Annotated in this window: 47 protein-coding genes and 1 other annotated feature (1 of these 48 only partly in view); of the genes, 8 read left to right on the forward strand and 39 right to left on the reverse strand. The window is 46.5% G+C overall.

Going from position 1 to position 57671, the window contains the following annotated elements:
* From FS818_RS10010 to leuC, 18 genes are all read right to left on the reverse strand, one after another.
* Positions 1–538 carry the 5' portion of a GDSL-type esterase/lipase family protein gene (locus FS818_RS10010; RefSeq protein ID WP_145331679.1) on the reverse strand. It extends 338 nt beyond the left edge of the window, so 538 of the gene's 876 nt are visible here — the first part of the coding sequence; it begins with the start codon at positions 536–538; the stop codon falls past the left edge of the window.
* Positions 539–778: 240 nt separating this feature from the next.
* Positions 779–1507 (reverse strand): CAP domain-containing protein, encoded by a 729-nt coding sequence (locus FS818_RS10015; RefSeq protein ID WP_260984578.1) that lies wholly within the window; start codon positions 1505–1507, stop codon positions 779–781.
* Between the two features lie 294 nt (positions 1508–1801).
* A complete protein-coding gene (locus FS818_RS10020) occupies positions 1802–2260 on the reverse strand; it encodes a GNAT family N-acetyltransferase (protein ID WP_145331681.1) in 459 nt (152 codons plus the stop codon).
* The gene (gene purT / locus FS818_RS10025; protein ID WP_145331682.1) at positions 2250–3437 is read right to left on the reverse strand and encodes a formate-dependent phosphoribosylglycinamide formyltransferase; all 1188 of its coding nucleotides are present in this window, start codon (positions 3435–3437) and stop codon (positions 2250–2252) included. The genes FS818_RS10020 and purT overlap by 11 nt, the downstream gene beginning before the upstream one ends.
* Before the next feature lie 237 nt (positions 3438–3674).
* Positions 3675–4712: an NAD(P)/FAD-dependent oxidoreductase gene (locus tag FS818_RS10030; protein ID WP_145331683.1), complete on the reverse strand. Its 1038-nt coding sequence runs from the start codon at positions 4710–4712 to the stop codon at positions 3675–3677.
* A 71-nt stretch (positions 4713–4783) separates the two neighbouring features.
* Positions 4784–5785 carry an ABC transporter substrate-binding protein gene (locus FS818_RS10035; protein ID WP_260989822.1) on the reverse strand — a complete coding sequence of 334 codons (1002 nt, stop codon included), beginning with the start codon at positions 5783–5785 and terminating at the stop codon, positions 4784–4786.
* Positions 5786–5916: 131 nt separating this feature from the next.
* Positions 5917–7578, reverse strand: coding sequence for an AraC family transcriptional regulator (locus FS818_RS10040; protein ID WP_145331684.1), 1662 nt, complete (start codon positions 7576–7578; stop codon positions 5917–5919).
* Between the two features lie 254 nt (positions 7579–7832).
* On the reverse strand, positions 7833–9683 hold the full coding sequence (locus FS818_RS10045; protein ID WP_145331685.1) for an ABC transporter ATP-binding protein: 1851 nt from the start codon (positions 9681–9683) through the stop codon (positions 7833–7835).
* Entirely contained in the window at positions 9680–11452 is a 1773-nt protein-coding gene (locus FS818_RS10050; protein WP_090917085.1) for an ABC transporter ATP-binding protein, read from the reverse strand. Before FS818_RS10050 ends, FS818_RS10045 begins: the two co-directional genes overlap by 4 nt.
* Positions 11453–11828: 376 nt before the next feature.
* A complete protein-coding gene (locus FS818_RS10055) occupies positions 11829–15620 on the reverse strand; it encodes a dynamin family protein (protein WP_260989823.1) in 3792 nt (1263 codons plus the stop codon).
* Between the two features lie 322 nt (positions 15621–15942).
* The gene (locus FS818_RS10060; RefSeq protein ID WP_090917088.1) at positions 15943–16215 is read right to left on the reverse strand and encodes an NAD/NADP transhydrogenase alpha subunit; all 273 of its coding nucleotides are present in this window, start codon (positions 16213–16215) and stop codon (positions 15943–15945) included.
* 20 nt (positions 16216–16235) lie between these two features.
* The gene (gene nth, locus FS818_RS10065) at positions 16236–16934 is read right to left on the reverse strand and encodes an endonuclease III (RefSeq protein ID WP_090917090.1); all 699 of its coding nucleotides are present in this window, start codon (positions 16932–16934) and stop codon (positions 16236–16238) included.
* Positions 16935–17097: 163 nt separating this feature from the next.
* Positions 17098–19836: an S-layer homology domain-containing protein gene (locus tag FS818_RS10070; RefSeq protein WP_145331686.1), complete on the reverse strand. Its 2739-nt coding sequence runs from the start codon at positions 19834–19836 to the stop codon at positions 17098–17100.
* Between the two features lie 71 nt (positions 19837–19907).
* Positions 19908–20591, reverse strand: a complete 684-nt coding sequence (locus tag FS818_RS10075) for a GerMN domain-containing protein (RefSeq protein ID WP_145331687.1) — start codon at positions 20589–20591, stop codon at positions 19908–19910.
* 37 nt (positions 20592–20628) lie between these two features.
* Positions 20629–22035 (reverse strand): N-acetylmuramoyl-L-alanine amidase family protein, encoded by a 1407-nt coding sequence (locus FS818_RS10080; RefSeq protein WP_145331688.1) that lies wholly within the window; start codon positions 22033–22035, stop codon positions 20629–20631.
* Positions 22036–22294: 259 nt separating this feature from the next.
* Complete coding sequence (locus FS818_RS10085) at positions 22295–23701, reverse strand: N-acetylmuramoyl-L-alanine amidase family protein (RefSeq protein WP_145331689.1); 1407 nt, start codon at positions 23699–23701, stop codon at positions 22295–22297.
* 233 nt (positions 23702–23934) lie between these two features.
* Positions 23935–24537, reverse strand: a complete 603-nt coding sequence (gene leuD, locus FS818_RS10090) for a 3-isopropylmalate dehydratase small subunit (RefSeq protein ID WP_145331690.1) — start codon at positions 24535–24537, stop codon at positions 23935–23937.
* A 31-nt stretch (positions 24538–24568) separates the two neighbouring features.
* A complete protein-coding gene (gene leuC, locus FS818_RS10095; protein ID WP_145331691.1) occupies positions 24569–25990 on the reverse strand; it encodes a 3-isopropylmalate dehydratase large subunit in 1422 nt (473 codons plus the stop codon).
* 368 nt (positions 25991–26358) lie between these two features.
* Here leuC and FS818_RS10100 point away from each other — a divergent pair, with 368 nt between their 5' ends.
* Positions 26359–27279 (forward strand): LysR family transcriptional regulator, encoded by a 921-nt coding sequence (locus tag FS818_RS10100; RefSeq protein WP_145331692.1) that lies wholly within the window; start codon positions 26359–26361, stop codon positions 27277–27279.
* 384 nt (positions 27280–27663) lie between these two features.
* On the opposite strand, the gene FS818_RS10105 is transcribed toward FS818_RS10100, so the two are convergent.
* From FS818_RS10105 to FS818_RS10120, 4 genes are all read right to left on the reverse strand, one after another.
* Positions 27664–27846, reverse strand: coding sequence for a hypothetical protein (locus FS818_RS10105; protein ID WP_090917106.1), 183 nt, complete (start codon positions 27844–27846; stop codon positions 27664–27666).
* Between the two features lie 122 nt (positions 27847–27968).
* Entirely contained in the window at positions 27969–28784 is an 816-nt protein-coding gene (locus FS818_RS10110; protein ID WP_145331693.1) for a carbon-nitrogen family hydrolase, read from the reverse strand.
* A gap of 68 nt (positions 28785–28852) precedes the next feature.
* The gene (locus tag FS818_RS10115) at positions 28853–30478 is read right to left on the reverse strand and encodes an ABC transporter substrate-binding protein (RefSeq protein ID WP_186375452.1); all 1626 of its coding nucleotides are present in this window, start codon (positions 30476–30478) and stop codon (positions 28853–28855) included.
* 242 nt (positions 30479–30720) lie between these two features.
* Positions 30721–31767 (reverse strand): ABC transporter substrate-binding protein, encoded by a 1047-nt coding sequence (locus tag FS818_RS10120; protein ID WP_145331695.1) that lies wholly within the window; start codon positions 31765–31767, stop codon positions 30721–30723.
* Positions 31768–32009: 242 nt separating this feature from the next.
* On the opposite strand from FS818_RS10120, the gene FS818_RS10125 reads away from it, so the two are divergent.
* The 7 genes from FS818_RS10125 (at position 32010) to FS818_RS10160 (ending at position 39418) form a co-directional block, all read left to right on the forward strand.
* Positions 32010–33218: a pyridoxal phosphate-dependent aminotransferase gene (locus FS818_RS10125; RefSeq protein ID WP_145331696.1), complete on the forward strand. Its 1209-nt coding sequence runs from the start codon at positions 32010–32012 to the stop codon at positions 33216–33218.
* A gap of 74 nt (positions 33219–33292) precedes the next feature.
* Positions 33293–33512 (forward strand) — a binding site (T-box leader).
* An 81-nt stretch (positions 33513–33593) separates the two neighbouring features.
* On the forward strand, positions 33594–34697 hold the full coding sequence (gene proB / locus FS818_RS10135) for a glutamate 5-kinase (protein ID WP_145331698.1): 1104 nt from the start codon (positions 33594–33596) through the stop codon (positions 34695–34697).
* A gap of 25 nt (positions 34698–34722) precedes the next feature.
* Positions 34723–35970, forward strand: coding sequence for a glutamate-5-semialdehyde dehydrogenase (locus tag FS818_RS10140; RefSeq protein ID WP_145331699.1), 1248 nt, complete (start codon positions 34723–34725; stop codon positions 35968–35970).
* Between the two features lie 35 nt (positions 35971–36005).
* Entirely contained in the window at positions 36006–36872 is an 867-nt protein-coding gene (gene proC, locus FS818_RS10145; RefSeq protein ID WP_186331630.1) for a pyrroline-5-carboxylate reductase, read from the forward strand.
* Positions 36865–38088, forward strand: coding sequence for a 2,3-diketo-5-methylthiopentyl-1-phosphate enolase (locus FS818_RS10150; RefSeq protein WP_186331629.1), 1224 nt, complete (start codon positions 36865–36867; stop codon positions 38086–38088). Before proC ends, FS818_RS10150 begins: the two co-directional genes overlap by 8 nt.
* Positions 38085–38762 carry a 2-hydroxy-3-keto-5-methylthiopentenyl-1-phosphate phosphatase gene (locus FS818_RS10155; protein WP_145331701.1) on the forward strand — a complete coding sequence of 226 codons (678 nt, stop codon included), beginning with the start codon at positions 38085–38087 and terminating at the stop codon, positions 38760–38762. The genes FS818_RS10150 and FS818_RS10155 overlap by 4 nt, the downstream gene beginning before the upstream one ends.
* Before the next feature lie 2 nt (positions 38763–38764).
* Positions 38765–39418, forward strand: coding sequence for a methylthioribulose 1-phosphate dehydratase (locus tag FS818_RS10160; RefSeq protein ID WP_145331702.1), 654 nt, complete (start codon positions 38765–38767; stop codon positions 39416–39418).
* 80 nt (positions 39419–39498) lie between these two features.
* Here the strand turns inward: FS818_RS10160 and FS818_RS10165 are convergent, their stop codons facing one another.
* The 17 genes from FS818_RS10165 to panB form a co-directional block, all read right to left on the reverse strand.
* Positions 39499–40833, reverse strand: coding sequence for a multi-tm2 domain protein (locus FS818_RS10165; protein WP_145331703.1), 1335 nt, complete (start codon positions 40831–40833; stop codon positions 39499–39501).
* 28 nt (positions 40834–40861) lie between these two features.
* A complete protein-coding gene (locus FS818_RS10170) occupies positions 40862–41314 on the reverse strand; it encodes a hypothetical protein (protein ID WP_145331704.1) in 453 nt (150 codons plus the stop codon).
* A complete protein-coding gene (locus tag FS818_RS10175; RefSeq protein ID WP_145331705.1) occupies positions 41307–41807 on the reverse strand; it encodes an RNA polymerase sigma factor in 501 nt (166 codons plus the stop codon). Before FS818_RS10175 ends, FS818_RS10170 begins: the two co-directional genes overlap by 8 nt.
* A gap of 264 nt (positions 41808–42071) precedes the next feature.
* On the reverse strand, positions 42072–42797 hold the full coding sequence (locus FS818_RS10180; protein ID WP_260984576.1) for a DnaD domain-containing protein: 726 nt from the start codon (positions 42795–42797) through the stop codon (positions 42072–42074).
* A complete protein-coding gene (gene asnS / locus FS818_RS10185; protein WP_145331706.1) occupies positions 42797–44092 on the reverse strand; it encodes an asparagine--tRNA ligase in 1296 nt (431 codons plus the stop codon). The genes FS818_RS10180 and asnS overlap by 1 nt, the downstream gene beginning before the upstream one ends.
* A gap of 102 nt (positions 44093–44194) precedes the next feature.
* Positions 44195–45400 (reverse strand): acetate/propionate family kinase, encoded by a 1206-nt coding sequence (locus FS818_RS10190; protein WP_145331707.1) that lies wholly within the window; start codon positions 45398–45400, stop codon positions 44195–44197.
* The gene (locus FS818_RS10195) at positions 45397–46269 is read right to left on the reverse strand and encodes a 3-hydroxyacyl-CoA dehydrogenase family protein (RefSeq protein WP_145331708.1); all 873 of its coding nucleotides are present in this window, start codon (positions 46267–46269) and stop codon (positions 45397–45399) included. Before FS818_RS10195 ends, FS818_RS10190 begins: the two co-directional genes overlap by 4 nt.
* A gap of 133 nt (positions 46270–46402) precedes the next feature.
* Positions 46403–47905 carry an AAA family ATPase gene (locus FS818_RS10200; protein WP_145331709.1) on the reverse strand — a complete coding sequence of 501 codons (1503 nt, stop codon included), beginning with the start codon at positions 47903–47905 and terminating at the stop codon, positions 46403–46405.
* A complete protein-coding gene (locus FS818_RS10205) occupies positions 47898–48425 on the reverse strand; it encodes a hypothetical protein (RefSeq protein WP_090917144.1) in 528 nt (175 codons plus the stop codon). The genes FS818_RS10200 and FS818_RS10205 overlap by 8 nt, the downstream gene beginning before the upstream one ends.
* Before the next feature lie 329 nt (positions 48426–48754).
* Positions 48755–49285 (reverse strand): DUF5590 domain-containing protein, encoded by a 531-nt coding sequence (locus FS818_RS10210; protein WP_145331710.1) that lies wholly within the window; start codon positions 49283–49285, stop codon positions 48755–48757.
* A gap of 20 nt (positions 49286–49305) precedes the next feature.
* A complete protein-coding gene (locus tag FS818_RS10215; RefSeq protein ID WP_145331711.1) occupies positions 49306–50613 on the reverse strand; it encodes an amidohydrolase in 1308 nt (435 codons plus the stop codon).
* Positions 50597–51253, reverse strand: coding sequence for a redox-sensing transcriptional repressor Rex (locus FS818_RS10220; protein ID WP_145331712.1), 657 nt, complete (start codon positions 51251–51253; stop codon positions 50597–50599). Before FS818_RS10220 ends, FS818_RS10215 begins: the two co-directional genes overlap by 17 nt.
* 199 nt (positions 51254–51452) lie before the next feature.
* Positions 51453–54332 (reverse strand): ATP-dependent DNA helicase DinG, encoded by a 2880-nt coding sequence (gene dinG, locus FS818_RS10225; RefSeq protein ID WP_145331713.1) that lies wholly within the window; start codon positions 54330–54332, stop codon positions 51453–51455.
* A 194-nt stretch (positions 54333–54526) separates the two neighbouring features.
* Entirely contained in the window at positions 54527–55147 is a 621-nt protein-coding gene (locus FS818_RS10230) for a tetratricopeptide repeat protein (protein WP_313960463.1), read from the reverse strand.
* Positions 55148–55263: 116 nt separating this feature from the next.
* On the reverse strand, positions 55264–55647 hold the full coding sequence (gene panD / locus FS818_RS10235) for an aspartate 1-decarboxylase (RefSeq protein WP_123066044.1): 384 nt from the start codon (positions 55645–55647) through the stop codon (positions 55264–55266).
* The gene (panC, locus tag FS818_RS10240) at positions 55640–56494 is read right to left on the reverse strand and encodes a pantoate--beta-alanine ligase (protein ID WP_397351766.1); all 855 of its coding nucleotides are present in this window, start codon (positions 56492–56494) and stop codon (positions 55640–55642) included. Before panC ends, panD begins: the two co-directional genes overlap by 8 nt.
* A 47-nt stretch (positions 56495–56541) precedes the next feature.
* Positions 56542–57414 carry a 3-methyl-2-oxobutanoate hydroxymethyltransferase gene (panB, locus tag FS818_RS10245; protein WP_145331716.1) on the reverse strand — a complete coding sequence of 291 codons (873 nt, stop codon included), beginning with the start codon at positions 57412–57414 and terminating at the stop codon, positions 56542–56544.
* Between the last annotated feature and the right edge of the window lie 257 nt (positions 57415–57671).

The following is a 57671-nucleotide window of genomic DNA, read 5'->3' on the forward strand; positions in this document are numbered from 1 at the left end:
TTTCTGGCAAGGCTGCAGCCAGTTTCTCAGCCGTTGGCGGGTCTTCACCTTGAAGAACCTGTCCACCTTGAAACAGGTCATTCGCACCGATGGAAAGTAAAATAAAGTTGGATTGTTGCAAGACATACTGAACCCCTTGTTCATCCAGCTTTTTTAACAGCGCATCTGTTCGGAGACCGTTTACACCCAGATTGTTAAGCACCTGTACATCGTTACCCTCATCTTTGAGCAGATTAGCCGCCCGTCTAACAAATCCGAGTCCTTCATCATCTCCTGTGCCTCTTGCAAGGGAATCGCCAATGACGGCCATTCGGATTTTCCCGTCTTCTACAATCCCTTTATTACCGCCGTTTTGAGCATCTTGAGCTGGCGTGGCAGTTTTCTGCCCCTCATTTAGCGTCGAATCCCCTTGCGGAAAAATAACATCTTTTATGGCGTAAGCAAATCCAAATATCAATAGCAGTGTTGCTACAATGGATATCGTGCTTACACTTCTCCAGATCCAAGGCGCTGAATCAAGATTTTTGTTCTTTTTCATCCATCACATCTCCAGTCGGATACAAATAATTTATAATGGCTTTCACATCAAGATATTGCTTATTCTAAATAACATAAGTCTTCTGTCGTTAATTTGCAAATTTTGCCGCTATATTCGGAAAGCGGAGCATTTCTCAACTCAAAAAATGGAAAAAAGCCATAGCACACACAGCTTTTCGGCCATGTGCGCATATGACTTTTTTAATTATAAAATAAGTTATATATTATTCATTTCCAACTCTTATTTACCGATAAACTCTTGAGCCCAATATCCGTTATAGTAGCCTACACCGATTTGCGTAAAGTTTTTGCTCAGGATGTTTGCACGGTGACCCGCACTGTTCATCCAGGCTGTTACAACTTCCTGAGGTGTTTTTTGACCTTTGGCGATATTTTCACCAGCGTAGCTGTACGTTACTCCGAATTGTTTCATCATATCAAACGGCGAACCGTACGTTGGAGACTGGTGATCAAAATAGTTGTTGTTGCTCATATCTTTAACTTTTGCCATAGCGACCTTGTCCAGAAGAGCGTCGGATGCCAGTGCACCCAGACCTGCTTTGGCACGTTCAGCGTTCACGAGTTTCACCACTTGTGTAGCAAAATCGGATTGTGTGCTTTGTGTACCACCGTTATTACCTGTGCTTGAAGGATCTTTGGCTGGTGTAGTCGTAGCTGGTTTCTCTTCTTGTACCGGCTTAGCAGGTGTGCTTGGTTGTTCAGGCTTGGTTACAGGCTCTGATGTTGGTTGCTCAGCTGTTTGACCTTCCGAGACTTTGTAACCGTTCTGCTTCAGCCATTGCTCAATATAAGCTTTCAAGCTATCCGCATTAACCACTTTATACGTTGTAACCGTCGTTGCTTTATATGTTGAATCTGCAGCAGACGCGGAGGCAGGAAGCATAATCCCTACGGCGAGTGCAGCTGTCAGACTGCCAGTCACAACTTTTTTCATCCAGTTCTTCTTCAAATTCATTCATCTCCTTAGAATTAATTATTACAACTTTGTAATGTCTACTCTAGGAGTATATCAATCCATTAAGAGATTGTGAACCCGTAAATACTGGAAAAATGACTTTTTTGTCATTATTGATTGTTTCAAAGCTATCTTGGACAGTTTATATAAGTAGGCTACACCCTCGGCCTTATTAGTTTAAAAAAACGGAGCTTCTTGAGGATCTTTTGAATCTATTGATTTGATGTACACACCTTATAAAAAAAGGCACTCAGTCAAGCTCACACTTGCTGAATGCCGGTTCATCTATTATAAAAGAACTTTACTGAAACGATAGCCTTTTTTCTGGAAGCCAATGTGCTCATAGAAGGAATATGTCGTTGAAGTGACTTCCCGATTCGCTCCAGTGACAAACAATTGCTTACCACCTTGCTGTTTGCCCCAGTCTTCGGCACGAGCCATGAGACGGCGGCCAATTCCGCTACCACGATGCTCCTGACCTACGATTAAGGAAGTAATCTGGGCAGCAGGTTCAGGATAGGCATGGCTTTGAACACATTGCAAGCCAATCACACCAATAATCTGTTCATCCACTTCGGCAACGAGCATGCACGCGTTCGGATTGCTTTCCAAACCTTCAATGCGTTCTTTCATTACATTGGTTGTTGTCGGATAGCTGACCTCTCGCATCAATCCTGTCACCGCTTCAGCATCTCGCAGTTCACACTCTCGGATCATCAGTACAGGGGCCTCCACATTATTGGACATGATTTACCTCCACTTTCAGCATATTTGCGGCTTGAACCGCTGTTTTACGAGCTTCTTCCACATCTGTTCCAGCACTAAGGGCTACAGCCATTCGGCGTCCTTGTTTCGTTTCAGGTTTGCCAAACACACGAACCTGAGTACGAGGTAATGCAAGTGCATCTTCAATTCCACCTATGGTGAAATCAGATGTTTCGACATCGGCCTTCAGCGTGGCTGAGGCTCCTGGTGTCAGCAAATGTACTTCTGTGACGGGAAATCCAAGGATAGCACGCACGTGAAGCGCGAACTCTGAATTATCCTGTGTAACCATCGTGACCATACCTGTATCATGTGGACGAGGTGATATTTCACTAAATACCACTCCATCAGCTGTGAGAAAGAGTTCAACGCCAAAGAGGCCGTACCCGCCGAGCTCATCCGTAACTGTCTTTGCGATGTGACATGCCTGCTTCCATTGCTCCGATGTCATCGCATGAGGTTGCCATGATTCGACATAATCCCCGTCTTTTTGAATATGACCGATCGGCGGACAAAATACAGTGCCTGATGCCGATCTGACGGTGAGTAGCGTAATTTCACTTTCAAACTTCACAAAGCTTTCCACGATAACACGAACAGACTTGCCTCTCGCTCCCGAAAGAGCAATGTCCCAGCAGTTTGCTGCGTCATCCGGTATGCGGCATACACTCTGGCCTTTACCAGATGAACTCATCAATGGTTTGATAACACAAGGTGTACCTAGCTCACGAACAGCCTCTTGCAACTGTTCTAAACTATCCGCAAAGAGATAAGCGGCTGTAGGGAGATTCAATTGTTCGGCCGCCAGACGACGAATGCCTTCGCGATCCATAGTCAAACGAGCGGCTCGGGCCGTTGGCACGACACAAAAGCCTTCTTCCTCAAGTTCCAGCAATGCCTCAGTAGCAATGGCTTCAATCTCAGGTACGATGTAATGCGGTTGTTCCTTACGGATCAATTGTTTCAATGCCTCGCCATCTAACATGTCGATGCAGTAAGATCGATGTGCGACCTGCATGGCCGGTGCGTTCTCATAACGATCAACAGCGATCGTTTCCACACCGAGACGTGCAGCCTCAATCACGACCTCTTTACCCAATTCTCCGCTGCCTAGCAGCAGCATTTTTTTGGCTTGAGCCGAAAAAGGAGCACCCCACATGTTCTTTCCAATCCTCCCAAAGAGAAATCTTCTATATCTGTCTCTCTATTTTCGGGGTTTTGGTTAAAGATTGCAAGAGTACTCCCTATTTTTCTTGTGAATTTTACAAGATTTTTTGCGTTTTTTCGATCAAATTTTACAAATTACATTCCCGGATTCGATACTCTTTCCATTCCTCCCATTTTTAAGGATATAAAATTAAAGAAACATACAACCTAATTTTTCCTGTTACATAATTCATCCTTGTAATGAGTCACTTTTCTCCAAATCACGATTTTTCTCACGAAACAGTTCATTATGGGATGAAACGTAGGCCATCCCAGCCGCGGTTGGTTCAACGTAAGTTTTGGCACTGTTGACCGCAACAATCGCATCATTAAAAGCTCCCGCAATCAAACGCACTTTGCCTTCCCGTATCGCGCAGTCTCCTGCTGTAAAAATACCTGGTAAATTGGTTTCACCCCGTTGGTTCATGGTAATCATGCCTTCATCCATAACCAGACCGCAACGGGCAAGATTGCTTGCTTGACTCGTATAACCATGGTTTATGATGATCTCATCGACTTCAAGATCTATGTTCTCACCTGTATCCACATTGGATATGGCAACTTGGTGTATACATTCTCCATTGCCGTACAAGCGATCAATTTTAAAGGGTGTGAGTACCTTCGTCCGGCTTTTCATCTGTTTCACATTATGCTCCAATGCACGAAAAGCATCCTGTCTATGAACTACGGTAACCGTGTCAGCCAAGTCTGCAAGTTCAAGTGCCCAATCCACGGCGCTATTGCCACCGCCCGAGATCAATACTTTTTTCCCAGCAAAATAGTTCAGATTCTGTACCGTATAATGCAAGTTACTCCGTTCATAATGATGTGCACTGTCCAGCTCCAGCTTCTGCACCTCAGCGATGCCCCGGCCAATAGCAACAATAACACTCCTCGTATAATGCACCTCACCCGTAAGCGTGTGTAGTGCAATTACTCCATCGTCCTGCCGGGTTAATGCATCAACACTCTGGCCGAACACCAGCTTCGGCTCGAAAGTACCCGCTTGCTGAACAAGCCAGTCGATCAGCTTGGCACATTTCATTGGTGGTAGTCCGCCCACATCCCATATCGTTTTATCGGAATACGTGTGTAAAAAGCCACCTAACTGATCCTTTCCTTCAATCAGCTTCACTTTCATTTCACGCATGCCTGCATAAAAAGCCGCATACATTCCTGCTGGACCACCGCCAATAATCGTTACATCAAAAATATCCTGATCATGCATGTCTAAACACTTCCTATCTAATGTTCAACGCTCAAATTAATCATGCGGTCTCCAAAGCCATACCTGAATGTTTATTTGTTTTTCTCTTCAAAAGCAGCAACAAGATCATCGATTGCATAATTATCTGACATCGGTGCCATTCCAAGATTGAACCACTCTTTGCCGCCTACGAGATATACATGATTGTTTTTAACAGCCTTCAGGTTTTTCCAAATGGATGTACTCATCATGTCTTTATATTTCTTCTGAATTTCCGGATTTTCCTCATCATCAAGCTGGATAATCAGGTGATCAGCATCGTATTCTGGCAATACTTCCATCGAAATGGACAGTCCGGTTTCATCTTTTGGAAAATTGCTTACAGGTTTTAAACCCAACCGTTTGTGGACAAAAGCACCCCGAGAAAGATTGGGACCATTCAAAACAATCTCTTTCTCCATCACTCGCGCATATAACACCGTTTCATCACCGATGAGGCTGTGCAGCTTGTCTGCTCCTTCTTTTTCATGTTGCTTGAGATCTTCCAAAACCTGCTTGGCCTCTGTTTCCTTGCCAAATACCGCAGCGATATCCTGTAGTTCTTCAGGCCATTCTTCACGCTCTGGCAGAAGCACTGTCGGCGCAATACTTGACAGCTGATCATAATCCTTCTTCGACCACCATGCAGGTGCTATGATCAAGTCCGGATTCGCCTCCAGGATCGCTTCAAAATTGGGTGTTTTCGCAATCCCCATCTTCATCGTATTTTTGAAAGGCTCCTGCAAATACTTAGGGAAGTCCTCATGATAATTTTGAACAGCTACCGGAACAATACCGAGTGAATATAACAGCTCTGGATATACAACAGATAACCCAACCACACGCTTAGGAGACTTGGGAATCGTGATTTCGCCCATCTCGGTCTGAACGACTTTCACTTCACCTTTGTCATTCGTTGTATTCGTTGCGGTGCTGGATGAGCTTTTTTCGCTCTCTCCAGAAGCAGACGTATCTGGGCCAGTAGTCTGCCCACATGCCCCCAGTAATAACACCATTAACATGACACCTGTAATAACCCACAATTTTGACTTCACTTCTTATGTACCTCCTAATATATGAAAAGATATGATAAGCACCAATCAATAATAATTATCATTATCAATTAGACATAGGAGTAGTATATTAAATAACGGCGTTCCAAGATATTGACGATTCCGACTTTATCTTATGGACGATATCGCCACAACTTTAACACTTCATCCAGCATCAATTCATGGGTAAAGGCCGTATAATCCAGCAAAACACTTGGGATCAACATATCGATGCAGTCATTTTGTGCCGCTTTTGTCGCCTTCCATACCTCTGACTGTTGAATTGATGCCCAAGTCTGTCTTGATTCTTCGTCTTCACTTACAATAAGCAATGCCCTGTCTATGGTTAATTCCGCTAGAGCACAGATATTAAAATGCGGATTATGCCAAATATACTCCATACCCTCTGGCGCCATTAACTGCATATCGTTATAGAACACCGAAGCGATGGTTTGCGGATTCATAACCTGTACTTCCGAACCATGCACACGAAGCACGATTAGCCGGTCTTGACGCACCTGCTTCGATAGCTGTGATCTAATCACAGCTGCCTTTTGTTCATATCTTTCGAGCCACACCTCAGCCGCCTCAAGCCGATTCATAAATGCAGCTACCGTTCTCAGATGATCCCGCCAATCTCCTTCCGACTGACTTAGCACACAAACAGGCGCGATTGAACTTAAATGCTGCATCATACTCTCGGACATTTCCTCACGAACAGCGACAATATAATCAGGACGAATCGCTTCTAATTGTTGCAAACAGCCATGCTCATTATCGATCAGAGGTATTACCTTATCCGTTTCATATTTTCGTCTGTAGTACGCCGTCCAAGGATGACTCGCTTGAGCAGCGGCAGGAATAATCTGGAGAGCCAGCAATGTTCCAATGCCAAGCGAGTGAACCGCAGCAATACGCTGCTTGCTATTTTGTATAAAAGCTGCTGGCGGGAGACCTGTGATTTGCTTGAATTTTCGCCGAAAGTACATCTCGTCTTGAAACCCTACACAAGCCGCAATTTCTTTCAATCTTGGACTGTGATCATTCCTCATCATGATCTGAGCCTGTTTGATCCGGTATATTGTCAAATAATCCATTGCGCTACAGCCATACATTTTCTTAAACAACCGCATGAAATGACGAGAACTCATTCGTGCAACTTCAGCCAAATCCCGTATCGTTATTTTCTTCATATACTGCTGTTCGATATAATGTCTAACTTGTTCAATAGGCAATGCCGGTTGTAGGGACCGTACTTGAACCATATCATTAAAAATCCTATACAGTAGCTCCTGAAAACGAATCTGACTTAAAAAATGCTGCAGCCTGTTTTCCCCACGAATCAGTTGCTCGATTTCCTGACATAACAAACTCATGGCAACCGGTGAGCTACACTGGATCACACGGTCTCTTGTCTGCGTACACACTTGCTTCATCATCCCTAAAGCGGATGCCACGTTTGAGTTTGACTGTTCGCCTAAAAAAACATTAAATCTGATCTGATAGAGTCCTCCTTCTTCTTTCCCCCGAAGCTCTGCTTCGATCAGTTGTCCAGGCAGACCTATGTATATTGATCCGCTTCTGAGTTCAATATACTGACCGTCCACAGTAAGCCATCCTTCACCATCCGTAATAAAAAGTAACAGATAACGATCCAGAAAGTGTTTTCCGAGACGCCAGTTTGATTCAGAATGACTTGTAACTGCTGACTCCAATTCAACCAACTTGAAATGCAACAGATCCAGCTGATCAAAAGATGTATATAAATTAGCCTCATCGGTGGCTTTAATCTGCATAATTCCCCTCCAGAACACTCTATTGTGCTTCAATTAATTATTTAAAATATAACATAATTTCGTTATTCATTTTTGAACAATAAAAACGATTCATTTGAGAACGGATCAACCTAGGCCTGGCTAGAATTTAACATAAAAAAACACCCCAACGCCTATGCTCCATGCTTTCCATCAAAACTGCCTGATGAAAAATACAAAGAACAAATGAGCTGGAGTGTCTATTAACATATATCACTCGTTATAAAGTTTTGTTTCTATAAAAACCGATACTGCGCTTCAATCAGACCATTGTATACTCCTTGTTTATGGATAAGCTGTTCATGGTTGCCCTCTTCCTTGATCTCTCCGTGATCCAATACAATGATGTGATCCGCATTACGAATGGTGGAAAGACGGTGAGCCACCATAAAGGACGTTCGCCCCTGAAGTAATACTTTGAGGGCTTCCTGAATTTTCAACTCCGTTTCCGTATCAATGCTGGCTGTAGCTTCATCCAGAATCAAGATGCGCGGATCAGCGAGTAGTGCCCGGGCAAAAGATAACAATTGCCGTTGTCCCATCGACAACACATTACCTCTCTCTTCCACTTCAGTATCATATCCACCCGGAAGCTTCATGATGAACTCGTGCGCGTTAACGGCTTTCGCTGCTTCTTCCACCTCTTCGTTCGTCGCATCCAGCCGTCCAAAACGGATATTGTCGCGGATGGTACCTGAGAAAATAAATGTATCCTGTAGCACAATGCTGATCTGACTGCGCAGGCTTTCCACCGTCACATCACGCACGTCATGTCCATCGATGGTCAGGCGCCCTCCCGTGATGTCATAGAAACGGCTGATCAGATTGATAATGGTACTTTTACCAGAACCTGTATGACCGACAAGTGCAATCGATTGCCCGGCCGCCGCCGAGAAGCTGATACCTTTCAGCGCCTGTCTTCCCTTTTCGTACTCAAATACAACATGATCGAATACGATATCTCCTTTAATAGAAGGGAGCGGCTTTGCACCCGGTTTATCGGCAATATTCGGCTTTTCATCCATGAACTCAAAGATTCGTTCAGAGGATGCCATGGCAACCAGCAACTGATTGTACATCTGTCCCAGACGGTTGATCGGGTCCCAGAAGTTTCCGACATAGTTGGCGAAAGCGACGAGCAAACCTACGGTCAACATTTCACTTTGAATGAGATATGCGCCGTACCAGAACAGAATTAACGTTCCGAAACCGCCTGTAATCTCAATTAAAGGACCAAACCCCTGGTTCATTGCAGATGCTTTGTCCCAGGACTTTTTGCTGGACATATTCATGTTGTCGAAATATTTCATATTTTCTTTTTCTTGAGTGTACGCCTGCGTTACCCGGATGCCTTGAATGGATTCATTCAAGTGAGAATTAATCCGAGAGTTCTTCATACGCACATCCTGCCACGCCCGGCGAATCAGCACCCGCAATTTTGTAGATATAATGAACATAATCGGCACCGTAATGATTACAGCAAGACCGAGTTTCCAGTTAATCAACAGGAGAATGACGATGATACCAAGCAGCTGCACGCAGTCGATCATGACGTTGACCGCACCATTCGTGAACAGATCCTGTAAAGAATTGATATCATTCGTTACACGCACAAGCACTGAACCTGCCGGTCTTTTGTCAAAAAAGTTAAAGGACAGCTTCTGAATATGTTTGAACAAGTCTGAGCGAAGATCGTAAATCACCCGTTGCCCAATAATATTGGTCAGTTTAATACGGTATGTGTTAGCTGCCCACTGGATGAGATACAATAGCAAGATCGAACCTGCAATAATATACAGCAACGTCATGCTAGGTACTCCGGTCTGTGGTGCAATAGCTCTATCGATTGCAAGACTGATTAGAAAAGGTACGGCTAATTTCGTAATCGTTCCGAGAATCATCATCAGAATCACAAACGGCAGGAGTTGCCTCGCATAAGGCTTCATGTAAGCAAACAATCGTGCAAACTCTTGCCAGTTAAACGGTTTTTCGATCACTTCATCGTCCTGATAGACAAATCGTTCATTCATTTTTTTATTCGAGGTTTCCTTAACCTCTCGCCTGTCTGTTATCGTTTCGGCGCTCATGAGTTCACCTGCTCCCCAGCCTCCCGCTTCCCGCGGGCAATGTAGTCTGCATATTGAATGTTATAGACATCCTGGTACGGTCCAGGTACTTGAATAAGTTCCGTATGTTTGCCGCGTTGCACCACGCGTCCTTCGTCCAGCACTAATATTTCATCTGCATGCCGCAGCGAAGAGATCCGGTGGGCAATGATAAATGTCGTTCTGCCGCGCATAACCTCCTGGAAGCCCGATTGAATCTCATGTTCCGTTTCCATATCCACGGCACTTGTGGCATCATCAAGGACAAGAATCTTCGGATTTTTCAGCAAAGCCCGTGCAATGGCAATCCGTTGCTTTTGTCCTCCGGAAAGTCCCATACCGCGTTCACCGACGACCGTATCATATCCTTCGGGAAACTCCATGATAAAGTCATGAGCCTTGGCCAGCTTGGCGGCGCGGATAATCTCTTCCATCGTCACATTTTTCAAGCCGTAGGAGATGTTGTTACGTATGCTGGAGGAGAACAGGAATGTCTCCTGGAACACCGAAGCAATCTGACTTCGCAAGCTGCGAATGCCCATATCTTTAATATTTCTGCCATCGAGCTTGATCGAACCGGAGTTCACGTTATAGGCACGCATCAGAAGCTGGATAATCGTCGATTTCCCTGACCCTGTTCCTCCGAGGAAACCGATTACAGAACCAGGCGGAGCATCAAAATTAATATCGGTTACAGCAGGCATTTTGTTACCATAAGCAAACGTTACCGATTCAAAGGTCACATGACCTTTCACCTGATCTGTCTCCACAATAACCGGGTCTTCGGTCTCTTGCACGTCCACAGGGGTGTTCAGCAGCTCTAGGACCCGTTCACCTGAAGCTTTGGACTGTGTATAGTTGTTAATGTGAAAGCCGAGGCCCCACATCGGACCAATTATGTACCAGATCAAACTGAAGAAGGCAACAAGTTGACCCAAGGTCAGCGTTTGCTGGATAACCATTCTGCCACCGATCACAAGCAGTAGTACAACACTCACCGAAGCCAGGATCTCCATAATCGGAAAATAGCGGCTCCACAACGTGGCAGCATGGATCTGATTCGTTTTGTAGCGTTCATTTCGTGTGGAGAACTTCTCCACTTCATAAGGCTCACGTGCAAACGATTTAACCGTTCTCACACCTGTAATGTTTTCTTGCACCGCTGTAGTCAGCGAGCTTAATGCCAATCGCATTTCCTGAAATGCCGGATGAATTCTGGATTCGAATCGAAGCGCAACGAAGGCAAGCAGAGGAATGCAGACGAGTGTCAGCAGTGTTAACTTCCAACTCATCGTCATCATCATAATTGCGCCGAATACGACCATTAGAACCATGTTAAGAATCTGGGCGAAACCAAATCCGATAAAGTTACGGATGGCCTCCAAATCTCCCGTGAGGCGGGACATCAGATCACCTGTTTTGGCCGTATCATAATAACGGAAGGATAAAAATTGAAGTTTTTCATAACAGGCATTACGTAACCGATACGCCAAATAATTGCCTAGACGTCCGCCAAAGAAACCGTGTAAAAATTGCATGCCTGCTTTTAAAATAACAACACCTAACACCGTCAGGGCAAGCATGGGAACGTCTTCAAAATTGCGCGGCACAATAACGTCATCGATCAAAATTCGAAGCAGGTTCGGATAGACTAATCCAAGTGCGGTCGCTAAGGCGAGAAACAAGATCGATACCAATAAATACGTTCGCTTCTCCCAAAAATAGGTTTGCAGTTGCCTGAGAACATCCATGTGTCTCCTCCTCTAATGTAGCTTGAAATGATATGAACATTTATGAAGTTTATCACCGTCCCTCAATCGCGGCAAAGCGAATAATAGACCATATTCAGGCGGCTTTCAGCTAATTATCGCATTAACGGATGCCAATAGCCGACTTTCAATCAAATGTTTGAATATTCTCTATATTTCAGGTTGTTCATGCCAAAAAAAGGCTCCCTATATGCCTTTGCGGCAGGAGCCTTTTTTGACGTTTTTTTGCAACATTTTCACTGGGTTATGGAAGAATTCAATTATTTTACAAACGTTTCCAAAATTTTTGCATAAATAGTCAACCAGCCTTGTGCAACCGGTGAGAAGTTTCACACGGTGATGCAACCTCCACGACCATCTATTCCTGCATTTGTTCAAGCTGTTCGGACAAGGCTACCCATTGCTCAGCCTGGATTCCACTTGCAAGGGTATCCTGTATGCCCGTGACGGCTTCTTCCAGCCGTTCGGTGAGCTGACGAGAGTGATGCTGTACCGATTGATGAACCTGTGTATCATAAAATTGCACCAGCTTTTGTTCTGAAGCCGGAAGCACTTCAATCATCATCTGTTTGAGAACAGGCTCAAGTGCCTCCTGAAGGCGCTGACGTCCATCCCCTTCAAAGAACTGCTTCGGATTCCGGAAGTAACTCCAGTAGTTTTTCCAGCCCGAGGGCTCTTCTAGGCGGATTTCCTCCAGCACAGGTGTACTCCACTTTTCATCCAGGGTTAAGGACAAGTCGATGCCGCCTGTCAGCTCTTTCACTTCATTAATACATTCAGTTACTTGCTTGCCAACCCAAGCATGACCCGTCTGCTCCAATCGTAGTGTTGTGGCAAGTAATTCCTGCTCCAGCTCAATGCCGATCATACGCAACAGCTCACGACCGCAAGCCGCGAAAGCCGTTTTCAAATTGCCTTGATCTTCACGTAATACGGATGGATGAAACGCTTCTGCCATAAACTGACCCAGTCGGAAGGCTAAACGCTGTCTGACATGGAAAAGCAATTCATTCGTTTCCTGTGACAGTTCATCCTTCATTGACCGCTGTGCTAATCGCTCGATCCGCTGACGTGACTGCTCCGAGATTGTGCCCAGTTCATCCCGCCGCTGACGCAGTGTTTCTTCCCCCTGCGCCGCATCGGCTGCGCGTTGCTTTAACCGCTGAATGACACGTGCCATCTCTTCGGCGGCTCCGCCAACTGCGAGATCAGCCAGTTCCTTGCCTGCAAATTGATTAAACTCTTCTTCGAAACGCATAAAGCCCGATTGTTGCAATCGCTCAACGTTCCCATCCATTTTACCTTCCATCGCAAGCATGCTGGATACCGGGAAAAGACGTGGTGAACGAATCCCGTTTTTCCGCAGTTCTGTCCCTACATGATCGAGCACCTGTTCCAATTCTTCTTCCGAGGAAGATAAATCACTCGCATTGACGACAAAGAACATCTGATCCATCGCGGAGCTGTCTTTCACTCGCCCAAGTTGATTCAGGAACTGCCGGTCTCCCTGGGAGAAGGCGTGATTATAGTAGGTGACAAAAATCAAGGCATCTGCATTTTTCATATAATTAAACGTTACGCCTGTATGCCGGGCATTGACTGAATCCGCTCCAGGTGTATCCACAAGCACTATGCCCTGTTCCGTCACGTCACAGCTGTAATACAGATCAATGGAATCGACAAAACAGGATTTCTTCTCATTGGCTACAAAATGGCGATATCCGTTCAAGTCCACCAGCACATCTTGCCCAAGTTGATCCGCTGTTTCCTCCCAGCCAGCCGCAGCGGCCTGCAAGAAGCTGTAATGCGGACGCCCTGCTGGGTGCACATCCTGAGGCGTGAGTGATTGCACCCGCTTTTGCCATTCCGTGCCCGGCTCTCCGAGACCAAGCAGTCTGAAGGAGTAGGCAAGGTCCTCCTGGAAAGCCTCCCGGGTCTTCATGCGGACCCGGGCAGTACCATGCTCCATGCCGCCGGCCGGAGCCATAATGCGGTTAATCGCCGCTGTCGTTGGATGCGGCGATACCGGGAGGACCGCTTCGCCCAGCAATGCGTTGGCGAAGGAGGATTTGCCCGCGCTGAACGCACCGAACAGCGCGAGTGTGAACGTGCCGCCCGCAAGCGAAGCCGCGCGTGCACGCAAATCCCGTACCGCCGACCCCATGGCGGGGTACGGCTCCACCAGCGCAGCAGCGGCTTCCAGCCGTGCCGCTGCTGCGTCCAGGCGCCGGCGGCGTTCCGCGCCAGCCGCCGCCGGTGCGCCCTGCGCCGCTGCTACGCGCGGCGGCGCAGGGGCCTGCGTCTGTGGCTGCACCGCCACAGACGCGGACGTGCCCGCCTGCGAACCGGGAGCTTCGCCCGGTTCAGGCGCGGGCACGTGCTTGCCCTTCACCTCCGGCAATAGCCCGGAGGGGAGGGGGCCCGCAGGAGGCAGCAGGCTGCGCAGCCCTGCTGCCTCTTCGGCGGCGGCGCGCTGGAGCGCCGTGTAGCGCGCCGCCGCCGCGGATTGCGCCAGCAGCGCTGCGCGGCTGGCGTCCAGCGCCTGGAGCGCGGCTTGACCCTGCGCAGCCAGCGCCTCCAGGATGCGGTCGGCCAGCAGCATGGCCGACTTGCGGTACCGGGCCTCAATCTCGCCCCGGACATCTTTGCTGAATTGCATGACATACTCGGGCGACAGTTCCGCACTCGCACTTCGTTTCAGTTCAAGCAATTCTTCATTAATTTCAGGCAACTCCGCGTTAAGCGCCTGCTCCCACGTGGCATCCCACACTTGATAAGCTTCCCCTAGCTGTCTGAGCATCGTCCGAATATGAACCTCCACTTGACTGGAGGTCTGATCCAGAAGCAGTCTCACCAGTTCCGAAGCCCGGCGCTGTTTCTCCTGTTCCGTTTTGCCTCCTGAGAAGAGCAGACCTACCCGGAATCCCGGCTTGCGGCTCTCCAGATAATGGCCAGCCGAAGTCCGGATATCCGCTGGGGTAAGGTTAGCGTTAGCAAGCAAGGAATCCACCTCTGCCCTGAATTTCTCACGGACTTGCGAAGGTTTGGCTCGAAGCTCTGCGACTTGTTCGTCTAGTAGAGCAATCTCACGCTCCAAACGTTCGATACCTTCTTGTCCTCCTACTTCTTCAAGCAGTGCAGTTTCTTCATCTTCTCTCTTCCCGGCTTCCCGTCTCAGATGTTGCTCCGTGATATGGCTGGCTGAACTGGCTAAACTGTGAGAGATCAGCTCTTCTTTCTTGGTCATCAGCTCTGTAATCAGTTCCGGTAATTGACTCCATTGATTATATCGATGCTGCTGGTCACGCAAGGAAGTGAATAACAGACCGTCATAACGGACTTCCCATGCGGCAAAAATTGCCTCTACCCCATCCACATATTGATCAAACGAAAGCTCCCGCTCCCGATGTTTGTCGATCTGATTCACAATCAAAAATAGTGGCTTCCCCCAGTCGGACAAACTTTTGGCAAAAGAAAGATTGGTCTCCGACTGAACGTGATTGTAATCCATCACATAGAACACAACATCAGCCAGATGTAGTGCCGAATGCGTAGCCAGGCTATGTCCGCGATCCGTCGAATCCACACCTGGCGTGTCCAGCAATACAGCATCGTCCTGTAGTAGCGGAATATGATCCCATACTTCTATGGAACTGTACGCCCCTCCATTTTTACAATACGTCTCCAGCTCCTCTGGTGAAACTTCCAATGTTCCTGCTTTATTGTCAGCGCTTACGTTTGGTGTAGTATAAATAAGTGCTCTCGGCTTGCCGTTGCGTATCGCGACGACATTGGCACTGGTTGGCACTGGACTTGATGGCAGTACTCGCTTGCCACACAAGCTGTTGATCAAACTCGACTTGCCTGCCGAGAAATGTCCACAGAACGCAATCGTTAGATGTTTCGTTTCAGCCTTGCTGATTAAATCCGTTAATGCCTCTACAGCGGTATGGTCCCCTGACTGCTTCATTGCTTCACGTAGCGGTAACAAAGGTGTGGCCATTTCTGCTGGGTAATCTGTTCTGGACATGACTGGCCTTCCTCCTGGCTCCTCTAATTTGACATCCGTTTCGACGTCAATCTCTGATTTATCTTCATATAGTTTAACATCATCATGTTTGAATTTGAACGATTTCACTTGAATCTGCATGTAGATGGATTCCAGATCAATATAAGTTCAATTTGAGATGATTTGTCTCGTGATCATGTCAAAACTTCCTTTGCGTCCATTCATCCTTCTGATCTCCACGTTTACGCATACATTGTTTGGTGCGTTAATCCGTTACTATGTATCTATAAAAAAATAAAACCGACATGTCGGTTTTATTCAGGTCACGCTTTTAACTCGCCCACTAATCAGGGACGTTTATCATCAAGTAACTGGCTGCATGACATGCCTGACAGCTTACACTACCGATCGCCTCTCGGCAATGTCAATGCAACCAGGTTCCTGATCATAGGTTAACGAAAACTTAAGATACTGCGTTTTCCATTGTAGGCAACAGGATTTCAAACACTTGACCATGTTGCAAAATGGTAATGCCACGCCCTTTGTCTCTCATTACCACAACCTCAGGCTTTGTAGACATACGTTCCAAATAATGCTCAGGCACGTCACCAGAGTGACTCACTGTGATGCCTTCAACTTCTTTTTCTTCATTCTCCGCCATTTCCTGTTCTACGATTTGTTCAAAAATATCGGAGAAGGCTTCAAAATTGTCAGTGTACACGGAAATGCATTTCATCGTTATTCATCCTTTTCTGCTTATGAATTTAATTTTCGTTTTCGGGTGGTGACACGTTCCTTATCTTTCCTGATCTGGGACGTTTTCATACGTTTTTTCCCTTCCCTGCATATGTCCAGTAACGGACAGATATGGCATTGGGGAGTTTGAGCCTTGCAATGGTAGCGTCCAAAAAATATAAACCGGTGATGAGTTATAGTCCACTCATCCCGAGGTACGCGCTTCATCAGTTTCTTCTCGACTTCAAGTACGGAGTCATCCCAACCCGCGAGCCCCAGTCTCTTCGACACACGTTCAACATGAGTATCTACAGCGATCGCGGGTACTCCGAACGCATTTGAAACGACAACATTCGCGGTTTTACGTCCGACACCTGGCAGGGTAACAAGCTGATCATGTTCCTGCGGTACATCGCCGCCATACTGCTCTATTAAAATTCGGCACATGTTCTGGATATGCTTGGCCTTGTTTCGGTACAATCCAATTCGGCGAATATCCTGCTCCAGCTCTTCAAGAGGAACCATCAGATAATCGGCCGGGCTTTTGTACTTTTGAAACAAATCTGCAGTGACCTTGTTCACCGTTTCGTCTGTGCACTGTGCAGATAAAAGGACCGCTACCGTTAGTTCAAATGCATTGCTGTGATTTAATTCGCAATGTGCATCAGGAAACATGGCTTCCATGGTTTCGAGTATATGTCTTACCGTCGCTGCATTCATGAAGGGGTACCTCCCACAAGTCTGCTCCACACTGTAGAGCCTTACTTCAAGCTTCAGCCAAGTAGCTTGGCGGGGATCCAAAAAGCTTGCAAAAAAAACGTCTTGATGCGGGAAAGATCCCGTATCAAGACGGTCATTCTTTTGATCCTCGAAAAAGAAACGATTACTGTTTTTGAATCTCCATCACGACGTTGTTCAGGAGATACAATACAATATTATCATTATCTCTGAGAGATTGCACGCTTAAAGTGTTGTCACCCTGGTGAACAAATACATTAGAGCCAAGTGCAAAACGGTAGTTCAAGTCTGATGTCGTCTCCCGTTTAACCAAAATTTGGTTACCTACCCCATCATAAGACCAGAACTGTTTACTCATGACAGTAAGCACTCTGAATCGCGTGGAATTATCTGTATCTTTAGTCATTTCCACACGGTCGCCAACCGTGAGGTTAGTCAAAGATGTTAATGTCGAACCGGATTTTACAACTTTAACAGGTCCACTCACAGATACTTTATCTGTCGTACCATTAAACTGTTTCAGTGTAACCGAGGTTGCGTCCACTGCAGTAACTTCGGCCAGCGTACGTTTTACCACTTGAACAGCCTTCGGTGTAGCTCCTTCAAACGTTACGTTAATCAAATTGCCCGCAGTCAACTGGGAAGCCGTCATGGATTGACCACCTTCGCCAGTCAATACCGCTTGATCCACATAGAACTGACTTGTCAACAGATCTGATTTTACACGAACACGACCGTTCGATTCTATGGAGACAACTTCGAACTGAGCAACTGTTTTCAACGCAATCTTCTGCGCTACATCCTGATTTGTTCCAAGGGTAACCGCAACGTTATCCCCTACCTTTAAATCGGACAGACTGGCCGTTGATTTATTATACATTTCAACCGCTGGTGCCGTCGTATAAGGAACAGTAATCGTCTGGTTCCCGGATAACAAGCTGATTTTTCGGTTTGTTGTATCAATATTGCTAATTGTGCCTTCGTATTTGTAAATTATCTTCACAGACAATGCACGAGTTCCCACATAAGTCAAATCCAGTTTGCGTCCGTCATTGAGCAAGGACTCCAGACCTGCCAATGTCGGTTTGACTGTGTTATAGTCCATTTTTGTTTTTTCATCCAGTGTAAATACATAAGGCTTTTTATTTGCATCCAGCACGGTCAGCACTTTGGTTTTACTGTTATAGGATACAACTGTAGCCCCGTTCAGAGGTTCCATTTGCCGGCCGATCACCTGAATGCGAGTTACCTGGTCATCACTGTTTAATGTCAATTCAACCTTGTCACCATTGTTCGCATCCGTAATCAGGTCATTCAGCGTTGCATCTTGAATACCATTAATAATCACTTCCGGCTTCTCACTCAGCAATTTTGCTTCAAGTGAACCTCCATCACGTTTATACGTCAATGTGGACTGGTTGCCGCCGATCTCCACTAATGTTCCACGAACGGATTGTTCAACGCCCTGAGCGAGCTCAATGGTCTGCAGAACACTGTCTTTGACAGTGTATTTCACAGCACTGCCTGCCTTCAAATCAGCCAGAGACAAAATGCGGTTTTGATAACGAATAATTAGATTATCTGTATACGCGTACTGCTCCGTTGCCCCCGCAGCGTTCACGAGCTTGATTGTTTTCCCGGAAGTAACCACTTCCGCAACTACACCGCTGTCACTCTTGTTAACGATACCTGATTTAACCCGGATCACCACTGTTTTTTTGTCAGCCGAGAACGTCTCGCGCTGTACTTCAATGATGCTGTCAACGGTAATATCAGACAGTTTAATCGCTTGTCCGTTCTGGTCCATGAATGCAGTGTTCTCATCGTAAGTATATGTTTCATAGTTTTCGCCTACAAAGAGGCCGATTTTGTTCCCGGACAATGCACGCGCAAACGTACCTTCTACGCTCTCCATTTGTTGCTTGGCATCAACAACCTCCACATAGGAAGCTGCACCTGCCGAACCAACAATAAGAACTTTCGTATATAGTTTCACATCCGATGCAGATACGCGTGTTTCGCTATCTTTGGTAAAGTACGGGGTACTGCTGTTCACTGCATAGTTAACCGCTTTGCCGTCAACTAGTAGCGTGATCTGCCCGTCTTTCAATCCTGTAACGTAACCCGTAGAAGTATTCGGATACTTCGTATCCGTCAACGATTCACCACGGCTAAAAAACGTTGCAAGCTGTGCACGAGTTACGGAGCCTGTCGGATTGAACTTGTTGTTTTCCAAACCTTTGGCCAGATCCAAACTAACAGCCAGATTTACATACCCTTTCGCACTGTCCGAGATATTTGCATTGTCTGCAAAACCAGTGGATTGATTATTCTGTGCTTTCGCTTCAGCATCTTTGTTCAACGAGCGGATTAACAGTTTGGTAATCCATTCACGAGTTGCCGGCTTTTGCCCCCATGTTGTTTTCGAGACATCAGATGATGCTTCTTCCGTTTTATCCACGAGTCCCAATTGAAGTGCAAGCGCAACATATGGCTTAAAGTAGTTTCCTACTTCCATATTTGTCGGTAATGCCGCAGCCGTGCTCGTATTCAACTGTGATTCCATATTCATAAAACGGATGGCCATCGTTATCGCTTCTTGTTGCGTTACCGCGTCCCCTGGACGAAACAGGCCGTTATTGCCGAGAAGAATGCCTTGATACGCCAGCTTGTATACATGTTTCTCAGCCCAGTATCCAGCCTTGATATCACTAAACAAACCTGTTGGTGCAGCCGTACTTTGTACTGCCGCATTTTGGCCCTGCCCCGTTTCTGTTGTGTCTGCTGCCATAGCAGCTCCACCCGCGCTAAGGGCCATCATGCCTGCAAGCACGGCTGATACTACTTTTTTAGAGTGTGATGGATGGTTATATTTAAAAGTCACCTATGATTCCCCTCTCTCATATAAAAACGACCTCAATCCGTGAGTCCACGGTAACACACTTGAAGCAAAGCTTAATTGGATCTTGTCATTGGATGCTCAAGATCCACATGTCCCATCAAACTTTCAGTTGATTTACCATCTACCAGCAGATCAAGCGATTTTACTTCGTCGAACTGGAAGAACGTTTGTTTCAACGCATCGATGGCAAACGATTCACCACCAGCACCAAGACGTGCCGTATCCGGCATATGAATATCCAGTGTCAGTGCTCCATCCTTGAATTGAACTGATTTCAGTTCAATATCTTTGGACCAAAGCGGAACGAGCTTCTCATCTTTGCTTTGCTGCAAGGAAGCAAAAGCCTCTTTATATTTGTCATCTTCCGATGCAAACGTAATTTCGGCTGATGCTTTGTGAAGTTCCAGCTCCTCCGGATCGGTATAAAACACTTCAATGGATTTCTTCTCTTTGCTATCGGATGTTGAAGGTTTATCCGTGGATGTCTCACCAGAAGATGCTGTTCCCTCCGAGCTTCCGTTCGCTGAGTTAGATGGTGTTGTGTTGTTATCCTCGGAACCAGCCGTCGTAGGGTCGGTAATCACCTGACCCTCCACCTCTGTAGCGCCGTTCCCTGTTTGTGTCTCTGATCCCGCACCTTGCGTCTGGGTTGGAGCAGCTGTCGGTTTACTGCCACATCCAGCAGCTACGGCCATAACCGTTACCAGCAAAGCCGCGATCCATATTTTTTTGTTCATTCTAACTCATCCTCCTCAGCATAAGGGTTGTCCCTTATTAAATTCCCAAATACTCCTTGATCCCAGCAACAATACCTTTGGCTACATTGTTTTGGAAATTTTCCGTAAACAATACAGCTTCATCACTCTTGTTGCTAAGGAATCCCCCCTCTAAAAGCACCGCAGGCATCGTTGTTTCACGGGTTACATGGAGACTGGCCATTTTTACGCCACGGTCTTTTAAACCGGAAGACTTCACGAGATACTTGTGCATGATATTGGCCAATTCCTTACTAACCGAACGAGAATAAAAAGTTTCTACCCCCGTTGCCGCGACAGGGCCGCTATTCGCATGAATGGAGATGAAGATATCTGCATTTATGTTCTGTGCAACCTTCACACGTTCTTTCAGTGCGAGAAATGTATCATCACTACGTGTTAATACGACATCGATCTGAGGTTCTTTTTTCAGAAGTGCCTCCACTTTCAATGCCATGGCAAGATTGAAATCTTTTTCTCTTTTGCCTGTAACACCAATCGCTCCAGGGTCTTGATCTCCGTGTCCCGCATCGATGACTACAACTTTCTTGCCATTCCCGCCAACGGGCGGAGCAGGTGTGCTACCTTGATGGTTTAGATCAATAATGAGCAATCCTGAATCGTTCTGCACACTGTACCCTTTGGCACCTGTCAGATCAATAACAAACCGAATGGTGGAAGGACTGTTGCTATATAAGGAATAACGAATTTGAGACACATCTGGATACCCGTTAACAACGAGTTGACCATTTTGATTGCTATCCAGCGCCTGACCTTGACTAAACGAATCCGCAAAAGCCGTATTTGGCAGATCAATTACAATTCGATCCGGGCCGTTCATCGTAAATACGTTCGGCTTTGTGCTTCCACTTGTAGCAATCATGAAACGGTTGTCGCTAAAGCTAATGCCGTTCACTTGTACAAGACCTTCCTGGCCCGATCCTCCGCCATCGTTACCAGAGTTCGGGGGAGTGGTTGTCCCGTTTCCGGAACCTGAATTCTGGGTAACTAATGTTACCGTCTTCGTGGTGTTGTTCCAACCCACCTTAAGACCCATTTGCTCTCCGATGAAACGGAGTGGTACTAAAGTCGTACCATTTTTTACGAGGGGCGGGGCATCCAGGTCTACGTTACTGCCGTTCACTGTTGCCGTCTTCTGTCCAACAATCATCTGCATGGCAGTGTTGTCTTTGCTAATCGTCACCGTTTGCGACTGTTGTTTCCAATCGACAGAGTATCCCAAACTTTCGGAAACCGTACGGATCGGCACCATCACCTTACCATTGATGTTATCCGCTTTCGCATCCGAAGGCTGTACGATCTCATTCCCGTCTAGGATAATTTTCGTGTCTGCTGCTGCATGACTATAGCCCGGGAAAACGAGCCCAAAGACAAATAACAGTACCAAAAAACCGAACTTCTTCATCCTTCACCCCTACCAATCTCATATTTTTTTGCCGCATGTTGTAGACTTGCAACTTTCACTGCACACTTGGGCATTACCAGACACCTATTAGACGTCTCCCAATCTCAAAAGTTGCGAATATATTCCAACATAACAGAAAAAAAACGTTGTCAGATCAAGCTTTTTTTACATTTTAATGTCTTATTTTTTCCTGATTTATCAAATATGCATCTTGAAACAACGGGCTTCCCTAATCTGCATATTTACGAAAAACACCATTCTACAAACTCAAATAATCTAAAATTCCGTCGACAATCGCCTGAGCACAGTCATCCTGATATGATTCTGTAAGCATCAGAGCTTCATCTGTTGGATTGCTCAAAAAACCCAATTCAAGGAGTACAGCCGGCATTGATGTTTCCCGAGTCACGTGAAGACTCGCCACTTTTACGCCGCGATCTTTAAGTCCTGTAACAGGCAATACATGTTTGTGTAGGATCTCCGCTAAACTTTTGCTTTCTTTTCGTGTGTACAATGTTTCTATTCCGTTTGGAACCGGAGTTGTGAATTTGTTTCCATGGATGGACACAAACAGATTCGCCTGGTTCAGCTTCGCTATATCCACACGTTGTTGCAAGGAAAGCTCCGTATCATCCTGACGTGTAATCACGGTTTGAATGTTAGCATGCTGTTCCAGAAGCGCCTTCACTTTAAGTCCTACAGCTAGATTAAAATCTTTTTCGTAAGCACCTGATACACTGACTGCACCAGACTGACGTCCACCATGTCCAGGGTCAATAACAATCACTGTTTTACCGTTATTCTCCGGTAAGGCTGGCTGACTCCCCGATGTTCCATTCGCAGCTGATAGGTCAACGAGTAACACGTTATTCTCTCCAACTGACCAGTTTGCTGTTGCACTTTGATTTAGATCCAAAACCACTCGCACCGTCGATGGCGACTGGCTGAACATGGCAAATCGGACTTTAGAGACAAGAGATGAATCCGTGACATCGATTTGCCCGCTTCCATCAGGATTCGAAGCCTGTCCCTGCACAAATGTCTGTGAAAAGGTGGTATTCGGTAGATCTACAATAATTCGCTCAGGCCCGCTAATACTGGACACTTTAGGGCTGATGTTTCCATTTGTCGCCACGATTAAACGGTCTCCGCTGTAACTTATGCTTTGCAGTTCCGTCAGACCAACTGGGACAGGAGTCACCACCGGATCACCATCAGGCTCCGTATCTACTACAGGTGGAAGACTAAACAAACTGACCGTTTTAGTACCATTGTCCCATCCTACCTGTAGTCCCATGCCCTCACCTACAAAACGCAAAGGTACTAGTGTCGTACCCTGTTTAATCAAGGGAGGTGCATCCAGATTGACGACATTTCCGTTAATCGTAGCTGCATCTTTGCCAGCCGTCATCTCGATGGAGCTATTGCCTCGCTGAACGTGCACCGTTTGCGTTGCCTGTTCCCATTTCACGTCATAACCCAGGTTTTCGGATACAATACGAATCGGAACCATGACCGTTTTCCCAATATTCTCTGCGGGTGCTCCTACTTTTTGGTCAATGGTGACTCCATCTAGCACGATTGAAGGCGCACGGTCTGCATGAGCCATCACTGGGAAAAGACAAAGGAACAGAAAAAAAATGACTGCGGCCGACCATTTCTTCATTCGTCATCCACCATTCTTGTTAAGTTATATAAATTTGAGGCCTGATTCACTACCTGTATTACGCTATGTACCCTTCCATAATCTACTATCCAGTCTATCAGATATTGTCTAGCGATCCGGTTACAACGTTGTCATATTTAGTCGGAAAATAACAAATCAAAGAAGCCTCCATCTTGAACAAAGGAACGTGAACATTCCTTGTCCAGATGGAGGCTTGTGTTTTATCACTCTATTTAGCCAAAAAGTTTAGCCGCATGACGCTCTTCATAGGCAGTAATCGCATCATCATGTTGAAGTGTCAGACCGATGTCATCCAGTCCTTGCAACAGGAACTGACGACGGTGTTCATCCAGATCAAAATCGATGTGCAATCCGTGTGCATCTGTAATCGTTTTGTTTTCCAGATTCACATTCATCTCATAATTTTCATGGTTTGCAGTACGCTGGAACAAGTCTTCTACCTGCTCTTCGGACAGTTTAATCGGCAAAATCCCGTTTTTGAAACAGTTGTTATAGAAGATATCCGCAAATGAGGGTGCGATGACACAACGGAATCCATAGTCCATAATGGCCCATGGTGCATGCTCACGAGAAGAGCCGCAACCAAAGTTAGCACGAGAAATCAGAATTGATGCTCCTTCATAACGCGGTTTGTTCATTTCGAAAGAAGGATTGGTGTTTCCCTCTTCATCAAAACGCCATTCATAGAACAAAAACTGTCCAAATCCGGTGCGTTCAATCCGCTTCAAAAATTGTTTCGGGATAATTGCGTCTGTATCTACATTGACCCGGTCTACCGGTGCCACGATGCCTTGCAGTGTTTGAAATGCTTCCATATGTTCCGTTCTCCCTTCTGGCGATTATCGCTTAGATCGCTGCTTCTGTTTTGAAATTCCAGTCACGTACGTCTACAAAATGACCTTTCACCGCTGCGGCTGCTGCCATTGCTGGTGAAACCAGATGCGTACGTCCTCCGCGGCCTTGACGTCCTTCAAAGTTACGGTTGGAAGTCGATGCGCAACGTTGTCCTGGTTGCAGTACGTCCGGATTCATCGCAAGGCACATACTGCACCCTGCATCACGCCATTCGAAACCGGCTTCTGTGAAAATTTTGTCCAATCCTTCTTTTTCAGCCTGGATTTTAACACGACCAGAACCTGGTACTACGATGGCTGTTACATTGCTGGAAACGCTATGTCCTTTGGCAACTTTCGCCGCTGCGCGCAAATCCTCAATCCGCCCGTTGGTGCAAGAACCGATAAATACATAATCAACTGGGATTTCGGAAATTGGCGTTCCAGGTGTAAGACCCATATATTCAAGTGCTTTTTCAGCCGCTTTACGTTCATTTTCAGTAGGCAATTCTGCCGGTACAGGAACTTTCGAAGAAATGTCTGTACCCATGCCTGGGCTAGTACCCCAGGTTACTTGTGGGATCAACGTTTCCACATCGATTTCAACGACATGGTCAAACTCCGCACCTTCATCCGTCACAAGCTCTTTCCACGCCGCAACAGCTTCATCAAACTTTGCACCTGTAGGAACATACTCGCGTCCACGCAGATATTCAAACGTTGTTTCATCCGGAGCGATCAGTCCTGCTCTTGCTCCACCTTCGATGGACATGTTACATACAGTCATACGCTCTTCCATGCTCAGTTCACGGATGGATTCGCCTGTATACTCGATAACATAACCTGTAGCGAAGTCCGTACCATATTTGGCAATGACCGCGAGGATCATGTCTTTAGCCGTAACACCCGGGTTACGTTTGCCGACAAAACGAACTTCCATCGTTTTTGCTTTTGCTTGTTGCAAACATTGTGTTGCCATAACATGTTCCACTTCACTTGTTCCGATACCAAATGCAAGTGCACCAAATGCCCCGTGAGTAGATGTATGGCTGTCGCCGCATACAATCGTTTTACCCGGATGAGTCAGTCCCAGCTCAGGTCCCATAACGTGTACGACGCCTTGATCGATCGTGTCCAGATCGTACAACTTCACGCCGAAATCACGGCAGTTCTGAGACAAAGTATCAATTTGCTGTTTGGAGATCGGATCTGTAATGTTAAAACGATCCTTCGTTGGCACGTTATGATCCATCGTTGCAAATGTCAGCTCTGGACGGCGAACTTTACGACCGCTCAGGCGAAGTCCTTCAAATGCTTGCGGGGATGTTACTTCGTGTACAAGATGCAGGTCAATATACAGAATGCTTGGTTTTCCTTCTTCCTGATGAATTACGTGGTTTTCCCAAATTTTCTCAAACATCGTTTTTTTACTCATCATTTTCACCTCATCATAAGTTCGGTCCTTGGAAGAGCTTCTTGCATGTTCGTGTAAAAGTGAAGCTCTTGAATGACATAAATATATCACCCCGTCCTTCATTGTTCCAAGATATAATATCTATAGATGTAATAGGTTTAACCTATAATAAGACAAACAGCAATAAACCACTGCAGGATACAGAGGCTTCAATTGATAACAATTATCATTATCATATATAACTTATACTACGTGCATGTCTTGGCCCTGTCAATGCTTTAATTTCTCTTTTTGAATTCTGTCAGGGCCATGCTTCCCTGATAAGAATAACGAACCCTTGCGCTTTAATGGTATAATAACGACATCGATGAAAGGAATGACGGATCATTATGGAATTCAGACAACTTCAATATACACTGCAGATTGCTGCTGAACGGAACTTCTCAAGAGCCGCAGAAAAATTACATATTGCCCAGCCTTCACTCAGTCAGCAACTGTCCAAACTTGAGAAGGAACTTGGCGTATTGCTTTTTCAACGGAATACCAGCACTGTTGAGCTGACACACGCGGGAGTTACTTTTGTTGAGCAGGCCCAAAAGATTGTTGATGCCATGGAGCTGTTGCGTCAGGAAATGTCGGATATCTCGCAGCTTCGCAAAGGAAAGGTTGTTGTAGGCAGTATGCCGATTACCGGCTCTCATCTGCTTCCTCATGTGCTCCCAGCCTTTCAACAAGCTTACCCCGACATCGAAGTTACTTTACTAGAAGATTCCGGGGTTACACTCGAAAAATTAACAGCGAGTGGCAAAGCTGACCTCAGCCTGCTCTCTCTACCCTTGCAGGAGTCCAGCTTGTCTTATGTCACGATTGGCGAGGAACGTATAGATCTGGCAGTACCGCCGAATCACCCTTTGGCTCATCGGGGAACCCCGGGCAATCTGCAGCCTGTGCGGATTGATGAGCTTCGGGATGAACCCTTTGTTGTACTAAAAAAAGGACAGGGCTTCCGCAAGCTGACGTTTGATCTCTGCGAACAAGCCGGTTTTGACCCACAGGTGGTATTTGAGAGCACCAACATTGAAACATTGCAATCGCTGGTGGCAACAGGCATGGGCATCACTCTGGTACCCCGTTTTATCGCCCGTGCACCCCGCAGCGAGTTCGTGCCTGTATATGTCCCGCTTGCCGATCCAACGCCAAGTCGTACGCTTGTCGTCGCTTATCGTCAAGGGCGGGTTCTATCCAAGGCAGCCGAAGCTTTTATACAAACTTTCCAACAAACCGTTGCGGAGCTTTCCAAGACAGATTAAACCGATGCTGCAACAAGCTCGTGCATTTATGATTTGCATTGTGCAATCACAAGATGACGAGAACACTTATAAGCTCTTACCAAAAAAGCCGTCCACATAGTCTAATGACTACGGGACAGCTTTTTTTCGTTTACAGACCAGCTAAACAACTGATCCACAAACAATGTAGCATCTTTTGTTACAGTACAATGTTGCTTGTTAATACATAAAATCATGGCAAGTAAGCACTCGCTATTCACGCATCAACCTTCATTTCACTGTCACTGTCATACCGCTTAACTTGTCTTGTGTCAAATAATTGCATATATCATAGCTTATCTAGCATATCTCACATCATCTTAATTCGTAACCTTCAGTTATTCTGCGCAAGCATAATTCTACCCTTTACCTTCGCAGATTACGATCACTTGTCAGCCTGTTCTGTTGATCCATGGCACGGCCTTCTTCCTGCGAATTCTCAGGGGGTGACAAGCCTCCCGTCCCATTCTCTAAGAATGCTCTTAAGTGATCTACCCTTCTGTTGCCTTGTTCCAGTCTCCTGAGCGTATCTTTCACATGGTTGTCCATTGATTGATCATCCTCCTTGGTGACGGGATAGTTATAATTATCCGCCTGCTGGAGCGATAAACAGCATATTCAAAGTTTTCAGATCAAAATGCGGCTGACAGAGTAACGTTTGAGTTTCTAAATTACTTCCCGCTAAAATAAATGCTTGGTCTGCGATCCTCAAACACCGGGATGCGTCCGCGAACTTCGTCAACCAAACCAGGACGGATGACTCCCGATACAATTTCTTCGCCTTCACCGCCTTCAACTACGATCTCTCCCCACGGGTCGACGATCAAGGAGTGCCCAAAAAATTCAGTATCTCCCCCTTTGCCCACGCGGTTACATGCAATAACATACATCTGGTTCTCGATAGCCCGAGCAGTCAATAATGTGCGCCAGTGATGCAGACGCGGATTAGGCCATTCGGCAGGCACAATTAATGCACGTGCGCCATTCAGAGCGAGGGTTCGAGCTAATTCCGGAAACCGAATATCATAACAGATCGATGCCCCGGCCGTCAGACCGTTGCCGAGTTCGAACATTTCAGGCTGCGCACCCGGCTCCAAGTATTTTTCCTCATCCATCAGACGAAACAAATGAAGTTTATCATAACGTGATACTTCTGTTCCTTCCTCATTATAAGCATACATCGTATTGTAGATCTGTCCGTCACGCTTCTCGGCAATCGAACCGCCCACGATGGAGATTTGATGTTTTTTCGCAAAAGCAGACAGCCATTCCCTTGACGTTTGCCCATCCGGGTCAGCAAGTTCATGAATTTGCGGCAAAGCATATCCGGTGTTCCACATTTCGGGAAGCACGGCCAGCTTTGCATCCGGATATTGCTCCAATGAGTGTTCAAGCAACCTCTGCATATGTTGATGGTTAGCTTCCGGATCTCCCAGTTTAATATCCCCTTGAATCAAAACAACCCGCATTTCCCCTTGTTCAGTCATGACCCAACACTCCTCCGAACCGTAATACTTGATATCATAGCTTGATCCCTAGAAAATTCGCAACCGTATTAACTCGGATGACTACCTAACAGTTCAGGTAACCTCTCCAGCAACTGGTCACATATCTGTGCATCACCTGAATTCCACGCCAGTTCCTCCAAAGGATAAACACGTCCTTGTTTTACAGCCGTAAGAGCTCTCCATTCTGGACTCTGTATCAGTTTCTCTGTCGCCTGCCGTGCATCTGGCTCCTGAGGAAGCATGAGGAACAGATGATCTCCAGCATATTCTTGAACCGTATCAGCCGAAATCTCTTTGTATGCTCTGCCTGCTGCAAGAGCTTCCTGTACCTTATGAACAGGCCTGAAACCAAATGGGTGATATAATAATGGCGCAAGTCCGATATTTCCCATCACAAACAAGCGAGCTCCCCGATGGTATGTGAGTACTGAGGCTGTTTCTCCCAGATGAATTATTTCGCTAATCTTCTCCCACATCTGCAATGTACGTTCTTCATACGAACTCAGCCATCGCTTGGCTTGTTTCTGCCTGCCAAACCAGTTCCCTACTCTCGTCAAACGTTCATGAAGAGGCGCATGCGAATTGTAAGCCAGCGTAGGTGCAATGCGCGTTAAATGCTTATACTGATGCTCATCTTCACTATCTATAATGATCAGATCCGGCTTCAAACGAATCGTCTTTTCGACATTGATCGGAGTGCCTGCATTATACTCCTCATCCTCAATTAAATGGATACCTAATACTCGCAAATCCCCTGCAGTATCTCCATAATAGATCACTCGCTCTGGATTAGCGGGAATACGTACATCGTGTCCTAACCAATCCTGAACCAAGGTCTGCTGTTGAATAGATCTGTCATACTGACGAGGAGATAGTCCGGTAATCTGGCGAAAACGTCTGCTAAAATAATATTCATCTTTGAATCCGACACGGCTCGCGATATCACGTAAAGGCTCATCTGTCTTGCGTAACCAATCTTTGGCATGCTGAATTCGAACATGATTGATGTAATCAAGCGGTTTCTGACCAGTACGTTGCTTGAACATTGTCGTGTATAGTTTAGGACGAACACCAGCCATATTCGCAAGCTTATGGACCGTGATTTCATCTCTGTAACACTCATCAATATACTGAATCGTCCGGGTTAACCTGGACTCCGAATTTGTATCCGTACCTTTTGTGGTATAACGGGTTATGATCTGTTCCATCCATCGTTGAAACCGTACGTTCAGATGGCAATACTCCGCATCATTTTTATAATTTCGGGCCGCAAACAATTCGACTAACACTCCACTCACAGACTCATATGTAGCATCGTTGAACTGAGCGCGTTGCTGAAATAAAGGTGGTGAATACCACTTGAGATGGCCGGACAAAACCTGAAAAGCATCATATGCCATAACCGTATAAGTCAAATGGTTTGAATTTCTGTGTTCCAGCTGGTATGCCTCGCCCGGAGAAATCGGATAGATACAACCCGCAGTAAACGGCCAGTATTCCTGGCCGATGTACAAGTGCCCTTCTCCTTCTTCACAGATTAAAAATGTATGTTTATCACACTGTACCTCCAGCATGATTTGATTAGATCGTTCAATTCGTCGCTCCAGTTGCTCCAGCCGAAACATGAATGTCGAAAAAAATAACTTATCTTGATTCACATCCAACGTCTTCATGTTCATTTATCTCCTAGCATTACTGAGAATTATTATCATTCAAAACTCTATGGACTCATTATAGTCTAGTGCTAATCTTATATCTAGATCATTCGGTAATGAAACCCTCAGAGATAATTAGTATCAAAAAAGCGCTCAACCAAAGTTGAGCGCTTTAGGGAATTTTATTTTATTTGAACCTTACAATCGAGTTCCTGAAATTTCAAGATTTCATTTGGTGGTGATTCGGTTGTGGGATTTCCTTAAAATTTTTGAATCATCTGTTCGGGTAGCTCTTTCAATAACCATTCTCTGGACATCGCATCACCCGAAGCTTTAACAATATCAAAATGATACACCTTGCCAGCTTTAACTGCGGGCAGGTTTTTCCATACTGCGCTGTCTAACAATTCCTTGGTGGACTGCTTGGCATCATCCGTTACTGGTTCAAGGATAAATATCCGATCACCGGCAATTTCTGTCATTTTTTCCGTAGAAATCTCCGCAAATCCCATTCCCTCCTTCAATAACTTCTGGATTTCAGGTGTTGGTTTCATCCCGTCTTTGCCATATAACAACTGTGGTAACCCGGCTCCAGCCATCACAAAAAGACGATTCCCCGGATACATCGTAAACACCGATGCTGTCTCTCCTTCTTTTAGGCCATGATCACGAAGCTTTTTCCACATTTGCTCTGTTGCGGTTTGATGCGCTGTAATCCAGTCCTCTGCCTCCTGTTTTTTGTTTAACAGGTCGCCTAACGTTCGCATGCGCTCCTCCAATGTTGCGAATGAATCAAAGGTTACTGTAGGTGCGACTTTTGAGATCTGATCATACTGTGCCTCATCACTATTCGAAAAAATAATCAGATCCGGATTCAATCCAACGGCCCTCTCTACACTAAACGGAAATCCTACATCTTCCGAATCCGCTATCTGGTCGTCAAACACCATGCCTTCCTGTCGAAGTATGCCCACAGGGATAACGCCCAGCGCGACCAGATCCCCGGTAACTTCGCCATGATAGATTACACGTTGAGGAGTAACAGGCACGGTCACGGTATGACCTGTCCAATCCTTGAACTGTCTTGTCTGTCCGACGTTTTCCTCATCTGCAGAAGTTTGTTTTCCGGTTTCTGTGTCTCGACTTGCCTGATTAACCGATACATTACCTAGATTCTCTGAAGCTGGTGCAGATGTCGATGCCTCGTTTGAACATGCGAATAAAAGTACGGACAATGCTGTGACTGTCAATAAAAGGGCCGTATTTCGGAACTTGTTTTGGTACTTGTTATGGTACTTGCTTTGCATCTCTATTTCTCCCCCTGTTTGATATGCTCTCAAGATTTTTCAAGTGATATTGATTATCATTATCGTAAAATATCTTAACTCATGGATTTTCTGATCTCAATGGATAAACTTGAATTTTGCATTTCCCTTTTGTACAAAAATGTTCTTCCTCACTTCTATCTCCCTCTATACAGCTCGGGATTGACGTGATAAATTAATGAGAACGTTTTGCCATAAATGAACATCATGGAGTGATATATACGATGACGAATTCAGAACATAGATCTTCTCTTTCAGCCTTTCCAATCCCGTCTGCAAATGTCATGTCACAACTGCCAACGCAATTTTTTGCTACTCTTGTTCAAAATGTAAACCGCGAAATCGCAAGTGGCCATGATGTCATTAATCTGGGACAGGGTAATCCTGACACCCCTACACCCCAGCATATTATTCAATCTTTACAGCAATCAGCTGAAAATCCGCTTTATCACAAATACTCTCCGTTTCGCGGGTATGCCTTCCTGAAGGAAGCCGTTGCCAAGCGTTACAAGGAAGATTACAACGTTGATCTTGATCCCGAGACCGAGGTCGCTATTCTTTTTGGTGGCAAAACCGGACTGGTTCAATTACCTCAAGTCTTATTGAATCCCGGGGATGTATGTCTGGTTCCCGATCCAGGGTATCCTGACTATTGGTCAGGCGTTGCTCTTGCGCAGGCGCGCATGAGCTTCATGCCTCTATTAAATTCAAACGCGTTTCTACCCGACTACGAGGCGATCTCCGCTGATGATCGGCAAATGGCCAAGCTTATGTTCCTGAACTATCCCAACAACCCAACCTCGGCCACGGCTCCGCTATCCTTTTACGAGGATACTGTAGAATTTGCAATTCAGAATCAGATAGTCATTGCCAGTGATTTTGCTTATGGTGCGATTGGATATGACGGGCGGCGTCCTGTCAGCTTCTTGCAAGCTCCAGGAGCCAAAGAGGTAGGCATCGAGTTCTACACCCTCTCCAAAACGTATAATATGGCGGGATGGCGTGTCGGATTCGCGCTGGGGAACGCAGAGATTATCTCCAAAATCAATCTGCTGCAGGATCATATCTATGTCAGCCTGTTTGGTGGTATCCAAGCTGCCGCTGCGGAAGCTCTGACAGGCCCGCAGGACTGTGTCACTTCACTGGTCGCACGATACGAATCTCGTCGTGATGCATTTTACGAGGCGCTTAACGCGATCGGTTGGCAAGCGTCCAAGCCGGAAGGTTCATTCTTTGGATGGTTACCTGTGCCGGAAGGTTATACCTCCTCTGGTCTGTCTGAGATTTTGTTACGAGAAGCAAAGGTTGCTGTCGCGCCTGGTATCGGTTTTGGCTCCCGCGGGGAAGGTTATGTACGCATTGGTCTTCTGAGTGATGAGCAACGACTGCGTGAAGCGGCGGAGCGAATTGGGAAGCTTCATCTTTTCAAATAAGTGAAAGCTGAACATATGGCTACAATCTCTTTGCATATGCCTACTTTCCATGGTATGTTATAAGAAATAGTGAACGAAACGTGATGACGGGACCAGTAAGAGAGAATCAGTTGCGCACAGAGAGTAAATTCCATCTGGCTGCAAGAATTTACCGCGGCTTCTCTCCGAAACCTACCCCTGAGCGGCCTGTTGTGTACAGGACAGTGCCTTCTGTTACAGGGCATGAGCCGGATGATCTGATCATGATCATCAATAAAGGTGGTACCGCGGAAGTAACGAACTTTCGTCCTTTTTAACCAAAGGACGGGAGTTTTTTTTGTACCTAAGCAGACTGCTTCGCAATCACTGATTAATTATGTTTAAGGAAGTGAAATCATGACTTCACGTATTGTCGTTAAAATCGGAAGCAGCTCATTAACCACTGAAGAAGGCGGCTTGGATCGCCAGGCAATATCCTTTTTCGCAGATGAAATGGCTTCGCTTGTTGCTCAAGGCCACGAAGTGCTTCTCGTCACTTCTGGTGCCGTTGCTGCCGGATTTCGGGAGATCGGGTATCCTCAGCGTCCCAAACAACTACATGAGAAACAAGCGGCAGCGGCGGTTGGGCAGGCTTTGCTGATGCAGGCATATCAACAGGCTTTTGCGGCGCACCGCGTTACTACAGCGCAAATATTACTGACCCGTACCGACTTCCACAGTCGTAAACGCATGGGAAATGCGGGTATGACCGTAGAGGAACTGCTAAAACAAGGGGTCATTCCGATTTTCAACGAAAATGATACTGTATCTGTCGACGAATTGAAATTCGGTGATAACGATCTGTTATCTGCGCTAGTTGCCAATCTGGTTAAGGCACAGCATCTGATCATCGTTACAGATACCAATGGATTGTACACCGCTGATCCACGTAAAAACCCTGCCGCGAAGCGATACGACCGTATACCTGAAATCACAGCCGAGATATATGCATATGCCGGCGGTTCGGGATCAGCTGTAGGCACAGGCGGTATGCGCTCCAAGGTGGATGCGGCCAAAGTCGCCACACGCGGAGGTGTTCCTGTTTTTGTAGGCAGTGTGAAAGAACCTGGGGACATGCAACTCGCTTTGGATGGAATCGGAAAAGGAACTTATTTTGAGACCAAGCTGGCTTCACTCTCTCGCAAAAAACAGTGGCTTGGCTTCATGTCCACTCCCCTTGGGACAGTTGCTGTTGATCATGGTGCTGAGGAAGCGCTCGTTCACGGTGGGCACAGTCTGCTTCCCGTAGGCGTGAAGCGAGTTCTGGGAACATTCCACGCTGGCGATGTGGTCGAAGTGCTTGGCCCCGATGAGTCGCTACTCGGTCGTGGCATCGTCAATTACGATGATGATCAGCTTCGTCAGATCGCAGGACTGCCAAGCGGTGAGGTCATGAAACAGCTGAACAGTATCCATAGACTTGAAGTGATTCATCGCGATGAATGGATTACGTTAAAATAATAGCGGAACTAGAGGAGGATTTAAGATGAGTGAAGTTCGAGAAAAAGCAAGTAAAGCCAAAGCTGTCGTCACCGAATTAAATCGGCTGAGTACGGAACAGAAGAACGCCGCACTGCGTACTATGGCTGACGCCTTGATTGCTTCGGCGGATGCCATCATTACTGCAAATGTGGAAGATCTGGATCGCGGCAGAGAACAAGGCACTCCTGAATCCATGCTGGATCGTCTGGCACTGAATAAAGAGCGCATCACAGGCATCGCTGAAGGCTTACGTCAGATCGCGGAATTACCCGATCCTGTGGGTGAAGTGCTGGAAACTTTTACACGTCCGAATGGCCTTCACATCGAAAAATCAAGAGTACCCATTGGCCTGATAGGCATTATATATGAAGCTCGTCCTAACGTGACGGTTGACGCTGCAGGCCTATGTCTCAAAACAGGCAATGCTGTGCTCCTGCGCGGCGGCTCCTCTGCTCTTTCCTCCAATCGGAAAATTGTTGAGGTGCTACATCAAGCGCTGGAAACTACGGCAATGCCTGCAGATGCACTTCAGTTAATAGAAGATGCAGATCGTTCTTCCGTTGACGAAATGCTCAAGCTGAACGGACTGCTGGACGTTATCATTCCACGCGGTGGTGCTTCACTGATTCGTACTGTCGTTGCGAATGCAACCGTACCGGTCATTGAGACGGGTGCTGGCATCTGTCATACCTATGTGGATGAATCAGCAGACGAAGCTATGGCGACAGACATTGCTATCAATGCCAAAGCACAGCGCCCATCGGTATGTAACTCTATGGAAACCTTGCTGCTACATGCAAACTATGCAGAAAAGCATCTGCCAACTTTGGCTGAGCGCTTCCGTGAAGCAAGTGTTGTTCTAAAAGGTTGTGAAACGGTGCGTCGCCTTGTTCCGACAGCGGCCCAGGCCACAGAGGAAGATTACGCAACCGAGTATAACGATTATATTTTGAACATCCGCGTTGTGGAAAATCTGGATGAAGCCCTGCAGCATATTGCACACTATGGAACGAAGCATTCCGAATGCATTGTGACCCGTGATGCCGCGAATGCAGAGCGGTTTATGCAAGAAGTCGATGCGGCGGCTGTCTATCATAATGCTTCCACTCGTTTCACCGACGGATTCGAATTCGGATACGGTGCCGAGATCGGAATTAGTACACAGAAGCTTCATGCACGGGGTCCAATGGGGCTTCCTGCTTTAACATCAACTAAATACCGGATTACCGGCAACGGTCAGATTCGTCAATAATATTAAGTACCAGTTATATAGGAGGAACGATATACATGAGCCAAGAGCAACAGACACTACTACAACAAAAGATTACTTTCCACGGAGCAGGTGCGATGGCTGAAGCCATCGTACGTGGGCTCATTTCCCGCCTTGTCGTTCGTCCCCAGGATATTACGATGCTGAATCGCAGCAACCTGAAACGTCAGGAGGAGCTGAGCACCCGTTATGCCGTGCATACCGGAACGGCCTCACAATCGCTGGATATCCTTTCCTCTTCCCCTGTGATTGTGCTGTGTATGAAACCCAAAGATGCCGCCGCTGCGCTTCGTGAACTGGGCCCCCTGTTGTCCCCGGATCAGCTGATCGTATCCGTTATAGCTGGACTATCGATCCGTACGATGCAGAGCCTGCTTGGCCGCAAACAGCCGATTGCAAGAACGATGCCTAACACCTCCAGCACCATTGGACTTGGTGCCACCGGACTTGCTTTCTCTGCAGAGATTACCGATGAACAGCGCAGTACCGTCATGACCCTTTTCGAAGCTGTAGGCATCGTAACGATTGTGCCAGAAGACAAACTCGAAGTGCTCACTGGTATTTCCGGCAGCGGACCTGCCTATGTATACTATCTAATGGAAGCCATGATTGCAGCCGGAATCCGCGGTGGCTTGTCTGGTCAGCAGTCTCGTGACCTAACCGTTCAGACGGTGCTTGGTGCAGCTCGGATGGTACAGCAAACGGGTCTTGAACCGATGAAACTTCGTAGTGATGTCACCTCCCCAGGAGGTGCGACTCAGGCTGCTCTGAAAACGCTCGATGAAGGTGACTTCTTTGAAAATGTGATTGCAGCTGTGAACCGCTGTGCAGAACGCTCTCGCGAGATGGGAGCTGCATTGGAAGGAGATTTAAAACATGAATAACATGTGTACTGCCACATATCGTCTGCATGATGATCATGCCGATTTTCACAAGAAAGCTCAATCCATTGCCATAGGTATGACCGTGGGCAGCTGGACGGAGCTGCCTCAGGCGCAGCGGGAAGCCATGCAAAAACATCTGGGTGAAGTGATCAAGGTTGAGGTTCATGAGGCCGAAGGGTTAGCACCTGGAGAACGTTATGCAGATATCACCATTGGATATCCGGATATTAACTTTAGTCAAGATATCCCAGCTTTGCTTGTCACCGTTTTTGGCAAAATCTCGATGGACGGGCGTATCAAACTGAATCATCTCGGATTTTCAGATCACTTCCTGCGCGCTTTCCCGGGACCGAAGTTTGGGCTTAGCGGTGTGCGGGACCTGCTTGGAGTTCATGATCGTCCGTTATTGATGAGTATTTTCAAATCGGTTATTGGACTTAATGCTGAAGAACTTCGGGAGCAGTTTATCCGCCAGGCTCTTGGAGGCGTTGATCTGATCAAGGATGACGAGATCCTGTTTGAGAACAAGCTTACACCGATTGAAAAAAGAGTTGAGGTCTGCATGAAGGCGGCCGAACAGGCTCGCCAGGAAACAGGCAAAAAACTTCTATACGCCACTAATTTGACGGGACCTACCTCCCGTTTGAAACAACAGGCTGAACGTGCCATCGGCGCAGGAGCCAATGCGTTGCTCTTTAATGTGCTGTCCTATGGTTATGATGTGTTGCATGAACTAAGCAGTGATCCTGACATTAACGTGCCAATCATGGCTCACCCTGCACTTGCCGGTGCCTTGTATCCATCACCGCATTACGGTATTTCCGCGTCCGTGGTATTGGGACAGTTAATGCGTCTCGCCGGTGCTGATCTCGTGCTCTTCCCTTCACCTTACGGCTCGGTTACGATGCCGAAGGAAGAAAATATGGCGATCACTGAGCAATTGCTCACATCTGATCTACCTGTAAGAACAAGTATGCCCGTGCCTTCGGCAGGAATCCATCCAGGACTTGTTCCGATGATTCTGAGAGACTTCGGCAAGGATGTGATCGTCAATGCCGGGGGCGGAATTCACGGACATCCCATGGGAACCGAAGCAGGTGGACGTGCGTTCCTGCAAGCCATTGAAGCCGCTGGGCGCTCCATTCCACTGGCCGAGTATGCTACCGAGCACCCCGAGCTGAAAAGCGCACTTGATCTGTGGGGTGGAGAACGATGAGATCAGATAAGAAAACAGCAATTTTCTGTGATTTTGACGGAACCATTACGCTCTCAGACAACATTGTCGCCATTATGAAACACTTCAAACCAGAAGGCATCGATGCCATCATGAAAGACACGATTGAACAAAAAATATCTCTTCGCGAAGGGGTGGGGGCCATGTTTGCTCTCCTGCCTTCCTCGCAAAAAGATGAAATTGTTGAATTTGTCCTTGGACAAGCAGGCATCCGCGAAGGATTCCAAGCATTTCTGGAGTATGTTCGCAGTGAGGACATCGAATTCAATGTGACCAGCGGTGGCATGGACTTTTTCATTGAGCCGTTACTCGCCCCCTTCGGCATTCCGCAGGATCATGTATACTGTAACGGTGCAGATTTCTCCGGTGAATACATTCGCATTGAATGGCCGCATCCCTGTCAGCCCCCTTGCAAGAACGGCTGCGGGATGTGTAAAACGACCGTAATTCGCACGTTTCCGGAAGAACAGTATAACCGGATTCTGATCGGGGACAGTCTAACAGACTTCGAAGGAGCTAAAATTGCGGACCTGGTCTACTCCCGCTCCATTCTGACGGATAAATGTGTAGAACTTGGTGTAGATCATGTGCCGTTTACGACCTTTTATGACATCATCGAAGATATGAAACAGAAGCAATCACAAGGAGTGCTGTAGACATGGGTTTTGAAAAGATTACACTGGAACATAAACGTCAGGTTCTAGAGGAGCTGGCGGATGTCAAAGCTTTATTTGCAAGCCGGAACTGGTTTCCCGGCACAAGCGGCAATCTGTCGATGCGGGTGGGCGAATTTGACCCGGAACAATTTTATTTTGCGGTGACCGCCTCTGGCAAAGACAAGTCTCTGCGCACGCCGGAAGATTTCCTTTTTGTTGATAAAGAAGGCAAAGCGATCGAAGCGACTACATTGAAGCCGAGCGCCGAAACACTGATTCACTGTGAAATCTATCGTCTAACCGGTTGTGGAGCGGTATTCCATGTGCATACGGTATTTAACAACTTGATCAGTGAATTTTTTGGTGACGAAGGTCATGTGCCGATTCAAGGCATTGAATTGATCAAAGCCTTTAACATTTGGGAAGAAAATGCAGCCATTCGTGTTCCGGTTCTGCCCAACTTCGCACATATTCCTTCCATCGCCGAATTGGTACCGGATGCACTGGATGCCAGTGTTCCAGGAATTCTGCTCCGCAATCATGGCATCTATGCTTGGGGTAAGGATGCTTTTGAGGCGAAGCGTCATCTGGAAGCTTTTGAATTTTTGTTCGAAGTGATGTACCGCCAGCTTTTGCTTAAAGGTGCACAAAAATAGATTATTAAAAAACACACCAGCGGCTTTGGATCAGCCCTGGTGTGTTTTGTTTTGCTTTAATACCATTCCTTGTATCCGGATCATCGTTTATCTCGATCCTTGAATAAAAAGAGACTCTCCAACTCATCATCCTTCGTGTGATTTGCATTGGCAATCGATGCCTCAGGAGTAGACTCACGCTGTTTTCCAAATAACAACTTTAACCCACCGAAGATGAGCAAAAATGAAACGATAACCGTGTTCAAATACGAACGAATCTCATACGTCAGGAACACATTCGGGAACATCTCGTTTAGTTGCGGAATAATCAGGCGGATCGTTAAATAGTACAAACCAAGAGCCGCAATCCCCATTCCGATAAAACGCTGATGTCGAACCCAATCTTTGAAGACCGGCTGATCGCTAAGCGGTTCACGTCCATACCGACTTGAGCATTGTAGTCCGTCAAAGAAGCTATAGAACCAGATCAATGGAATCATAAACAGGAAGACGGATAAACGAAGCAGATCCAGAATGTAGATGCTACCAAGGAACAGAAACATCAGTTGCAATCCTCTTTTTTGCAATCCGAGATACATATGCCCTGCACCCGGAAAAGCAGAGAGCAGTGTGGCCAGCACTTTACTACGCTTGCCCATAATTCTGCCTGTCTCGAGCTCTTCAAATAATGTTCGATCCTGCAACACTTCACCAGCCTGCTTGCGATGTACATGCTGGACCGCATCGAACATGCAGTACACCCAGATTACAGGCAGAATGAGCAAAAACATCAAAAATATAGATTCGTTTGTGATGGCGGATACGAACACCATCATGGCGAATGAACCAAAAAATGCGATCAAAAAGGACAAGCCCCGATGAAGTAATCCGAGATGCAGATGCCCAAGACCAGGTACAAACGAAAGCAAAATGGTGAAAAAACGCTCACCTTCACTGCCCTTTCGATACATCGGGTGAGGTCCCGTATAGGTTGCCCCACCAGGAAATCCGCCATATTCATGCTCACCCTCAGCACCCTGACGATGCATGTCATCCTGATTTATAGGTCCCATTGGTCCTTGTTCTCTAACATACCCCTCTGGATAGGTAGAACCTTGATGATGTGCAGGATGACCATAATGCATACCTTGTCCGTTGTAATACATTTCTCGGGCTGAAGGTGCAGAGAGCAACACAATAATCATGTCTAGCATACTGAGACACCAGACAAAGATCACACCTAATAATCCAAAGACTAGTAGATCCTTATCACCGACCAAATAGGCCAGCATGACAAAACCAATGCCCGTTCCAAAAAATAATAACGGGTAAACTACAGCTCGGGCCGTTCGCCGCCAGTAGAGGAACCCAAGCCCAGGGAACAGGTTTAATAAAAATGCAAGTAATTTATTACGATCTGAATGCACAGTCGTCATCCTTTCTATTCAGGCCATGTGAAACCAATCAAGGTTTGGGTTTGAAATTATCCAGCCAAGAGGTAGCTGCCTCAGTCCATTTCTCGGTAAATGAGCCTGCAGTGTCACCTTCTTGGAATTTATGATAAGGGGCTACCTTGTCAAACAGTCCGGAAGAGAGAAAAATCAATGTTAAACAGGCTGCTACGGCATAGTGAAATACTCTATGTTCAAACCATCGGCGGTTTCGTTCACCTCGAGAATGTCGTGTCTGGCCATCGGGCGCCATTCTCTCAATTCGGTTCATTACGGAGTCTGTAAAATCAACTGAATTCGGTAATTCAGGGTAGTTTCGCTCCATATCCAAAGCTTCAAGATAATCTTGCATTGCGTCTGGTTCATTCAGGAGAAACTGCTCCATCAGAATCGCCTGTTTGCCGCTGATTCGGCCTTCGATATAATCCGTCCATTGCTGGATGGTATACATTTCTTTTTTACTCACGCCACTCTTCCTCCTTCCAATGACTTCGAATCCACTGTCTGGCCCGGTATAACCTTGATTCAACCGTTTTTACAGCAACCTGAGCTTCATGGGCAATTTGCTCATAATTTTTCTCGCTCAGATAATAAGCGGTAATAATATCCCGGTGCTGCGCAGGCAGCTGATTAATCCGTTCACGAAGTTTCTCCTGCCGCTCTTCACGAATGACACGGGCTAAAACGTCTTCGTCCCGTCCGGGCAGGTTCACTACCGTTTCATCTCCGCCCAGATCTTCAGCACTCCGTCTGCCCAGCTTGCGTTTGGCATCAATAGCCTTGTGAAAAGCAATTCGTGAGATCCACGTCTTGAACCCTTCGGATCGGTAGTCAGGGAGAGATTTATAAATCTGAATGAACGCCTCCTGAGCGGCATCCTGTGCATCCTGATCATTACGTAATACAGAATACGCAACATGATAGACATGCTGGCTGTATTTGTCGATCAGAACACGCATTTGGGATGCATCCCCTTGACGGATTTGTTCAATTACGAGCGCTTCGTCAATAACTCTCCCCTCCTCTCCAATTCTATAGACGACGACTGGTCAACTGACCCCTGCAATTTTTATTAACTTTTTTATAAACAGTCTCTCTAAGGGGTATTAAAAATCCCCTCGAAATACGTGATATGGACTTACATATAGCTACTAAGAAGTATATTATGGAGCAAAATAATATCAAAAAACAGGCACAGAATAACTTCTGGCCTGTTTATTCATTTAACGTCCGCCATTGCGGAAACGTTGCGTATACGCTTTGGCATCCTGCACATTTTTAACGCGATTCCTGCTCCACTCCAGCAAAATTCGGTCAATGTACCTGAAATGCACTTTTCCTGCAAATACCGCTTCCTTCAAAGCCATCAGAATCAGTTCTTCCTGATAGCGATCCTGATCCAGCCAGCTGGATATCGTTTCACACTCCATTGGCGAGAGAGGACGACCAAATTCCTTTTCAAAAATAGAGAACATATTCCGCTCTTCCTCTTCTTTTTGAACACTGTTCGAATCTGGACGTGAAACATTGGCTTTTTGTTGTTCTGACCGGGCATAAGCTGCTTCTTCCGCTGTACACATCGCAAGCTTGGCATACAAGCCGTGCAGGTCATAACGTTCATACTGAATATCCCGTTCTTCGTCCCGATGCTCATCTATCGTAATATACCCATCCCTCATCAGACGTTGCAACATTCTGGCGATGCCTTCAGGAGCAAGTCCCATTCGTGCAGCAAGCTCTTCAAGGGTAGGAAATTCATTGAATTCTGCCTGACGGAAGCCTAGCAACTGAATAAGAAGCAGAACCTCGGAATCGGACAATCCAAGCTGATGATAAAAACGTAATAAGGCATACGGTAATTGAGCTGTACCTGAGGCCATACCGTAGGCTGCCCCGCTTAACCAGGCTTTGGAGGACATGTCTTCCATATACTCTTTTCCGTTAAACATTAAGGGTACAGACGATAGAGCATACGAGGGAATGCGATAGTCTCACGAACATGGTCAAGTCCACAGATCCAAGCTACCGTGCGCTCCAATCCCAGACCGAAACCGGAGTGAGGCACCGATCCGTATTTGCGCAGATCCAGGTACCACTGGTACGCTTCATCCGAAAGGTTGTGCTCTTCAAAACGCTGTTGCATCAGTTCTGGATCATCGATACGCTGCGATCCACCAATGATCTCCCCGTACCCTTCCGGCGCAATCATGTCGGCACACAGAACAACTTCAGGGCGATTTGGATCTGGTTTCATGTAAAACGCTTTGATTCCAGCCGGGTAGTGCGTAATAAATACAGGGGTATTGTATTTTTCCGCAATCGCTGTTTCATGTGGTGCACCGAAATCTTCACCCCAAGGAATGTCGAAGCCTTGTCCATTCAAGAACTCAATCGCTTCATCATACGTAATACGCGGGAACGGTGCTGTGATGCCTTCCAATTTGGAAACGTCACGTCCGATGGACTCCAGCTCAGCACGGCAATTTTTCACCACGGATTGAACGACATGTGCGATGAATTTCTCTTGTACGCGCAAGCTTTCCTCATGGTCGACAAATGCCATCTCCGGCTCAATCATCCAGAATTCGATCAGGTGACGACGAGTTTTGGATTTCTCTGCACGGAACGTTGGACCGAAGGAATATACTTTACCGAGTGCCATTGCCGCGGCTTCCATATACAGTTGTCCACTTTGCGTCAGATATGCATCCTCATCAAAATATTTGATATGGAATAAGTTCGTTGTTCCTTCGGCTGAGGAAGGTGTCAAGATCGGCGGGTCCACCTGCGTGAATCCGTTACCATCAAAAAACTGCTGAACTGCACGAATAATCTCTGCCCGAATCACCATTACAGCACGCTGCTTGGTGGAACGAAGCCACAGATGGCGATGGTCCATCAAGAAATCCACACCGTGCTCTTTCGGTGTAATAGGATAGTTTTCCGTCAAATGAATGATTTGGACGCCAGTTACGGTCATCTCATAGCCGGACGCACTGCGTGGCTCTTCACGGATAATACCTGTCACATAGACAGAGCTTTCCTGGGTCAGGCTTTTCGCATCATTCCAGATGTCTTCGCTGACTTCACTCTTAACCACTACACCTTGAATATATCCAGTTCCATCACGGAGTTGCAAAAACTGAATTTTACCGCTGGAGCGTTTGTTATTAATCCAAGCGCCGATGGTAACTGTCTCACCCACGTGCTCGTTCACATTACGAATTACACAATTCGTATCCATGACCATATCTCCCCTTGATTCCATAAATTTGAAAATGCAGCGGACAGGTTCGCACCTGCCCTCTGCACTTCATTGTCATCCTGTATTTACTTTACAGTTAGATTACTTAGAATTCAATACGATTCGGTGTGTATCTCGTGCAATGACCAATTCTTCGTTCGTAGGTACGACGAGAACGTCCACTTTTGAATTTTCAGTTGTAATGCGGCGTGGCTCACCCGAACGGATAGCATTGAGCGCTTCATCCAGCTCAACACCAAGGTATGTCAATTGCTCACATACTTTCTGACGAAGAACGACGGAGTTTTCACCCACACCAGCGGTAAATACGATTACGTCTACACCGTTCATCGCCGCAGCATAAGAACCGATGTATTTACGCAACCGATATTCATACATTTCAAATGCCAGCGTCGAGTTTGGCTCGCCTTTTTCCATGCCTTCTGTAATTTCACGCATATCACTGCTGATCCCGGAAATCGCCAGAAGTCCACTGTGTTTGTTCAACATGGAGCTTACTTCGCTTACGCTAAGTTCTTCCTTGTTCATGACATAAGGCACAATTGCTGGATCGAGGTCACCGCTGCGCGTTCCCATCATCAGACCTTCGAGTGGAGTCATACCCATCGATGTATCTACCGATACGCCGCCTTTAACTGCCGTCACACTGCCGCCGTTACCTACGTGACAAGTGATGATTTTCAAATCTTCCACCGGACGACCGAGATATTCGGCTGCCGCTTTGCTCACGTAATCATGCGATGTACCGTGTGCGCCGTACCGACGTACTTTATATTTTTTGTAAAGTACGCGTGGAATAGCATACAAATAAGCGTGCTCAGGCATGGTTTGGTGGAATGCTGTATCAAATACCATAACCTGAGGCACACCCGGCATATTTGTTTCAGCCGCACGGATCCCCATCATTGCTGCTGGGTTATGCAGTGGAGCGAGGTCAAACAAACGACGGATTTCCGCTTTTGCAGCATCATCAACCAGAGAAGATTCTTTAAAAGCTTCACCGCCGTGTACTACACGGTGACCTACAGCCTGAATTTCGCTAACGGAAGCAACCACACCGTGTTCCTTGTGCGTCAACAAATCAATGACTTTACGAATTGCAGTCGTATGTTCCAGAATCTCACTGACTTCCGTAACTTCCTCACGGCCAGTCGGTTTATGTGTCAGAATGGAAGAATCCATCCCGATTCGCTCTACCAGACCTTTTGCAAGTACCGATTCATCTTCCATGTTGTACAATTGATATTTGAGCGAGGAACTCCCCGCGTTAATTACGAGTATATTCACAGACGGTCACCATCCTTGTCGTACTTGAAGAATCCTTCTCCTGTTTTCACGCCCAGATGACCTGCGCGCACCATTTTTTTCAGGACAATCGAAGGACGATATTTCAGTTCTCCGAATTCACGGAACATTCTTTCGAGAGCTGCTTCAACGGAATCCAGTCCGAAGCGGTCAGCCATTTCAAGCGGTCCATGTTGGAAATTATAACCGATACGCATTGCATCATCGATGTCCTCAGCAGAAGCTACGCCCTCTTGCAGGACATGAAGCGCTTCGTTGATCAGCAAGCAGATCAGACGGGAGGTTACAAATCCAGGGGATTCATAGATCATAACGCCTTTTTTGTCTACAACTTCTTCAACAAAGCGGCGAGTTTCTTCAAACGTAGTATCGGATGTTTTCAGACCACGAATAATCTCAACAAGATCAACCCGGGAAACCGGGTGAATAAAGTGCATACCAATAACACGCTCCGGGTACTTGGTCGAGCTTGCAAGCTCGGTCAAACTCAGCGTGGACGTGTTACTTGCCAAAATAACATTGCTCGGACATACCTGATCCAATTGATTAAAGACTGCTTTTTTAGCTTCCAGGTCTTCCGAGATTGTTTCAATAACCATATCGCAAGAGCCCAGTTCTGCCAAATGTCCCACTTTCGTAATTCGGGAGAGGATCAATTTCTTCTCCGCTTTGGTAATCGCCCATTTTTCAAGCTGTTTATCCAAATTTGTTTCAATCATGTCATATGCATGATCCAGCTTCTGAGTGGTGTGTTCCACCAAAAGCACATCAAGTCCTTTGGCTGCGAGCATCTGGGAAATTCCTTGCCCCATCGTACCGCCGCCGACAACTCCTATTTTTTTGAAAAACATGGTTCTACTCCATCCTTTCGGTTCTCTATTTCTCTATTGTACCCTGTTCGCCGAAAATTACAAATTTCGACCCAACAACTAATAATATCTTAGCACGACTGAAATGTAAAAAAAAATAACCAGCATAAAGAAATTATGCTGGTAAACGTGCACTGTCACGAAATTGACAACGAAATTGTTCCCCTGACAAAACTTCCTCCCGCATCAAAATGTCGAGGGAATTGTCGAAAATTGACCGTTGTTCTTCAAGCCGGCGTTTCGTATGATCCATGAGTTCCTGAAGGATGACTTTATTTTCTCTCATCAACTCTTCGGTAGTGACCATATCCATATTAACAATCCCGAGTGACGTTAAACCGGAAGCCATCATCGTCTGTACGACATTCGTCGCCTGTTCAAAGTCATTGCGTGAACCTGTGGAACGGCCGCCATAGTACATCTCCTCGGCTGCAGCACCGCCCAGCGCAATCATGATCTGCTCTTCCAGAAAACGTTTCGTATACAGAAACTGCTCCTGCTGCGGATTATGACGCACATACCCAAGAGCCTGTCCGCGTGGACTAAGGGCTACCTGGCTTACACTCCCAGGACGCACAAGTTCAGCCATAATGGCATGTCCCAATTCATGAATGGCTACTCTTTTCTTTTCCTCGACGCTCGACTCACGATCGGTTTTCTCACCCATCATCACCTTGTCAATCGCAAGAGACAGATGACGCTGTTCGATGTTGAGCAGCCCTTCACGCATCGCATAAATCGCTGCTTCATTCATGACACTTTCCAGCTGTGCACCTGAGAAGCCGTATGACTCTTCCGCCGTTTTTTCCAAATTCACGTCCTGTGTGAGCGGTTTGTTCACCGCGTGTAGCTCCAGAATGTGTTTTCTACCTTTTTTATCTGGTAAATCCACCTGAATGTGACGGTCAAAGCGCCCTGGACGTGTCAGTGCACTATCAAGCATCTCTTTGCGGTTGGTAGCAGCAATCAGCAATATCCTAGGCGTATCGGAAGTATAGATACCATCCATCTCCGTCAGCAACTGATTTAAAGTCTGATCATACTCACGCTGCTGTCCTCCTTCACGTTTACCGCCGATCACATCAATCTCATCAATGAAAATGATAGCATTTTCCTTGTTTTCCTTCGCGGCCCGTGTTCTGGCATCCTTAAACAAATCCCGGATTCTGCTGGCACCTACACCTACATACATTTCGACAAATTCACTGCCTGATGCAGCTACAAAAACCGAATCGGTATAGTGCGCCGCCGCTTTAGCCATCAACGTTTTCCCTGTTCCCGGAGGGCCCGTCAGCAGAATACCTTTCATTGGCCTTATCCCGAACTTCTGTATTTCTTCATGGCGAATCAGAAAGTCAAGCGCTTCTCTTAATTCCTGCTTGGCACTATCCTGACCTCCAATTTCTTCAAACGTCAGTTTTGAAGGTCCTTTTTTCTTCCGTTTACGCTCTTGTCCGGCACCTACCGTGATCCCGCCGCGCATCTGCATCATGAATAACAACCCACCAACCAGCAATGCTGCGATCAGAATCGGAACAATATTCACACCGATAAAAGCAAGAAAAATGATAACAACGGGGACAAATCCTATGGCTGCTTCTTTTGTCCATTTAGGCATTAGGCCACACTCCTATCTGACCGGGTACACGCGGCAGTATAATGAACTTGCTGGCTTCTCCGTCTCTCAGACTCACATAAACATTGTTGTCATCCATCGCCGTATTGACTTGAATTCCTCCTGTAGCCATCTTGGACAACGTCGGAGTAATCTCGGCGTATTGTTTGTTCTCCATCGCCTGAGCTACGGTAAACATGGCATCTCCCCACCAGTTTTCAAGCGCCTCATTGGAGTGGTCTACGACATCCAGTTTGAGGGCTCGGGAGCCGATCAGGTTCTGTCCTTCTCTATGAATATATTGCACCAGTCTACCTAAATCTACATTCGGCTTTAAATCAAGTTTCATTTGTACATCATTGCGGTTAATAGTTAACTGAACGCTATTAACCCCTTCGTACTGAGTAACCATCTTTTCAATCGGACTCTGTACGGCTACTTGACGGTATATGAACCAACCTCCAAACAACAGGACGGCAGAAACTACGGCGGTTAGAACAATAGGCAATACTTTCAGCTTCAAATGAATTACCCCTCCCAAAATGAGCCCGTCCTTAATCTACAGGCTTGTATATTTAGCTGTACATGATGGTCTGCAACGTTTATTGCAGATTTATTTGCGTTGTTTGTTAACTTCAGTACATATCTGAGTATATCACATCGTATATACAATTTCGAAGGCGAAAATATGAATAAATTAATAATTTTAACTATTTCACTGATGTTCAATGGTTGCAACGCGAAAAAACCGGTTCAGTCGGTATCCCGTCTGCCGGTTTTTTGCTCGTTTTTATGTGAGACTATGTTGAGTTGACCGTTCTATTGATCTTAACGGAGGAAAGAAAGACGAAGTCAGCTGTTCGGTAACGTATATACCAGATCTACTTGCTCTCCGTTGCTAAATCGGTAAAAGCGATAATAGTTATGCATATCATCGTTATAATACACTTGCCATACATAGATATTGTTCACAACGCCTGGCATGATTCGTTTGATCTCACCGCCTGGAACGTCTGAGCTGAAACGGTTGCGAATCTGCGTTTCGGACATCCAGTTCTGCAATAGCTCACTGTGCACACCTGCCGCGCCTTGAACAGGCTGATTGTTATTATCAAACTTAACCCAGACCATAATGTCCTGATTATCTTTGTTTTTAGCTGTCATCGTCCAGTAAATGTTGTCAGAGCCATTCTTCTCGCCCCAGACGTACTTTCGAAGCTCATCAGGCGATGTAATCCCCAACTGGTCTTGTGCGGCTTGTACAGCCAATGCTTCTTCTTTACGCTGATCTTGTGTTACATAGACGTAATATTGCTGAAGTCCAATCAAAATCAGAACGAGAATGAGCAAAGATATCCATATCCACTTCTTTTTTTTCTTCAAGAGTTGAACTTCCTTTCCTCTTAACGCGCAAGCAATTGATCAAAAGCCAACTGGGATTCACGCAAAATGCGCTCTTCATCCAGTGTTAAACATTCACCATGTTTTACGACTTGTTTGCCATCTACCCATACATGCTCCACATCTTTCGCCGAAGCCGAGTAGATTGCATGGGAAATCAAATCCGTGTGTGGATAGAAATGAGCCTGTTCAATGTTGAGCGCAATAAAATCAGCCTTTTTACCAACTTGCAAAGCTCCGGTATCGTTCAGGAAGATGGACTTCGCACCGTAAGCTGTTCCAAGAAGCAACGCTTCCCCGGCAGGTACGGCGGTAGGATCACCGGATACTCCTTTATGAATTAAAGCTGCAAGTCTCATTTCCTCAAACATATCCAGATTATTGTTGCTTGCCGGTCCGTCTGTTCCCAGGGATACAGTAACTCCTGCTTTCAACAAAGCAGGAACACGGGCTACACCCGATGCAAGCTTCAAGTTACTACCCGGATTATGGGATACAGCGACATCATGACGTGCCAAAATCTCAATTTCTTCATCGTTGAGATGCACAGCATGCGCTACGAGCGAAGGACGTGAGAAAAAGCCATGCTTCTCCAGATGTGCCACTGGACGCAAGCCATAATCTGATACATTCTGCTCCACTTCACGAAGCGTCTCCGACATGTGAGTATGGAGAGGCAGGTTTAAATCATGCGCAACCTGAACAAGCTTCTCTATGTATTCTGGAGGGCATGTGTAAGGCGCGTGCGGAGAGATTACGGTTGTGATGCGTCCATTCGCCTGTCCATTCCATTCACGAGCAAATGCTGCGGACTCTTCGAGCTTTCTCATCTGCTCTTCTTCCGAACACAGTCCAATGACACCGCGAGCCAGCGCAGCTCTTGCCCCTGACTGTTCAACCACTTTTGCCACCTGATCCATATGGTCATACATGTCCAGGAAAGCCGTGGTTCCGCCTTTTAACATCTCAAGCACCGAAAGGGATGCTCCCCAATACACGTCCTCAGAAGTCATTTTGGCTTCCATGGGCCACATTTTTTCTTGTAACCACACTTGCAGTGCCAGGTCATCACCATGACCTCGTAGCAAGGACATTGCTGCATGACCATGCGTATTGATCAGACCCGGCAGGAAGAGCATTCCTTTTCCATCCACTTTAGGCAGGTTCTCGTCACCATCCGGCAGCGTCTCACCAATATGCACAATCTTGTCATTTTCAACAACCATATACCCTTGAACCACAGTCCAATTGGCCCCTTCGTTTACTGCAAATCTGCCATTGTGGATTACCCATTTATTCGTTGTTGTCATCAAGCTCATCTTCCTTCCCGTTCTCCAAATAATAAGCCAAACTGAGCAAATCCGTTGTAAAGTCAGCATGATGAATCCGCACATGTGAAGGCGTTTTTAGAATCGTCGGCGCAAAATTCAGAATCGCCTCGATGCCCGATTCAATCAGTTGGTCGGCAACATTCTGAGCTTCGGTGTCCGGCACCGTGATGATACCAATACGGATATTTTCTTTCTGAACCGCTTCCGTAAGTTCTTCCATCGGTTGTACGGTCAGGCTATTAATTTTACTGCCAATCTTGGGCCCATAGGCATCAAAAATAGCGACAATTTTCATATTATCCTTCAAATAAGCGTTATAATTCGATAAAGCATGTCCGAGATTACCGGCTCCCACCAGAGCCACATTAATTTGCTGATCAATTTTCAAAATGTGACGAATCTTCTCGATCAGGTAAGACACATCATACCCGATTCCTTTACGACCAAAATCACCGAAATAAGCTAAATCTTTACGGATTTGAGCCGGATTCAGATCCAGTCGCTGTCCCAGCTCCTGCGAGGAAACCGTTGTCACCTCACGCTGAACCAACTCGTTTAAATAACGCAAATATACAGGCAGACGCCGTACTACCGCTTCTGATATTTTATCCGATTTCATTCTTGCTCCCCCTTACCATCGCCACGATTAAATAAATATTGAAAAGATGAGCATTCTGTATACATGCAATATCCATGCATGATGTCCTCATACAGAATGCCCGAATTATTAGGAATATAAGTTCAGTGAATCGCTGCCCTGTTCGAACTTTGTGAAGTCTTCTTCAAAGTTTAACGCCATGGTGAAGTTCATTGCAATGTTATAGCTGTACATCGTCATTATTTTGATTATCCACAGGTCGATCTAACCATTCAGCAATACGGGGAACCATCTGTTCTGTCAGCATATGCTCCATCTTTGGTCCCGGTAGCGAATACAGGAAGTACTTGCCGTAATAAGCTTCAATTACGCGCGTATCATACACAATGACGATTCCGCGATCTTTGCCCGTGCGAACAAGCCTGCCGAACCCCTGCTTGAAGCGAATGACTGCCTGTGGCACAGACAGCTTCATGAATGGATTTTTCTTCTGCTCTTGCAACAATTCACTCTTCGCTTCCAGAAGCGGATGGTTAGGCGGCTGGAAAGGCAGTCTCACAATCGCAAGACAGGTCAGCGCCTCACCCGGAATATCCACGCCCTCCCAGAAGCTGCTCGTACCCAGAAGGACTGCTGCTTTGGCATCCTGGAACCGTCGGGTCAACTTGGAACGATTGCCGCTGTCAACACCTTGCCCCAGTAGCGAGATGTCATTCCCGGACAAAGCCTCTTTCAGCGGCTCATAGACTTGTCGAAGCATTTTATAAGAGGTAAACAGCACCATCATACGTCCTCGAGTTGCAATCGCCGTCTCAGCAAGAGAGTGCACCAGCATCTGAACAAAGTGTGCGTCCCCTACGCTTCCCTTCAGACTCGGGAAATCCCGCGGGATTACTAACAAAGCTTGTTCCCGATAATTAAATGGGGAAGGTAGCATCGAGGTCAGAAGCCGGTTATTGTCGGCAGCTTCCTGCAAACCCAGTTGCTCAATCATGAACTGGAATGACTTATCCACCGACAGCGTAGCCGATGTAAGCACAACGCTTTTCTTTTTATCGAAAAACATCTCTTTCAGTTGCGCACTCACATCCACCGGAACAGCGTACAACTGGAGTGACTTGCTACGGAACTGTCCGCTGGCCTCCATCCAGTACACGGTCTTGGCATCATCCATACGCATGAAGAATCTTAAATTCTCCTTCATCGTGGTCAGATCTTTCAAAAGCCCGGTGATATCTGTAATCAGACTGTCAGACTGGTAATCATCCTGATCTTCTTTTACTTCAAGCAGTAGTTTGTCACCCTTGCGCACCAAATCACCCAAAGTCACATAGATCTGGTTCTCCAAATCCTGCAACTCCTGCCACTTGGCAGGCTTCTGAGACGCTTTAAGGCGTAGCGAGAACTGTCCGGTCTCCCCTGGAGAAGCATCACTCCGTTCAGGCAAAAGACCAAACAGAGCATCGCTCAGACGATCCCACATCTCCTTCACTTCGACGGCAAGGGGAAACATTTGATCCACCATCGAACCCCATTGTCCCCCGTTCTCGTGCCCTGACAGCTGGGAGCGCAGCATTGGGAGCTGACCGTTACGACTATCTTTAAACAAACGGGTCAACGTGTGTACGAGAGTAAAATACTTCATGTGAAGCCCCAGGTGTTTACCCGCTACATCTTCAAGATGGTGCGCCTCGTCAATGACCAAACTTTCATAAGCCGGCAACAGCTGATGAGCAGCCTTCACGTCTGTAAATAGTTTGGAGTGATTGGTAATCACAATGTCAGAAAGTCCTGCTTCATGTTTCGCACGATGATAGAAGCACTTGCGGAACCACGGACAGGATCTGCCGAGACAAGACTCGGACTCGCTCTGCACGGTTTCCCAGAAATCTCCTCCGCGTGCACTGAGGTTCAATTCTTCATCGTCACCCGTTTCGGTTTGGGTAAGCCACACAATCATTTGTGCTGCAGTGAAGTAGTCCTCTTTCGGCGTAGCAAATTCACGTTTGTTGATTTTGTGTTCGAATTTGCGTAGACAGAGATAATGGCCTCTCCCCTTGAACACGGAAGCTTTGAAGGGAAAAGGAACCACCTGCGTCAGCATCGGAATATCCCGTTCGCGAAGTTGTTCTTGCAGATTAATGGTGTGAGTGCTTACCATCACCTTCTGTTCTTGTTTTACACTTTCATAAATAGCAGGTAACAAGTATCCCAGGGATTTCCCTGTTCCCGTTCCGGCTTCCAGCAAAAGATGTTTCTCTTCATCCAGCGCCTGACGTACACTGCCAAACATCTGTGTCTGTGCTTCGCGCTCTTCATAGTGATCCAATGTCTCTTTCAGGTTCGCGCGCACCTGATCCATAAACTGATCAAAGGTCACACCTTCCAGAGGGTTCGCTTCTCTTTCGTCCCGAGGAGCTCCGATTTCCGTCCAGTCACTAACGTTAAGCGCCAGCTGACGGTAATACGTATGCCCATCCAGGTCCTGAATCGGTTCTGCTTCCTTCTCTGCACGTAGTCCGTCGAAAAACCAGCCCAGATCACTGTCCTCTGGTGCAAACAGATCGCTAAGCCGTTGAATCGTAATTAACGGCAGCTCTCTAAGCTCATCTAGACATTTAAGTAGAACATGGGCTGTTGCCAGTGCGTCACTGTCTGCCTGATGGGGGCGGTCATGTTCAAACCCAAATTCGGCTGACACATAACCGAGCTGATATGAACCCAGGGACGGAAAAGTAATTTTCAAGAAATCAATCGTATCCAGAATACGGCCTGTAAAAGGCAAATAACCACAACGATCAAGCGCATTCTGTAAAAAATGAAAATCAAATGCAACGTTATGGCCCACTAGAACCACATCGTCAAGAAGCGGTACCATCTCCATCATCATCTCTTCAAGAGATGGAGCATCCGCCACATCTTCTTCTGTAATTCCGGTCAACCCAGTAATAAATGGCGGAATTGGAACACCCGGATTTACATAAGAACTATATATTTGAGTTATGCTGAAGTCATGGTCTATGATGGCAAGTCCGGCCTGTATGATCTCACCGTCGGACTGCGTGCCGGTTGTTTCGAAATCCAAAACGGCAAATTTCATTGCAATATACGATCCCTTCCATTCCAGTCTATGTTACAGCATAGCAAAAAAAAGGGCATTTGAAAATTAACTGACAAAAAAGCGGTGTTTCCGCCGCTATGCCAAAGGAGGAAACACCGTTCTTTTGTTGCCAAATGTCTTTTTCAATTCAGGGCAATCTGGACGTGTCTTGAGACCAACTGATGTGTAGATTTTCAGACACACCCTAGCTGGTTCGCATACTGCAGTTTACCTCTGTTCAGCCTGCAAACTTCCATGTTGTACAGAGGTTCGGTCAACGTCGGGTCATACTGAAGGGCCTTTGCGAACAGGGAGCATGCCGCTTCTGGATTGGAGAGCTTCGCTTGGATACAGCCCAGAGCGTTACATACAAGACCTTTGAGTCTTGCTGATCCCTTAAGTAGCATAATCTGCTGTAAATGGGTTTCAGACTCATGAATCTGCTCCAGACTTAAGTGTGCGAGTGCCAGATAAAAACGGGCTAAGGCACTATCCGGGTAATCATTCACCACCCGTATGAATTGATCAATCGCCTGCGGATACATCTGTAGCTTAAAATATCCTTGGCCGCGGCTGAAGCATTCCAGATGTAGTTCAGGCAAAGCTGTCACTGCTTCCTGCTCCGGCTCAAGTGAAGCCGGTTTATCCAGCTCCCTTTCCCGAATCTGACTCATCTTTTCTTCAAACATCAGCCATTCATCCAGCATTCCGTCACTCATTCGTTTGAGCAAATTCCATTTTTGTTGCAGCTCCTGTTTGTTCAGACCTTCAGCGGAAGGATAGCTCTTGATAATTTCATCTAACATGTCGTTCATTTCGGCGAAAACATGCTGGAACATCGATGCATCCCCACCCTTGGAAAATGAATTAGTGCAGTGACCTGTACTCATTTTTTGCTGGATGGGCCGATTTCATTCTCCTTCCCAGCCGATTACAAGATCGTGGCGTGAACTTCTTTCTTCATGGTCTGAACCGGCTTGTTCTGACCGTCCACAAACACCACGGTAGGTTTATGCGTATTTGCTTCTTCCTGTGACATCATGGCATAAGAAATGATAATGACTGTATCTCCAGGCTGTACGAGACGAGCGGCAGCACCGTTCAGACAAATGACGCCACTGCCACGAGGACCTGGAATAACATAAGTCTCAAGTCGTGCTCCATTGTTATTGTTCACAATTTGCACTTTTTCGTTTTCCATTAAATCCGACGTTTCCATAAGGTCTTCGTCAATGGTAATGCTACCCACATAGTTCAAGTTGGCTTCCGTTACCGTAGCACGGTGAATCTTGGATTTCATCAGGGTTCTAAACATGGGACAGCACCTCCGTTTTTTGAATACGTATATTATCGATTAATCTTGTTTTCCCAAATTTCACGGCAAGTGCGATGAGCAAATCATCATAAGCCTTCAATTCCTCTTGATCAGCAAGAGGTTCCAGACTTGGAAAAGCCTGAATCTCGGCATAATCAATCACAGCATGCGCCGATTGGCCAATATGTCCACGGAGTACACGGCGAATGTCCTCTGCTGTAACAGCTGTCCCGACCTCCACCGATTCTTGTGCCGCACGCAGTGCCTGAGACAATACCAGAGCCTCCTGACGCAGTTCTGCGTTCAAATAGACATTACGTGAGCTGAGTGCCAAACCGTCCTGCTCACGAACGATAGGACAAGGCACAATGTTCACTGGCATATTTAGATCCTGTACCATTTGCTCAATAACGGCTACCTGCTGTGCATCCTTCATACCAAAAAAGGCTTTCTGCGGTTGCACGATGTTAAACAGCTTCGATACTACGGTAGTCACCCCGTTAAAATGCCCTGGACGGGATGCGCCACATAAGCGCTCTGTAATCCCGGATACTGTAATCGTGGTTTGCGTCGGCTGAGGATACATCTCTTCCACCGAGGGAATAAATACGATATCTACCCCTTCAGCACGAGCCGTTCCGAGATCGCGTTGTTCATCCCGCGGATAACTTTCAAAGTCTTCGTTTGGGCCAAACTGTATCGGATTAACAAAGATGCTTAGAACAACGATGTGGCTCTGTTCTCTCGCTGCTTTCATCAGACTGGCGTGGCCTTGATGAAGGTATCCCATGGTGGGCACCAGTCCAACCACGGTTTCTTCGGAATGGATCGCATGTTTTTTTCGCATCAAGCTTAGTTCCTGTCTTAACTCTGGGATCGTGCGTATGACTTTCATCAGCGAATTTCCACCTTTTCTTTGCGTTGTCCATACAATCCATCCAGTACACCATCCGCCGCGCTGAAAACATGCTCTTCGGCCGGGAAGGAGCGATCCTTCACTTCTTTTACATACGTTTCAATACTGGTACGAATCACACTTCCTACATCACCATAGGTTTTGACAAATCGTTTAGGCGTGTATGGTGAAGCATATTGAACCACATCATGGAATACGAGCACTTGACCGTCACATCCCCGCCCTGCTCCAATGCCAATGGTCGGAATGGACAATTCTTTCGAGATAGCTTCAGCCACTTCTTCCGTCACGAGTTCAAGCACGATGCCAAACGCCCCGGCGGCTTCCAGCGCTTTGGCTTCATCCATCAGACGTTTGGCATCTGCTACATCCTTGCCTTGAATTCGGTAACCGCCGATCTGATTCACCGATTGTGGTGTCAATCCGATATGTCCGAGCACAGGCACACCTGCTTGCACAACAGCCTTGACTGTCTCTGCGATTTCAACGCCGCCCTCCATTTTGACCGCATGGGCATGCCCTTCCTGCATCAACCGACGAACACCCTTCAATGTTTCATCAATGCTACCGTGGTACGTCATAAAAGGCATATCTGCTACGATAAACGTGTGTTCAGCACCACGCACAACTGAACGAGTGTGGTAAACCATATCATCAATCGTGACTGGCAAAGTTGAGTTATAGCCGAGAACAACATTCCCCAAAGAGTCGCCCACCAAAATCATGTCAATGCCGGCTTCTTCGGCGAGCAGAGCAGTCGGATAGTCATAAGCTGTAATCATGCTAAGCGGGATGCCATCCTGCTTGTATTTTTTCATTTTCACAATGTTTAACGCTTGTTTGTTTGCCATTTGTCTTGTGCCCCTCTCATCTTTTCAATTAAACGCAACAAAAAAACCTTTTAGTTTTCCACTAAAAAGTCCCGAAAAGTCAAAAAAGAGTCACTTGCGATCGTCCCTTCTGTCTCGGTCCTCTTCGGCTCAGAGCAGAATCCAACAACACATTTGTTCTTATTCCATTGTTTCCTTGCTATTGCTGTCCTACTTTCCTGCGTAAAACGCATCAAGCAGAACAAAGGTTACTGCTCATCGGAGTGCAGCTCGGTCAT

The organism is Paenibacillus xylanexedens (assembly GCF_007680605.1).
Taxonomy (GTDB): domain Bacteria; phylum Bacillota; class Bacilli; order Paenibacillales; family Paenibacillaceae; genus Paenibacillus; species Paenibacillus xylanexedens_B.

Excerpts from the sequence above, each read along its gene's own strand:
- FS818_RS10125 (WP_145331696.1), top strand. The coding sequence starts at position 32,010 with ATGACGAATTCAGAACATAGATCTTCTCTTTCAGCCTTTCCAATCCCG.
- FS818_RS10165 (WP_145331703.1), bottom strand. The coding sequence starts at position 40,833 with ATGACGACTGTGCATTCAGATCGTAATAAATTACTTGCATTTTTATTA.
- FS818_RS10150 (WP_186331629.1), top strand. The coding sequence starts at position 36,865 with ATGAATAACATGTGTACTGCCACATATCGTCTGCATGATGATCATGCC.
- FS818_RS10030 (WP_145331683.1), bottom strand. The coding sequence starts at position 4,712 with ATGCATGATCAGGATATTTTTGATGTAACGATTATTGGCGGTGGTCCA.
- panD (WP_123066044.1), bottom strand. The coding sequence starts at position 55,647 with ATGTTTAGAACCCTGATGAAATCCAAGATTCACCGTGCTACGGTAACG.
- FS818_RS10060 (WP_090917088.1), bottom strand. The coding sequence starts at position 16,215 with ATGAAATGCATTTCCGTGTACACTGACAATTTTGAAGCCTTCTCCGAT.
- FS818_RS10140 (WP_145331699.1), top strand. The coding sequence starts at position 34,723 with ATGAGTGAAGTTCGAGAAAAAGCAAGTAAAGCCAAAGCTGTCGTCACC.
- FS818_RS10120 (WP_145331695.1), bottom strand. The coding sequence starts at position 31,767 with ATGCAAAGCAAGTACCATAACAAGTACCAAAACAAGTTCCGAAATACG.
- FS818_RS10160 (WP_145331702.1), top strand. The coding sequence starts at position 38,765 with ATGGGTTTTGAAAAGATTACACTGGAACATAAACGTCAGGTTCTAGAG.
- FS818_RS10220 (WP_145331712.1), bottom strand. The coding sequence starts at position 51,253 with ATGAAATCGGATAAAATATCAGAAGCGGTAGTACGGCGTCTGCCTGTA.
- FS818_RS10155 (WP_145331701.1), top strand. The coding sequence starts at position 38,085 with ATGAGATCAGATAAGAAAACAGCAATTTTCTGTGATTTTGACGGAACC.
- FS818_RS10040 (WP_145331684.1), bottom strand. The coding sequence starts at position 7,578 with ATGCAGATTAAAGCCACCGATGAGGCTAATTTATATACATCTTTTGAT.
- FS818_RS10180 (WP_260984576.1), bottom strand. The coding sequence starts at position 42,797 with ATGTTTAACGGAAAAGAGTATATGGAAGACATGTCCTCCAAAGCCTGG.
- nth (WP_090917090.1), bottom strand. The coding sequence starts at position 16,934 with ATGAATGCAGCGACGGTAAGACATATACTCGAAACCATGGAAGCCATG.
- FS818_RS10045 (WP_145331685.1), bottom strand. The coding sequence starts at position 9,683 with ATGAGCGCCGAAACGATAACAGACAGGCGAGAGGTTAAGGAAACCTCG.
- FS818_RS10110 (WP_145331693.1), bottom strand. The coding sequence starts at position 28,784 with ATGACTGAACAAGGGGAAATGCGGGTTGTTTTGATTCAAGGGGATATT.
- dinG (WP_145331713.1), bottom strand. The coding sequence starts at position 54,332 with ATGAAATTTGCCGTTTTGGATTTCGAAACAACCGGCACGCAGTCCGAC.
- FS818_RS10175 (WP_145331705.1), bottom strand. The coding sequence starts at position 41,807 with ATGCGTGTTCTGATCGACAAATACAGCCAGCATGTCTATCATGTTGCG.
- FS818_RS10230 (WP_313960463.1), bottom strand. The coding sequence starts at position 55,147 with ATGAACGACATGTTAGATGAAATTATCAAGAGCTATCCTTCCGCTGAA.
- leuD (WP_145331690.1), bottom strand. The coding sequence starts at position 24,537 with ATGGAAGCATTTCAAACACTGCAAGGCATCGTGGCACCGGTAGACCGG.
- FS818_RS10195 (WP_145331708.1), bottom strand. The coding sequence starts at position 46,269 with ATGTTTTTCAAAAAAATAGGAGTTGTCGGCGGCGGTACGATGGGGCAA.
- leuC (WP_145331691.1), bottom strand. The coding sequence starts at position 25,990 with ATGAGTAAAAAAACGATGTTTGAGAAAATTTGGGAAAACCACGTAATT.
- FS818_RS10215 (WP_145331711.1), bottom strand. The coding sequence starts at position 50,613 with ATGACAACAACGAATAAATGGGTAATCCACAATGGCAGATTTGCAGTA.
- FS818_RS10050 (WP_090917085.1), bottom strand. The coding sequence starts at position 11,452 with ATGGATGTTCTCAGGCAACTGCAAACCTATTTTTGGGAGAAGCGAACG.
- FS818_RS10100 (WP_145331692.1), top strand. The coding sequence starts at position 26,359 with ATGGAATTCAGACAACTTCAATATACACTGCAGATTGCTGCTGAACGG.
- panC (WP_397351766.1), bottom strand. The coding sequence starts at position 56,494 with ATGCGAAAAAAACATGCGATCCATTCCGAAGAAACCGTGGTTGGACTG.
- FS818_RS10055 (WP_260989823.1), bottom strand. The coding sequence starts at position 15,620 with ATGCAGATTCAAGTGAAATCGTTCAAATTCAAACATGATGATGTTAAA.
- FS818_RS10020 (WP_145331681.1), bottom strand. The coding sequence starts at position 2,260 with ATGTCCAATAATGTGGAGGCCCCTGTACTGATGATCCGAGAGTGTGAA.
- FS818_RS10080 (WP_145331688.1), bottom strand. The coding sequence starts at position 22,035 with ATGAAGAAGTTCGGTTTTTTGGTACTGTTATTTGTCTTTGGGCTCGTT.
- purT (WP_145331682.1), bottom strand. The coding sequence starts at position 3,437 with ATGTGGGGTGCTCCTTTTTCGGCTCAAGCCAAAAAAATGCTGCTGCTA.
- panB (WP_145331716.1), bottom strand. The coding sequence starts at position 57,414 with ATGGCAAACAAACAAGCGTTAAACATTGTGAAAATGAAAAAATACAAG.
- proC (WP_186331630.1), top strand. The coding sequence starts at position 36,006 with ATGAGCCAAGAGCAACAGACACTACTACAACAAAAGATTACTTTCCAC.
- FS818_RS10105 (WP_090917106.1), bottom strand. The coding sequence starts at position 27,846 with ATGGACAACCATGTGAAAGATACGCTCAGGAGACTGGAACAAGGCAAC.
- FS818_RS10085 (WP_145331689.1), bottom strand. The coding sequence starts at position 23,701 with ATGAAGAAATGGTCGGCCGCAGTCATTTTTTTTCTGTTCCTTTGTCTT.
- FS818_RS10115 (WP_186375452.1), bottom strand. The coding sequence starts at position 30,478 with ATGAAGACGTTGGATGTGAATCAAGATAAGTTATTTTTTTCGACATTC.
- FS818_RS10200 (WP_145331709.1), bottom strand. The coding sequence starts at position 47,905 with ATGCCTAAATGGACAAAAGAAGCAGCCATAGGATTTGTCCCCGTTGTT.
- asnS (WP_145331706.1), bottom strand. The coding sequence starts at position 44,092 with ATGGATACGAATTGTGTAATTCGTAATGTGAACGAGCACGTGGGTGAG.
- proB (WP_145331698.1), top strand. The coding sequence starts at position 33,594 with ATGACTTCACGTATTGTCGTTAAAATCGGAAGCAGCTCATTAACCACT.
- FS818_RS10075 (WP_145331687.1), bottom strand. The coding sequence starts at position 20,591 with ATGAACAAAAAAATATGGATCGCGGCTTTGCTGGTAACGGTTATGGCC.